We start from the raw sequence: 57,671 nt of genomic DNA on the forward strand, positions 1-57,671 counted from the left end.
AATGACAAAGTTAATTGTAAAGAAGCACATCAATACTAACTAATTGTTTATCAAATAATTTAATAAATTTTCACATATATTTTTGTGTATTTTTTTCTTGTAAAAATAATGAACTTAAGAACTTCAATTAAAGAATTGCAAAAATTTATACTTCTCATATCTAAACTCTTAACAAACACCGCACGGAAATAACCAAATGATAAACTGTTATTTTATCTGGCAAAGCAAAACTCGTTTATCAAAAACCCAAAGACGATTTTACATATGGCGAATTGGAATATAAAAGCTTTAAATACAACCTGAAAAAGTTCGATGATTAAATGATCAAATCCTAATCATTTAATCACTTAAGAAACTTAAGTTTTTTCTTTTCTCATAGGATTAGTGTTTGTAGTTGAAGATTCAAAAAATGAAACATGGAAGATAATAAATAACTATAAAAATTTATCTGAAGTTTCTTGGGCGAAATTCAATTAGGTGAATAAAACCAGTAAGGAAAATACTTTGAAAAAAACAGCAATTATTTTACCTTGTCAAATAAAATCTTTGCCTTATATTTTTGCTTTTCAGCTAGGGTTAGAGATTTATAAAACAAAGTTTTATTTTTTATTCAATCACAAAATTGATTTTTCCAAATAATCTAACCAAAACTCTTTGTAACTACTCCCAATAGGTATTTCAATTTGATTAATTTCAACTTCCTGTTTTGTGTATGCTGTTAGTTTTTTAAAATGAATAATAAAAGAACGATGAAGTCTGACAAAATCTTCTGTTAATAATTTTTCAAAAGCAGTAATGTTGAATTTCAAATGATGGGATATTCCGTTTTCAAGATGAATTGTAATGTAATCTTTTATACTTTCAATATACAGAACTTCATCAAAAACAATTTTTATTTTTTTATTTCCGCTAGGCACAAAAATATGGTCTTTAACCATAGGCTTTTCTACTGTTTTTATGCTTTGCAGACTTTTGAATTTCTCAATAGAAGTAAAAAAACGATCTAATGAAATTGGTTTCAACAAGTAATCTATAACATTAAGTTCATAACCTTCAATTGCATATTCTCGATAAGCAGTTGTAAAGATTACGCTAGGCTTACTTTTCAGTTTTTTCAAAAAATCAGTTCCTTTTAGCAAAGGCATTTCAATATCCAGAAAAATCAAATCAACTCTGCTTTCCTCTAAAAAAGCATACGCTTTGATTGCATTCTCAAACGATGCTATCAGCTCAAAATTTTCAAAATGGGATAAATGAGACGCTATTAATTCTCTTGCTAAAGGTTCGTCATCAATAATTATACAACTATATTTCATTTGAGAATTTTTAGACGGTTAAAGTCAGCTTCACATTAAATCTTTGTTCATCTTCTTCTATCAATAAAAGATGCTTTTCAGGATACAATAATTCTAATTGTTTCCGGATATTTTTAATCCCTATCCCATAGGAATTCATTGGCTTAGTCAATTCATTTTGAGGCTTCGTATTTTCAACGGTAAAAAGAATTTGATTATTTTGATTTTGCAGGTTAATCTTAATCTGAGCTTTTTTGGTTTCATTAACAACACTATGCTTAAAAGCATTTTCAATAAGAGTCAATAATATCAAAGGGGTAATCTTAGTCGTATTATCAACGTTGTGTAAAAATGAAATTTCCAATCTGTTCTCATCATATCGCAATTTTTCTAAAGAAATATAATTCTGCAATAAATTAATTTCTTTTTCTATACTCACAAAATGGTCATTGCAACGATATAACACAAAATCCAATATTTCAGATAATTTTGAAATCATTTCTGGCGCTTTATCATCCTTTTTGAGCGTTAATGCATATAAATTATTTAAAGTATTAAATAAAAAATGAGGGTTTAATTGGTTTTTTAAAACTTTCAATTCCATTGTTTTTTTTTCTTCTTCAATTTTTGAAAGTTTTTGCTGTTTTTTGGAAAAACTTATAAACCCCATAATAATAGCCGGGTATGTGATAAAAGAAAATTCACCAAATATCAAATTAAGCGATGTTAATCTTTCTTTAATTGACATTTTGTGGCCTGGCCATTGATCAAAAAAACCAGAAAATTTGGGCTCTAAATAATAAAACTTCAATACCATTAAAAAAGTAAAAACAAAATAAAGCCAGCACAATGAAGAGAAACCAAAAGAAACGTATCTTTTCTTATTAAGTGTTCTTGGTACAATAAAATAGAGCAAACCATATGCAAAAACGGCCTGAACTAAAATTTTCCAACAATACACAAATACAAACGAGTAATAGCTTATAAAATCAGGTTTATTCGAAGCATAAAAAAACAAAAAACCTATCCAGAATAAACAATGACTTATTATTCTTATTGTCGCATTATTCTTTGTTAAAATCATAAAAACACTTTAGAGGTTGCAAGTTAACAAATAATGGATACGTAGTTCCTGTGTGATTCTGAATAATGTTCTTCTGCATCTGAAAAGGCAATTTCAGCACATATAAAAGTCAATCTCATAAAATTCATTCTTTATATGCTTAAAAAGCCTCTTCGTACGCTTATAAAGAAACATTAAGACCCATTTCTTAATCTTGCATAACAATCCTAATCATCTTATAAATTATGAAGTCTATTATCAGAAACAATTTCATTAGCCTATTTACAATCATCTCACTAAATTCTCTCGCACAGGAAATAAAATTTAATGACACTTCCAAATTAATTAAACCTACTCTCTTTGCCGATTTAGGTGAAACATGTACTACGCCTGATGCCATGGCATTAGATAAAAAAGGAAATCTATATTTATCCGTTTTAAATCCAACTTCTTTTGATAAAAATGGAGCTAAAATTTTAACTTTTGATAAAAATGACAAACCTGCCATTTGGTTTGACAAATTACCTCTACATCCTATTTCTAAAAGAGTCCATCCAATGGGAATTGATTTTGGACCCGATGGCAACTTATACGTAATGGACAACCAATGCTTTACAAACCAACTAAATGCATCAAGAATAATAAGAGTAAACATAAGAAATGGTAAACCTATAGGTACAGATGTCTTAGTCGAAGGATTAAATTTTGCCGAAGCCATACGCTGGAAAAACAATAGAGCTTATATTACTGATGCTTTAACAGATGCAACTGGAAGAAAAAGTGCCATCTATTCCTTCGAATTATCTGAAATGAATAAGGCTAAAATCGTTCTAACATCTGAAAATAAAACCAATTACTTGATTAGTGAATTTACCCTAAAACCTGAAGTAACAAAAAAATCTATTGGCATTGATGGTATTGCATTTGATAAAAAAGGAGATTTATATGCTGGAAATTTTGGTGATGGTGTAATTACAAAATTTGAATTTAACAATAATGGGACTGTGAAGTCTAAAAAGGTAATCTTTGACTCCGATAAATTAAAATGTTGTGATGGTTTCTTTTATGACAAAAAACGGAATTCGATTTTTATAGCTAACTACGACGATAATAGTGTTTACCAATTCAACTTAACCACAAATACCATTACGTTGATCTGGAAAAATGATAATAACAATGGCAGTGACGGACAATTAGACAACCCTTGCGAAACCATTATATATAAAGGAAATTTGATCGTTGTTAATTATGACACTTTTCTGGGTGATAAAAACACCGAGATTGACAACTTTCATACCATCTCAAAATTCAAACTTTAAATCTATTAGACACTTTTAAAAAACTTAAAAAAAATGAAAAAAATATTGCTTTTAACTGCTCTCTTATGTACTATCAATTTAACATTTTCACAAGTTGACAAAGCCGATATGCTAATAAAAAACTTGATGCAGAAAAACAGAATTACCGGGTTACAACTAGCCGTTGTAAAAAACAATACGATTGTTAAAACGAGTAATTATGGATTAGCAAACTTACAGGATTCAATTGCAGTAGACAACAAGACCGTTTTTAGCATTAATTCAATTACCAAATCATTTACAGGTGTAGCTATTATGCAATTAGTAGAAAATGGTAAATTAAATCTAGAAGATCCTATATCGAAACATTTAGATAGCCTGCCAACTACATGGCAAAACATCACCATAAAGCAAATTGCAACTCATACATCTGGAATTCCCGATATTTGGGATTCCCAAGGAAATATTTTGTCTGAAAACAGTGAAGCCTTATTAAAAAAAATAAAAGAATTACCAGTGGCTTTCAAACCAGGAGAAGAATTAAGATACAATCAAACCAATTTCCTGTTACTTGGGATGATTATTGAAAAAGTAAGCAAAAAATCGTTTGAAAACTTCATTAAAGAAAACCAATTTGAAAAGGCTGGAATGAAAAACTCAATAAAAGCAGGATTTGGGGATTTCTACAATATAATTAACCATACTGCAAGACCTTATTCATATTTTAGAAATGGTGTTCTAAACAATGTATATCAACCCATGCCTTCAATTTTATATCCAGCTGGCGGAATTTATTCCACTGCGACTGAAATAGCTCAATGGGTAATTGCATTGCAAAGTCATAAGCTGATTAATGCGGAAAGTCTTAAAATGCTTTTGAAACCAATAGAATTAAATAATGGAAAAGTATATGAAACGAACGATTTTCTAAATATAAGTTCGATTGGTTTTTCTATAGCTTCAAGAGAAAAAAAAAACAGTAATTGCTTCGCTGGGTGGTGCCAGAAATGCTTTGTACATTTATCCTAAAGATACTATTTCAATAGTAGTTTTGACAAATTTAATGGGTTCTCATCCACAAGATTTTATAGAAGAAATTGCAAAGTTATATTTAGATAGATAACAATAGCTCTTTAAAGTATAAGATATATTAAATATGCACTTTTAAATTGCATGTATGAATTTGTGTATTTATTATATTTGTAAATATCAGTTATGCAATTCATAAACTGAAAGTATACTGATAGAATTTTAAAACTAAAATGTTTGTATGAATGGACAAACCTTCTAAAACCTGGCAGCAAAACGATTTATGGGAAAAAGAAATTGACCAATTAAAATCAATTATAAATAAAACACCATTGGTTGAAACAACTAAATGGGGAGGAATTGTTTATACTTACAACAATAAAAACGTTTTGGGAATTGGAGGTTTCAAATCCTATTTTGGAATTTGGTTTTTTAATGGCGTGTTTTTAAAAGATGATTTAAACGTATTAGTCAGCGGAAATGAAACTACAAAAGCTCAACGTCAATGGCGATTCAATTCGGCAGAAGAAATCAATGAGAAAAAAATACTGGAATATATAAACGAAGCCATTGAGCTTGAAAAACAAGGCAAAGTACATAAAGCTGAAAAATCACCTTTAGTGATGTCGGATTTCTTCAAAGATTTTTTGATAAACGAACACTTAGAGACTGTTTTCGAAAATTTTACTTTGACTAAGAAAAAAGAATTTGTAGAATATATTGATACTGCCAAGCAGGAAAAAACAAAACTCGCCAGGCTAGAAAAAATTAAACCAATGATAGTAGAAGGCATTGGTTTAAATGATAAATACAGATAACAAGCTTAATCAAACTAACCAAACTAAAAATGAAAAACTTATTTTTATCAGCATTATTCATGTTGAGTAATTTCTTATTTTCTCAAAAACAAAACGAAAACAAAATACCAAAAGGAAGCTATAGTCAAGGTTCTACATCTGGAATTTATATATTTGAAGACAATACCTTTGCATTGTATGGTTATGCCACATTAGTCTTTGGAGAGTATAAAATTCAAAACAATTCAATTGATTTTATTCCATTTAAACCAGAACAACCATTCACTATTTTGGGCAGAGAAAATAAATCAGTCAAAAAAGGTATCAAACTTACTTTTGAAAGTTCATTTATCGAATATGATTCGATTTTTGTAAAATTTGACAAAAAAAATCCAATAAATTTACTGGAATCCAACATTGAAAAAGGCAAACCATATTACATAACAAATCTTGATTACAAACCAAGCCTTATAACTCTTATTCAAAACAAGGAGAACAGTGAAAACAACAACGATAGTAACACATACTCTTTTAACATCAACCCTAATTACAATGACTTTTTATTATTTTACAATGTTTCAAAAAGAGAAAGCGAACCTTTTTCAGGAAAAATCATGTCTAAAAACAAACAAACAGTCTTAGTTTGTGATTGGGGAAATTTTAAAAAAGAAAATAAAGAAGAAGCTGAAATGCTGACATTTTTAAATCAATACAAGAAGGAATACCAAAAAAGTAAAACTCAAAATGAATTTCATTTTAATGACCGTTTGAAAAAAGCAACAGGATATAATCATTTATCAGAAAGAGAAAACATTTTTTCAATCGACAATTACATTTTGGATGCAAGTTCCAACAAATATATTCGTAAAGACATTTATAAAAAGCAAAAAAAATATCTAAACGAAAAAGTAACAGATTATCATGATGAAAGTATTATTTTAAAATACGATAAGATTAATCCGTCCCTTAAAAATTTTACTGATTTAAATAAAATTACAAAAGGAAAAAATGAGTTTCTATTTAAATCTTATAAAGATGAGAATAAAGATAAAAAGAAAGAGGAAATTAAATCTGAGAAAATTTATCTTTCAAAACCATTGGAACAGGATTAAATAAATTACAACTGAGGTTAATACAAATAAAATATGGGGCTTTAAGCCCCATATTTTATTCCCTGAATGAAAATTTATTTTTTATTCAAAGCATTGCTTAAATCCAAAGAAATAGCCGAGCGTTCCATTTTAATTTTACCTGCCATTGTTTCAACAATTACAGTAGTTTCAGCTATTTCTGCTACTTTACCGTGAATACCGCTTTTTGTTACGATTTTGTCACCAACTTTCAGCGATGCTTCAAATGCTTTTTCTTTTTTAATTTTACGTTGCTGCGGTAGTATTAAGAATACGAACATTACAACAAACATCAATAAATAAGGCAAAAATTGTGTCATTATGTTTTAAAATATTAGTGTTTATGATCTCCGTGATTTTCTCCTGCCGGCATAGGTACAGTTGCACCATCTGTTAAGATATTAGCTTTAAAGGCCAATACTTCATGACCGTTTTCAGTATTGGTAAGCAAAGCAATCGATTTTGATTGTGGTCCGGATTTTCCTTTAGAATCAAAAATGATTTTAATCTCACCTGATTCACCTTTTTTAACTGCTGTTTTTGTCCATTCCGGCGCTGTACAGCCACATGAAGGACGGACTTCCATTACAAACAAATCGTTTTTACCTGTATTAGTGAATTTGAAGATATGCTCTACTTTATCACCTTGCTTGATATTCCCAAAATCAAATTCGGTTTCAGTGAATTTGATTATAGGATATTCCTCAGGTTTTAATTTTTTCTTCATGCTTTCATCCTGCATGGACAATTGACCTTGTGCAACTACCATATTATTTGCATCAACCTGCTGCGGTGCAAATTCATCTTTGTTTTTACATGATGCTAAAGCTAAAACTGCAATAAAAGCAATACTGTACTTTTTCATTCGTATAAATTTTACATTAAGCCACGGCCTGTTTTTTTCAACTTGCCGTTTGTGTTAAACTCTTTTACCAGATTATCTAAAATTCCGTTGATAAATATAGAACTTTTTGGAGTAGAATACTCTTTTGCTAATTCTAAATATTCGTTAATTGTTACTTTAACCGGAATTGAAGGGAATTTTAAAAGCTCACAAATAGCCATTTTTAAAATAATGGAATCCAACTCGGCAATACGGTCTGCCTCCCAGTTTGGTGTCTTTTCAGCATATTCCTTAGCTAGAACCGCTTCATTCAAAACTGTTCTTCTAAACAATTGCGACACAAACTCCTTATCTTCAACATCGTTGTATAATTTTGGTACAAAAAACAGATCCTCATCAGATTTAAAGGCTTTAAGCTGCTTTAGAATTAAAGTATTCACAAGAGGAATATCATCAATCCACGTAAGTTTATGATCTTCAAGATATTCGTAAAGCTTGATGCTTGGTGCTATAATTTCGGTGAAAATATCAACAACCAAATCCTTGTCTTCTTCAAATTCATTAACACGGCCGCTCATGTATTTTTGATACAAAGCACTTTCCTTGATTTCTTTCAATAAAATACTGATATACTCATCATCAACGTTCCAGTTATTAATCTTTCTGTTGGCAAGTGCCACAGATAATGAGTTGCTTTCGTCAAGAATACGAAGCACTTTATTGTTTATAAACTTGAGATTAGGATTTTTTTCTTCTTTAGTAGCTAAATGTTTCTTACTTGATATATCCAAAAACTCTTCTTCTTTTTTTCTGATTTCCACTAAAGTAGAGATCATAATAAGATACAAATCTTGTACGTTATCGATACTTTGAAATAAGAACTTTTCTTCCTTTTCAATATTATCTGAATGATTTTGATGCATTGAGTACAATGTCTGCATCACTTTAAGCCGGATATGTCTTCTGTTTAACACCTTTGTAAGAACTTTTTAAAATTAATGAAGCGAAAGAAATTCTTTCGCTTCACAAAAATACAATTTTATTTTAAAGATTATCAGACATCTTGGAATTCTTAAAAATTTTAGAGTCCGATTTCCTTATAATCTATATTAGTCTGACTTGTCTGACAATCCAAGCCTGTCTAAAAATCAATTTTTATTACTTAGCCAATTCTTTCTTTCTCAAATCGATACGGTTCTGAGCAATTTTGAAAGCAGCTTCGTGAGTTGTAATATTATTAGCTTCTGCATAATCGAAAATTTCTAATGTAGTGTTATAGATATTTTCTGTTCTGCGCATTGCTTCATCTTTACCGTAATGAGCAATTTCACCATATACGTTAATAATACCACCAGCATTAATTAAGAAATCAGGAGCATATAAAATACCTCTGTCTTTCAACATCTGTCCGTGACGAACTTCGTTAGCCAATTGGTTATTAGCCGCACCGGCAATTACTTGTGCTTTTAATTTAGCAATAGTTTCGTCATTAACAGTAGCTCCTAAAGCACAAGGTGCATAGATATCAACATCAGCTGTGTATAAATCATCGCCCTGGAAGATTTTCGCACCGTATTTGTTTCCTATTTCCTGTAAACGAGCTTCGTTAATATCCGAAATAATAACTTTAGCACCTTCACCTGTTAAGTAATCTACTAAAGTTTCACCTACGTGACCAATTCCTTGTACTAAAACTCTTTTTCCAGCTAAATTATCTGTACCAAATTTATATTTAGCAGCAGCTTTCATACCCATGTAAACACCATAAGCTGTTACAGGCGATGGATTTCCTGAACCACCTATAGCTTCAGAAATACCTGTTACGTGTGCTGTATGCTTACGGATTAAGTCCATATCAGCTGTTGTAGTTCCTACATCTTCTGCAGTAATGTAACGGCCGCTTAACGAATCTACATATTCACCAAATTTAGCAATCATTTCAGGAGTCTTGTCAATTTTAGAATCTCCAATAATTACCGCTTTACCCCCACCTAAATTCAATCCTGAGATAGCCGACTTAAATGTCATTCCGCGCGAAAGGCGCAATACATCATTTAATGCTTCCCATTCGTTAGTGTATTTCCACATTCTAGTACCTCCTAATGCAGGTCCTAATACTGTGTTATGGATACCAATAATTGCTTTTAATCCAGTATCTTTGTCTTGACAAAAAACAATTTGTTCGTGATTATCAAAAGAAACTTGACCAAAAACAGGGTCAACTTTATGAAGTTCACTAGCTTTAACAGATTCAGTAATCATAATGAATGTTTTTTTAAATAGTTTGGTTTACTTTTTAAAACCGGTGCAAAATTACGGTTTTCTATCAAAAGTTTGCAATATTAAGACAAAAAATCGTACGGTGTTACAAAATATATAATTTTATTTTCAATAATTTTAATAAGATTTACCAATATATTTTTAATAAATATTCAACAAATTAGTTATTTTTATAAATAAATGAAAGAACTTAAGCATATCAATCATTATTTCCTCAAGTATAAATACCATTTTTTTGGAGGAATTTTAATAACCATAATCGCACAAATTTTTTCACTTTACACCCCGGAATTAATCGGAGATTCGATTACTGCTATTGAAAAGTATTTCAAATCGGGTAAAATAAACCCTGAATTAATAAAAAAAGAATTACTTGAAAATATTTTACTGATTTTAGGCACTACTATTATTGCCGGCATACTTACTTTTTTGATGCGTCAAACATTAATTGTAATGTCACGTCATGTAGAATTCGACATGAAAAATGATATTTTCAGAAAGTATGAAGAACTTACTCAGAATTTCTACAAGAAAAACCGCACCGGTGATTTAATGAACCGTATAAGTGAGGATGTCGGACGTGTGCGAATGTATGTTGGCCCGGCTGTCATGTACACTATAAATACCATAATCCGGTTTGCAGTCGTGATATTTTACATGATCAAGGTATCCCCTAAACTAACATTAATAGTATTGCTTCCTTTACCTCTGTTGGCATATTTTATTTTCAAACTAAGCACAGAAATCAATAAAAAAAGTACCATTTTTCAGCAAAACCTATCAAAACTGACATCTTTTGCACAGGAATTCTTTTCGGGAATAAGAGTTATAAAAGCATACACAATAGAAAACGTCAAAGAAGATGAGTTTAAAGAATTATCAGATCAAAGCTATTCGAAAAGTGTCGATTTAGCCAAAACACAGGCTCTTTTTGGACCGCTTATGTTGTTATTGATTGGTATCAGTAATTTATTGGTAATTTCAATTGGATGTTACATGTATATAAACGGCAGTTTAGCCGATATAGGTATCATAGCAAAATTCATACTTTATATCAACATGCTTGTTTGGCCTGTAGCTTCAATAGGCTGGGTTTCATCATTGGTTCAGGAGGCCGAAGCTTCTCAAAAACGTATTAATGAATTTTTGAAAATTGATCCTGAAATAAAGAACAATAACGCAAAACCAATAAAAATTGAAGGAGAAATAACTTTTCACAATGTCTCATTAGTTTATGACGATACAAACATCAAAGCCCTTGACAATGTAAGTTTTGAAGTCCCAAAAGGAGAAACATTGGCTATTATAGGAAGTACAGGCTCCGGCAAATCCACCATTTTATCATTAATCAGCAGATTATACGATCCAACCGAAGGATATATATTGCTGGACGGTCATAATTTAACCGATTTAAATCTTGAAAATATCCGCGACGCCATTGGTGTAGTACCACAGGATGCCTTTCTTTTTTCTGATACTATTAACAACAATATCAAATTTGGAAAAGAAGATGCTAATCAGGATGAAGTTATATTTTCAGCCAAAAATGCTGCGGTACATCAAAATATAATTGATTTTAAGGATCAATACGAAACTGTTTTAGGCGAAAGAGGAATCACACTGTCTGGAGGTCAGAAACAACGTGTATCTATTGCGCGTGCTTTTATAAAAAGACCACAGATTTTACTTTTGGATGATTGCCTGTCAGCTGTCGATACCGAAACAGAAGAAGAAATTTTAACCAATTTAGATAAAATCTCCCACGGAAAAACAACGATTATTGTAAGTCACAGAGCTTCTTCTGCAAAAAATGCAGACAAAATCATCATACTTGACAACGGAAAAATTATCCAGCAAGGCACTCATAATCAACTAGTAAACCAAGAAGGCTATTACAAAGAGTTATATTTAAAACAAATTGCTGAAAAAGAATTACTTTAATTGTTTGGCTGGATTAATTTTTTTTTCCAAATTTGAACATCGCAACACAAAATAAATTTGATAGAATGAGAATGAACGAAAACGAAATGTTAGAAAAAGAGGAAATATTCTCTAAAGTATTACGTGCAGGAAGAAGAACCTATTTCTTTGATGTACGTTCTACAAAAGCGGATGATTATTACATCACTATTACAGAAAGTAAAAAATTCACTGAAGAAGATGGTTCATTCCATTTCAAAAAGCATAAAATTTACCTATACAAGGAAGATTTTTCCGCTTTCAGAGAAATATTAGACGAAATGACCGATTTTGTTTTGCAGCAAAAAGGTGAGGAAGTGATATCAGAACGTCATCAGAAAGATTTCAAAAAAGAATATCAAAACGACAGAGATGCAGAAGAACCACGCAACAGCTTCACTGATATCGATTTTGATGACATTTAATAAGATAGCAAAAACATACAAAAAGCCTAAAATCAAATGATTTTAGGCTTTTTTAATAATAATTGACACATATTTATACAATTTTCATGAAAGCCATTAATATTGACGAATGGAACAGAAAGGAACATTATGAGTTTTTTTCACAGTTGAAATCTCCTTTTTTTGGCCTTACAGCCACTATTAACTGCACTAAAGCATTTAATTATGCAAAAGCAAATGATGTTTCTTTTTTTGCTTATTATTTTCACAAATCAATGACAGTAGTTAACTCAATAAAAGAATTCAAATACAGGATAATTGACAATGCTGTCTATGAATTGGACATTATAAATGCAGGAACAACTTTAGCACGTGAAGACAACACTTTTGCGTTCAGCTATATTGAATACGATGAGGACTTTGAAATTTTCAATAAAAACCTTCTCAGCGAAATTAACGAAGTAAAAAATTCAACCGGTATCAGATTTAATGATGATGCCAGAAAAATTGATTTAATCAGACACACGACTATACCCTGGCTAAGTTTTAATGCTATACTGCATCCGAATAATCATGATAATACAGACGCAATACCAAAGATTTCCTTTGGAAAAGTTTATGAGAATAATGGGGAAAAATTAATGCCGGTATCCGTTGAGGCACATCACGGCTTAATGGATGGTTATCACGTATGTGAATATTTCAGGTTGTTTGAAGAACTGTTAAATAAATAGGGCAACATTAATTACCCTATTCTCAAACCATTTTCAACGTTTATATCTGATGTTAACAGGACAATATCATTGTCCTCTCCTACCGAACCCAAAACCAGACATTCACTCATGAATTTCCCTATTTGCTTTTTAGGAAAATTAACCACAGCTATAATCTGCTTGTCTAATAAATCTTCCTTGTTGTAACGCTTGGTTATCTGCGCCGAGGATTTTCTGATACCAATTTCTGCACCAAAATCAACTGTCAGCTGATAAGCTGGTTTTCTGGCTTCGGGAAAATCATTTACTTCAATAATAGTTCCCACGCGCATTTCTACTTTTTCAAATTCTCCCCAGGTAATCAATTGGTTTTCCATAAATAAAAAAGACTTTTAATAAAACAAAAAAATCCTCCCATCAATTAACGGGAGGACTCTAATTTATAAAAACTTCTGAAATATTATGAATTTAATTCAGCGTGTCTCTTTTCAATTTCTTCTTTATCTTTTTTTGATAAAGTATCTACCAATACCGGAGTTGCGATAAATAATGATGAATAAGTACCTACAAAAATACCAATCAACATAGCAAATACAAATCCTCTGATTGACTCACCACCAAATACAAACATGATAGCCAATACTAAAATCATTGTCAATGAAGTATTGATTGTTCTTGACAAAGTAGTGTTGATAGATTCGTTAACGATATGGTTAAAGTTTCCTTTTAATTTACCATCTAAGAATTCACGAATTCTATCAAATACAATAACCGTGTCATTCATTGAATAACCAATTACAGTCAAGATAGCAGCAATAAAGTGCTGATCCATTTCCATGTGGAAAGGCATGAATTTGTAACATAAAGAGTAAATACCCAAAACGAAGATTACGTCGTGTGCTACTGCTGCTATAGCTCCTAATGAATATCCTAATTTACGGAATGAAACTACCAAGTATAAACCTACTACCAACATTGCACCAATTACAGCCCAGAAAGAGTTTGCTTTGATATCGTTAGAAATTGCAGCACCAACTTTAGATCCTGATAATAAACCTAGTTTTTTACCATCATATAAAGTGATGAATTTTTTGTAATCCATACCAGGGAAATGCTTAGACAGTCCTTCGTATAACAATTTATTTACTTCCTCATCAACTGCAACACCTTCTTCTTCGATTTTATATTTAGTAGTAATTCTTAACTGATCAGAACCACCAAATACTTTAGCTTCAGCCGGAACTTTGAATAATTTTCCTAATTCTTCTGAAACTACTGCTGCATCAACCGGTTTTTCAAATTTCACCTGGAAAGTTCTACCTCCTACGAAATCCACACCTTGATCCAATCCGTTAACAAAGAAAATAGAAATGATACTGATTACAGTTACCGCTAAAGAGAAACCATAAGAGAATTTCTTAACTTTTAAGAAATCAAAATGGAAGTTAGTAAACCAGTTTTTAGAAAGGTTTGTTGTAAAGCTTAAGTTATCTCCTTTAGCTACTGCTCTATCAAGGAAAATTCTTGTAATAAATATTGATGTGAATAATGATGTAACTATACCAATCAATAATGTCGTAGCAAATCCTTTAATAGGTCCTGTACCGAATATATATAAAATCGCACCTGTTAAAACGTGTGTAACGTTAGCATCAATAATTGAACGCATAGCACCTGTCCAAGAGAACGATTTTTTAACCGCTTCTCCTAAGTTTAATCCAGCACGCAACTCTTCTTTTGCTCTTTCATAGATAATAATATTGGCATCCACAGCAGTACCCATTGTCAATACGATACCCGCGATACCAGGCAATGTCAATACAGCACCTAAACTTGCTAAAATACCAAATAAGAACAACAAGTTAACAACCAATGCAATATTAGCATATGAACCTGATTTACCGTAGTAAACCCACATCCAAATCATTACCAGCAACAAACCAACTACAGCAGATGTAGTACCATTATCGATAGCTTTTTGACCTAATGACGGACCTACAACTTCAGACTGAACAATTTCAGCTGCAGCCGGTAATTTACCCGCACGTAAAACGTTCGCTAAGTCTTTAGTCTCTTCAATAGTGAAAGCACCAGAAATCTCTGAACGACCGCCAGCAATTGGACCTGAAGTAACACCAGGAGCCGAATACACTACATTATCCAAAACAATTGCAATTGCATTTTTTTGAGAGAATACTCTTCCTGTCAATTCTTCCCAGATTTTAGCACCTTTACCGTTCATTTGCATGTTAACAGCAGGTTTACCCATTTGGTCAAATGTATCAGCCGCATCAACCAATACACTTCCGCTCATAGGAGGAGTGTTGGTTCTGTTACCTTTAATAGCATAAATCTCTACAGCTTCAGCCTCATCATTTTTAGGCTTACCATATAAAAATTTGATATCACTCAAATTAGCTGGCAATAAAGATTTGATGTCAGGTCTTTTAAAATAAGCATTAACCGCTGCAGTATCCTTTACAGCAACCGCACCAAGGATTGAGCCTCCTTCTTGAAAAGGCATTAATTTATCGAATAAAGGATTATTTCCTTTTGCAGCACCTGCTGAATCTTTTGATTTATCAACTAATAATGAGTCAATTTTTGAAGTTGCTTTTTCAGCTTTAGCCACAGGAGCCTTTTCAGTTTTCTTTAAAGCTTCATTTACAGTCATTAAATAACTTGCAACCTCTTCTACTTTATAAGTTTCCCAAAATTCCAACTGAGCTGTTGATGATAATAATTTTTTAGCACGGTCAACATCTTTAGCTCCCGGCAATTCCACCAGGATACGTCCTGTACTACCTAATTTTACGATATTAGGCTGTGTTACACCAAATTTATCGATACGCTCACGTAATACACCGAAAGCACTCTCTACAGATTCGTCAACTTTTTTAGCAATGATTGATTTAACTTTTGTCTCAGACATGTTAAAGTTAATCTCTTCAGCTAAATTTCTGTTACCAAAAACATCCGGAGAAGCTAATTTTGTTCCTGTACCAGCAGATGCAGCTTCAAAAGCATCGAAAAAAGCATCTAAAAACGATTGGTTACCTTGTTGGTTTTTCTTTGCATCAGCTAATGCTTTGTTAAAAACAGCATTAGTAGTGTTGTTAGCCAAACCTTTTAAAACATCTCTAACTGAAATCTGAAGCGTAACATTGATACCTCCCTCTAAGTCAAGACCCTTGTTAATTTGTTTGTCAGCTACTTCATTGTAAGTAAAATCAGTGAAACCTAAGCTAAACACTTTTTGTTTACCAATTGAATCAAGGTACTTGATTTCTTTTTCCTGATTACCATTTGCAAATGCTTTTGCATCACTCTTTACTTTACCAGCAACAAAAGTGAAAGTAAGTTGGTAAATACTTACTAACGCAAAAATGATTGCAAAAAACTTAATTAGTCCTCTATTCTGCATTCTTTGTAAAAATTAATTAATTCGTTCTATGTTAGTTTTTGGTTAGCGTTACAAAATACACGCAAAAATACTATGTGCATTTTATAAAACGTGCAAATATATAATTCTGAATACGATAAACCAATTTATTTGTAAAAATTATATTAAAAAAAAAGACTGCAAAAATGCAGTCCTTTATGAACTTTCAAATTGTTTATGACAATACCGAAGAAAGCGCGTCATTCATGCTTCTCACCGCATCTGATGATTTAGCAAAAAGTGCTTTTTCAGCATCATTTAATTTGATATCTATAATTTCCTCAACACCATTTTTCCCAATGATACATGGCACACCTACACAAATGTCAGATTGTCCGTATTCTCCTTCTAAAAATACCGAACAAGCAATCATTTTCTTTTGGTCATTTAGAATAGAATCCACTAAATAAGCCACAGATGCACCCGGCGCATACCATGCCGATGTTCCTAATAACCCTGTTAAAGTTGCACCTCCAACCATAGTATCAGCAGCTACTTTATCCAATTGTTCCTGAGACAAAAATTGTGAAACCGGAATACCGTTGTAAGATGCCAAGCGTGTTAACGGAATCATAGTAGTGTCACCATGACCTCCGATAACCATTGCTGAAATATCATTAGCAGGTTTATCCAAAGCCAAAGACAGATAGGTTCTGAATCGTGAACTGTCTAACGCACCACCCATACCAATAATTCTGTTTTTAGGTAATCCTAATGATTTATACGCTAAATAGGTCATTGTATCCATAGGATTGGAAACAATCACAAAAATTGCATTAGGTGAATGCGCCAATAAATTTTCAGCTACTGATTTTACGATACCTGCATTGATTCCAATTAATTCCTCACGTGTCATCCCAGGCTTTCTAGGGATTCCGGAAGTAATTACAACCACATTACTATCAGCTGTTTTTGAATAGTCATTGGTTACTCCGCTCAATTTTGTATTAAAACCTGTATTTGTAGCACATTGTGTAATATCCAAAGCTTTTCCTTCAGCAAAACCTTCACGGATATCCAATAAAACTATTTCACTTGCAATTCCTCTGTATGCCATCACATCAGCACATGTTGCGCCAACGTTTCCTGCACCTACTATTGTTACTTTCATATTAATTTAAATTGTGTAATTTGATTTTTCCGAATATACAAAAAAATTAGATACTACGATTTGCAATAAAGATTTTATAATAAAATTTTAACCCATAAAAAAAGGCCGGTTTTATCTTCATAAAACCGGCCTTAAAATATATTATCAACAGCTCTTAAGCGTCAATATTTGCATAAATTGCGTTTTTCTCGATAAACTCTCTACGAGGCGGTACTTCATCACCCATCAACATTGAGAATACTCTGTCAGCTTCTGCCAAGCTATCAATAGTTACCTGACGTAATGTTCTATGCTCAGGATTTAAAGTAGTTTCCCATAACTGTTCAGCGTTCATCTCTCCAAGACCTTTATAACGCTGGATATTTGCGCCGCCACCCATTTTTTCATTTATAGCATCACGCATCTTTTCGTCCCATGCATACTCCTTTTTATTTCCTTTTTTAACCAAATATAAAGGCGGTGTTGCAATGTAAACGTGACCTTCTTCAATTAATTCTTTCATAAAACGGAAGAAGAACGTTAAAATAAGCGTAGAAATATGGCTACCGTCAATGTCGGCATCACACATGATTACTACTTTATGGTAACGTAATTTTTCTAAATTTAAAGCTTTACTGTCTTCAGCCGTACCAATCGTTACACCCAAAGCAGTGAAAATATTACGAATCTCCTCGTTTTCAAACACTTTGTGGTGCATTGCTTTTTCCACATTCAAAATCTTACCTCTCAATGGCAAAATAGCCTGAAATGCACGGTCACGTCCTTGTTTAGCCGTTCCACCCGCCGAGTCTCCCTCGACAAGGAAAATCTCACATTTTTCAGGATTCTGTTCAGAACAGTCAGATAATTTACCTGGTAATCCGCCGCCACCCATTACGGTTTTACGCTGCACCATTTCACGCGCTTTTTTAGCTGCATGACGTGCCTGTGCCGCAAGGATTACTTTTTGAACGATGATTTTGGCATCATTAGGATTTTCCTCCAAATAGTTTTCCAACATCTCAGCCACCGCTTGAGAAACCGGCGAAACTACTTCTCTGTTACCTAATTTCGTTTTTGTCTGACCTTCGAATTGCGGTTCAGCCACTTTTACCGAAATAATAGCCGTTAAACCTTCACGGAAGTCATCCCCTGAAATTTCAAATTTCAATTTGTCCAATAAACCTGAAGCATCAGCATATTTTTTCAACGTACGGGTTAACCCCATACGGAAACCTTGTAAATGCGTTCCTCCTTCGTGTGTATTGATATTATTTACATAAGAGAATATATTTTCTGAATAACTGTCATTGTAAATTAAAGCAACTTCAACCGGAATTTCACCTTTGTCATTTTCCATTGAAATTACGTGACCAATAATTGGCACACGGTTACCATCAAGGAATTTAACAAACTCTTTCAAACCTTCTTTAGAATGGAAAGTTTCTCCAACATCATTTCCGTCTTTATCCTGCTCTCTCTTATCAGTAAGCGTAATTGTAATTCCTTTATTCAGGAAAGCCAGCTCACGCATACGGGCCGCAAGTGTATCGTATGAATACTCTAAAGTTTGTGTAAAGATTGTTCCATCCGGTTTAAACCAAACCGTAGTACCTCTTTTTTCGGTAGTCCCAATTTGTTTTACCGGATACTGCGCCTTACCTCTTTCGTATTCCTGCTCATAAACTTTACCATCACGGTAAACAGTAGCTTTTAAGTGGTCAGAAAGTGCATTAACACACGATACCCCAACCCCGTGAAGACCTCCGGATACTTTATAGGAATCTTTGTCGAATTTACCTCCGGCACCAATTTTAGTCATTACAACCTCAAGTGCAGAAACGCCTTCTTTTTTATGGATATCCACAGGAATACCACGGCCGTTATCTTCAACTGTAATCGAGTTGTCTTCGTTGATAATAACAGTAATAGTATCACAATGACCTGCTAACGCCTCATCAATCGAGTTATCTACTACTTCATATACCAAGTGATGCAGACCTCTTACCCCGGTATCACCAATATACATGGATGGACGCATACGTACGTGCTCCATTCCTTCCAGCGCCTGAATACTGTCTGCAGAATAATTATTCTTTTTAACTTCTTCGCTCATAATATCTTTTTCGAAATTGTATTATTTGTCAAACACGCAAATATAATGAAATACTGCTTTTTTTTACGATTAAAAACCTCAAAACAGCTCCAAGTTATTAACAAATGTTAACAATAAGATAATGTCTTAAAACGAATAAAAAAGGCCTTAAAACAAATTTCAGTCCTTTTTACTTATTCAAAAAAACAACAAAAAACCAAAAATTGATTTAAGGCTCTTAAAATGACTTAAAATCCCAACCTTTTATTGTTTAAAAAAATAATTTTTATCAAAAAAAACCTCAACAGTAAAATACTATTGAGGTTTCGACTTCCTATTCAGCGTAGTGTGAATTTATCCGGAAGTCTTATAAAGTTAACCAAAACTATTTAATTATGCAACCGTTTCTTTTTCGTAGGCTTCTTCGTGTACACTTGCCACTGCTCTGCCTGATGGGTCATTCAGCTTTTTAAATGCTTCATCCCATTCCAAAGCAATTTTTGTACTGCAGGCCACACTTGGCTCCTGCGGCACACATAAAGCCGCTGTATCACTTGGATAATGTTCGCTGAAAATAGTGCGGTAATAATACTCCTCTTTACTCATTGGTGTTTGGATAGGGAATCTGAATTTGGCATTTGCCAATTGCTCATCAGAAACCTCTTTGCCCACCATTTCTTTCAGCGTGTCAATCCAACTGTAACCTACCCCGTCACTGAATTGTTCTTTTTGACGCCAGGCCACACTTTCCGGAAGCATATCCTCAAAAGCTTTACGAAGCACCCATTTTTCCATGCGTTCTCCATTGATCATTTTATCTTGTGGATTAATTCGCATCGCTACATCCATAAACTCTTTATCCAAGAATGGCACACGTCCTTCAATTCCCCAAGCAGCCAAGCTTTTGTTGGCACGCAAACAATCGTACATGTGTAGCTTGCTTAATTTACGAACCGTTTCCTCATGGAATTCTTTTGCATTTGGTGCTTTGTGGAAATACAGATAACCGCCAAACAACTCATCTGAGCCTTCTCCTGAAAGTACCATTTTTATTCCCATCGACTTAATAACACGCGCCATTAAGTACATAGGTGTGCTGGCACGAACGGTGGTCACATCATACGTTTCCAGATTGTAAATTACATCACGGATAGCGTCTAAACCTTCCTGAATGGTGAATTTAATTTCGTGGTGAATGGTTCCCAAATGATCTGCTACTTTTTGGGCTGCTGCCAAATCGGGCGAACCTTCTAAACCAACAGCAAATGAATGCAACTGCGGATACCATGCTTCCGATTTATCATCTGTTTCTACACGACGGCTGGCATATTTTTTAGCAATGGCCGATGTAATCGAAGAATCCAATCCACCTGAAAGCAATACACCATAAGGAACATCACTCATTAACTGACGATGTACTGCTGCTTCCAAAGCCTCACGGATAGCTTTGATGCTTGTTTCATTTTCTTTAACGGCATCGTATTCGGTCCATTCTCGTTTATACCATTGCACTAATTCGCTAGTTTTACTGTACAAATAATGTCCCGGCGGGAATAATTCAATTTTCGAACAGTATCCCTCTAAAGCTTTTAATTCAGAAGCTACGTAAAATGTTCCGTTTTTATCCCAGCCTATATACAACGGAATAATCCCCATGTGGTCACGGGCAATGAAATATTCATCTTTTTCCACATCATATAAAGCAAAACCAAAAATCCCGTTCATTTCATCCACAAATGCTGGTCCTTTTTCCTGATACAATGCCAGAATCACTTCACAGTCACTTTGTGTTTGAAAATCGTACTTCGGTAAACTCAGTAACCCACCATCAAATTGTTTTCTTAATTCACGGTGGTTGTATATTTCGCCATTAGCAGCCAAAACCAAATTACTATTTGGACTAAACAAAGGTTGTTTTCCAGAAGCCGGATCAACAATTGCCAAACGCTCGTGAGCTAAAATAGCTTTATCGTTTGAGAAAATCCCACTCCAATCCGGTCCACGGTGACGGATAATTTTTGCCATCTCTAATACTTGAGGGCGTAAAGTCTCTGCTTTTTGCTTTAAATCGAAGGCACATACAATTCCACACATAATTATTTCAGATTTTTAATTTCTGAATTCAGATTCTAAAATTCAGAAGTATTATTATTTTTAAATTTATTTCTGAAACAAAATTGAAGTATTAAGTTTAATTTTTAAACCTTAAAATAATTTTTAATTATAATTTAAAACTTAAAAAGAATTAAAAATATAAAATCGAAACAAAAAGGTTTTTGTTTTTGCTAAAAAAGTTAGAGATTGTAATTTTTGAACATAAAAAAACCAGTCAATTAAATGACTGGTTCATTTTAAATAAAGTAAAAAGTTTATTATTTCACTTGAATTCCTTTTACAAAAGTATTCACTGGTTTTACATAAGGAATCGCATCTATATCTTCATTGATTAAATCGTTGTCAAAAATTGTAAAATCAGCCCATTTACCCACTTCAAGACTACCTTTTTCGTTTTCTTCAAAATTAGAATACGCTGCCCAAATGGTCATTCCTTTCAAAGTTTCTTCCCTTGATAAAGCATTTTCGGGTTGGAAACCACCTTCCGGGAAGTTTTTCAAATCTTTACGGGCTACCGCAGCATAAAAAGTCAGCATAGGATTTACCTCTTCAATAGGGAAATCGGTTCCTAACGCAATAACTCCAGCTTTATCCAGCATTTTTTTATACGCATACGAATGTTTGATACGCTCTTTCCCTACTCTTTCTTCAGCCCAGTACATATCTGAAGTCGCATGTGTTGGCTGTACCGAAGGGATAATATTCAAACTGAACGAATCAAAATCTTTTTCCTGCATGATTTGTGCATGTTCTATTTTCCAACGACGATCAGATTTGTCTTTTAAAACATCTTTATAGATATTTAATAATACCGTATTAGTCGAATCACCTATGGCGTGTGAGTTCATTTGATACTCAGAATCGGCTATTTGTTTCGCTATTCTTTTAATATCAGCAACCGAAGAAAGCAACGCTCCGTGATGGTTAGGTCGGTCACTATACGGTTTATGCAAACAGGCACCACGTGAACCTAAAGCTCCATCACCCATAAATTTAAACGAACGTACATTTAACTTATCCGTTTGATAAGGTCCTAACTGTGTGTATAAATCGATGTTATCCTGAGTAGCCGCTACCATTGCATATATGTTGATTTTCAGTTCGTTTTTTTGCTGCAGCGTATCGATTAAATCAATCATATCTTTTTCAAGTCCGGCTTCGTTTATAGTGGTCAAACCATAATCAAACATTACTTTTTCAGCATCTTTTAAAGCCTTAATTTGAGTTTCTTTTTTAGGTTTTGGGATGATATTATAAACCAAATCCATAGGATTATCCACAAGAATACCTGTTGTTTCCCCATTTTTCACCTGAATCTCACCACCTTCCGCTTTAGTAGTGGGAGTGATTTTTGCCAATTCCAATGCTTTACTATTTGCTAAAAGTGCATGACCATCAATTCTTGTTAAAACTACCGGTGTATCAGGAAACAACTTGTCAAGTTCTGCTTTTGTTGGAAATTCTTTAACTGCCCAGTCATTCTGATCCCAGCCACGACCTGTAATAAACTCCGGATTCTTCTCTTTTTGGAACTTTACCACCCTGTCTAAAACTTCCTGATAACTTTTAGTTCCTCTCAAATCTACTTTTTGAAGATTTAAACCGTAGCTGTAAAAATGTGCATGCGCATCGTAAAATCCGGGATAAACAAACTTATCCATTGCATTGATGTTTTTAGGAGCCTGATATTTTTTCTGAATATCCGAAGTGGTTCCTACAGCAATAATTTTTCCGTTTTTAACCGCCATGGCTTCGGCTTTGGTAAAATCTTTATTTACTGTGTAAATAGTAGCATTTGTAATCAGTAAATCGGCTTTTTGCTTTTGTGCCAAAAAGGTTTGAGTGCCAAAAAACAAACCTATAAGTAGTATTCTTTTCATATTATTCGATTGAAAGGATTTTATATTGAACATTGTTTAATTGAAAAGTATGTCCTGTTTCATTACCAAGTAAAAGTAATCCTAATGGTGATTGTGGAGAAATACCGAAGACATTTTGATCTTCAATAGTTATTTTAGGCAATGCTGCTGAAATAAAAACAATCAAATTATTAGTTTTAACCAGACTTCCCAGCACTGCTTTTTTATGGATAGATGAAGTATCAATTTTCTCAAGAATTGACTTATATTCCATAGCTTCTTTAAGCTTATTGGTAAGTTTTTCCTGCTCAATATGCATCATAGACAATGCCGTCTCATGTTTATCACCGGCAGATCCTTTGGCATCATTAAGAGAATCTTCTGTTAAACCTGAAATCATATCCTGAAAGACATCTATTTTGTCCTGAAGAATTTGGATGTATTGGCTGTGTGTTTTTTGTTTTAGTGTCATATTATTTAACCGCAAGGATCGCAAAGATTTAGGCAAAGCTCGTATTTTTTTAAACATATAAGACATATAAGTCATTTAAGCGTATGTGACGGACTTATATGCCTTATATGACTTATATGGTAGAATAATTAAAAATCAAACTTATAACTGGCTCCACCCATCACTTGTACTCCTTGTACCGGATAGTTTAACCAGCGCTGATAGTTTTTATTGGCAAGATTGTTCCCTTTCAGGAAGAAATTCAATCTTTCGTTGTGCTTGTAACCAATGTGTGCATTGATATCAAAATATCCTTCCAACGTTTGCACTGAATCCGGATTAACAAAACCTGTGTAATTTGTAAACTGATCTTTTCGCTCCCCTACATAAAACAACTGCGTTCCGGCATAGAATTTTTTACCTACATTAAAATCAGAAGTAAATGTAAACTTAACCGTAGGCAGATTCCATGCTTCTTCCTGGATATCCGTATTGTATGCATTTAACTGTCCGTTAATTCCCAAAGCAATGTTTTTATTGATATCCGCTTTTAATTCCCCATAGAAAGAAATGGTTTTTATATTATCATACACTACATTGAATGAGTTGCCGTAACTATAATTTTCAGAAGGTGATGATAAATACGGATTAGTCACAAACAAAGCCTTATTCTTTGAAGAATCATAACTCGCTTTTACGTTATACGCCACAGAATTAGTCAGTTTACCATTCAATCCCGCATAGATATTGTATTGATTATCTGTTGGCATAATATCCAATGTAGGCGAAATGAATTTATTTTGTGAAGCAAAGTTTTCATACGTATTCTGTTGTAAACCACCCTCAGCACCAGCAACGAAAACCATCAAATCACCCACTAACTTATAAGACGCTTTAATTTTTGGATAAATAAAAACACCACTCTCATTTCCCTGATCAGATCCTGCATACGTATTTTTTAATCGGGCCAGATAAGCAAATTCAGCACCTAATTCTATAGACAAATCATCCTTTAGAATTGTAAAGCTTGGATTACCGCTAAAAATCAAATGCGACTTATCAATTTTATAATCAGAACCTGATGGCGGCGGTGTTAACTGGTATGACTCATCAAAAGTAGTATTGGCATAATCCAGATTGAATTTCAACTTTACCGAAGTATCTCTAAAATCAAACTTAAAATCAGGTTTTACTATGAATCTGTTTTCGCGCGAGCCGTAATCATCAGAAAAACCTATAAAATTCACATTTAATTTTTCAAAAAAACTTTTTGATACGGCTAATTCAGAACCTACTTTAAATGTGTTAAACACATGAAGCGGGTCAACAGAATTAAAGGCAATAGATGTATAATTAGGGTTTTCCAAAGGTAAACCATACCAGTTATAACTATCTCTTTTATATCCTAAATCCAGTTTAAAACTTGTATCATACTTATTATAACCATACAAACCGCCAATTGAAATTTCCGAAAAATCATCATCCAGTTCCACTTCTTTTATTCCTCCTCCTGAACTCAAATAACGGAACATACCGCCAGCATATTGATTTTCATCAATATCATGTGTTACAAACAATTCGGCATTTAAGGTACTATAATTCCCGTAACCTACCGTAGCATAATTAGGCCAAAGTTTTTCTTCTTTAGGTTTTTCAACACCTTGTGCTTTTCCTTTTGCAGGTACAAAAGTAGATGCTACCGGAAAGGAAAAAATCTGGTATTTCACTTCTTCTTTCTTAGTAGTTTCTGCATCTTCTGCAGGAGGCACTTCTTTTACTTTATAAGCATCAGAAATTGTTGGTGTGTAAGGTTTTACCACGTTTACAACTTCTGTACCTATATCGTCTTTCTTTTGAGCTATCACAAACTGTGTAAATAAAAGACAGATAGATAATAGACGAAGAGATGATAGACTCTTTAACGATAGATTAAAAGATGCCGGACTGAAAGATAATAGACCAAAAGATGGTTGATTATTTAACATCAGGCGAAATGATTGATTATATTTTTGCTTTGTTGAAACCATATTAATTCAATGTATTTTGAAAAGTCATTGTTGCTTTTTGTAATTCTTCAATTTTTGATTCTAAATCTTTTGTTTGCTGTTCTGAGATATAACCTTCCATGTTTGCTAACAAAACTTGGGTCTGCAATTCAAAAGATGAACCTAGACTTATGTCTAAAAAATGACTAAAAGATTTATTAGTCCTGCTTGAGCCTTCAGATATATTTGACGGTATTGATATTACACATCTGTTCATTTGAGATATCAAACCATATTTTTCATTTTCAGGAAAAACTTCTGTCTTTTCAAAAATCATTTTAGCCAAGTCCATTGCCATCTGCCAAATTTTAAGTTTTTTGAAATTATGCCTTCTAAATGCTGTTTCCATATTTCTATCGTCTGCCATCTATCTGTCTATTATCTCTTCGTCTATCATCCATTATCTATTTCACTGATGAATTCGTTTTTGCTTCTTCGGCTTTGATTGTATTTAATTCCGTTTGGGCTTCTGCAACTACATCATCAAATTCTTTGAAATTTTTAATTACACTTTCCAAAATGTATGTCGCCTGGAAGCTGTCTTTTAATCCGTAAAAGTTTTTAGCCATTACGATTAAACTTTTGGCACCGTAATATTTGTAGCCTGAATACTCTTTAGCGATTTTTTGCACCACTGTATTCGAAGCTTCGTATTTACCATCTTTGTGTTTGAAATACGCATCATAATACAAGGCTTCAGCCATTAGCTCTCCTTTAGCAATTTTTTGAAGCTTCGCATAACTTTCTCTTGCTTTTGCTTCATCTCCTGCCTGCATTGCTGAACGAGCCACAATGATTTGTGCATCACTCTTTATTTTTGCATCCGTTTTAGGATTCTCAAGCACTTTATCAGCATACACAACCGCCTTAGCATAATCTTTTTTATCGTAGTAGCCTTTCATTAAATTAGCTTGGGCAAAGGTTTTATTTTGAGGAAAATCTGACTCCGACTCTAATCTGGTTAAAACAGGAATTGCTTTATCCATATCTCCTTTTTTGACATATATTTCGGCTAATCTTGATAATGCCTGTTCAGTATATTCGTTTCTGCTTTTAGAAATTATATACTCATAATGAGGAACCGAATTATTGGTTTCCCCTTGTTTGAAATACAAGTCGGCCAAATAATAATTCGCTTTTAAAGCATGAAGTCCGTTAGGGAAATTAGACACATAGCTTTTTAAATTCGAAACAGCTTGTGATGTATTACCCTGAGCATATTGCTTTTCAGCCGCTTCCCAGGTATCATTATCCAATTCGGCATCAGTCACTTCAACAAAATCGAGCGTTTTTACCCATGCCGCATATTCATCAACGCGGCCTTTATCCACATAAATCAATCGGGCTGTCTTAACGGCTTCATTTGCTTCATCTGTTCTAGGGAATTCAGAAACCACTTTCTTGAATTTTGTCAGCGCCAACTCGTCTTTATCTTCATTATAATAAATCAATCCTTGTCTAAGAATCGCTTTTGAAGTATAACTTCCTTTTTTATATTCACTAATCAGCTGATCATAAGTTTTAACAGCAGACGATGTCTGGTTTACTGCTGTATAGGTGTTTCCCAACTCAAACAAGGCATCATCACGATATTGTGAATCAGGGAAGTTTTTGATAAACGAGGTAAATTCGCTTATTTTTTTGTCGTTTTTACCGGCAAAGCCATACGAAATCGCTTTTTGGAAAGCTGCATAATCAGCATCCACTCCTTTTAAAGCAATTGCTTTATCATAAGCCTCGATAGCCGATGTATATTTTGAAGTCACAAAACGGCTGTCGGCCAAACGGAGATAAGCATCAACCAATCTGGTTTTATCTCCTTTAGAAACATCTATATATTTTTGAAAAAAACCAGCGGCCTGATCATATTCTTTCAGTTTAAAATGTGAATAGGCAATATTGTAATTTATTGTTGCAAACTCGGGTGTTTTTGAAGCTCCGGGAAAACCTGTAAACTGCTTGTAACTTAACAAGGCATTTGAATAATCGTCAAGAACAAATTCAGTTTCACCTTTCCAAAATGTACCTCTGGCGGTAAACGCTGCGTCTTTTTGCTCAGCGATAGATTTTTTAAACATAGCCAGCGCCTCTTTGTAAGCACCATCATTGTATAGTTCCAATCCTCTGTAAAAAGTAACTTTTTGGTACGCTGTCTTATTCCCAAAGGATTTGTTTTTTTCCAATAACGCTAAAGCTTCTTTGTAATTTTTAGAAGTGATATATGAATTAATCAACAAAGTCTCAATTTCTGTTTTACTAGGATTGTCAGGGTATTTTGTGATAAATCCGTTCAGGACATCCGGTACACTTTGATACGAATTCCCTATATCATAACTTAAACGGGCATAGTTTAAATGGGCATCTTCCTGAATTTTTGCGTCAAAACTCATCTCCGAAGCATTTTTAAACGCATTTAAAGCCTGCTGTTTTTTATCGGTTTTTAAATAACTCTCCCCTAAATGATAATAGGCGTTTTGAGCCACGCTGTCGTTACCGCTTATAATTTTATTGAATTGGGTAATCGCATTCTCAAAATCATTTTGCTTGTAATAAGCATACCCCAACTGATAATAATCGTTATTGTTCCATTTTCCGCTTTTGCCTTTGTATGCCGCCAAATACGGAATAGATTTATCGTATTGTTTCAAATTGAAATAACTCTGTCCAATGATTCTGTTCAGTTCCGATTTTTCAGCCGGGGACGATTTTGCCATTGCCTTTTGGCCTAGATCAACAGCTTTTTGAAAATTACCCGATTTAAAAGCCATATCAGCCTGAAAATAGGATAACTTTTCTTTGTATTTCTCATCACCTTCCACTTGTTCAAAATACTGACTGGCTTCCTGGTAATTATCGCCTTCATAGGCTAAAAAACCTAAATAATATTTGGCCTGAGAGCCATATTCTTTAGAATTTTCAACTTTACTGAAATATTGTCTGGCCGATTTTTTATCATTTGTGGTAAAAAAAGTATAACCTCTGTAAAAATTGTATTTATCCAACTCTTCATTGGTTAAGGCTCCTTCCTCAACCTTGTCAAAATTTTCCAGGGAACGGGCGTATTTGCCATTTTCAAAGTAATATGTGGCAAGTTCAACATATGCAATATTCAACTTAGTACTCGTTGGATAGTTTTTTAGGAACTGTTCCATCTTATCATCTGCTCCTTCCTGCTTGATCCGCAAAGCCGCTACAGCACTGTAAAAAGTACAGTCCGACTCCGTTTCTGGATTTGCATTTTGACGGGTCTTGTCAAAAATTATTTGAGCCGACTGATATTGTTTGTTTTTAAACAATGTCAACCCCTTATGATATTCTGCTAAAGAATTGGTGTATATCTCTGATTGCTGACTAAAAACGGAAGTGCTTCCAAAAGATAATGCGATTATAAATGCTATGGGTAATTTGCGCATAGAAAACTTTTTTGTGATTCAAATTTAGTATTTTCTTATTTTAAAAACGCCCTTAGTTGGTGTTTAGTATATATTTCTGCAAAATTCAAAAATCATATTCCAATACCTGACAGGTTTTAAAAATCTGCCAGGTGCAATTTCCTATCATCATTTAGCAAACCTCTTTTCTAATCCTGTCAGCCATAAAAACCTTACATTTATTCCAAAATTTATTTTGAATAAGCACGTTTACTTATTACTTTTACCAAAATTAATACCAAAATTATGTCACAAACCATTTTATCGTTACATAACGTTACTATATATCAGGAAGGAAATAAAATTTTATCAGACATCAATCTTAAAGTAAATCCGGGAGAGTTTATTTATGTTATTGGTAAAACAGGTTCCGGAAAAAGTAGTTTTATGAAAACGCTGTATGCCGATTTACCATTGGTGCACGGCGAAGGAACTATCGTAGATTATGATTTACACGGATTAATTGATGATGATATTCCTTTTTTGAGAAGAAAAATTGGTATTGTATTCCAGGATTTTAAACTTTTACCGGACAGAAGCGTGTTTGCCAACTTACATTTTGTGCTTAAAGCTACAGGCTGGGAAGACGAATCAGACATGCAGGTTAAAATTGAAGAAGTACTGGATAAAGTAGGCATGAAAAATTTAGCACACAAAATGCCTCACCAATTATCAGGCGGTGAACAGCAGCGTGTGGCTATTGCACGTGCCTTGTTAAATGATCCGGAATTGATTCTTGCCGATGAACCTACAGGAAACCTTGACCCTCAAACCAGTGTGGAAGTCATGGAAGTACTTAGAAAAATAAACCAAAACGGAAAAACCATCGTCATGGCAACACACGATTATACCTTGATTATGAAGTATCCTTCAAAAACATTAAAATGTGAGGACGGCGCTATATTTGAAGTCGTTCAAAAAACAGTATAAATTTACAAGGAGCATTGAATGCTCCTTTTTTTATGGCTATGATTATATATACTAACGCAAACACAGATAAGGAATTACTGGGTATAATTGACTTGCAAAAAGCCAATTTACCTATATCTATTTCAAAAGAAGAAGCGCTAGAGCAAGGTTTTGTTACGGTACAACATACCCTTGACATTCTTCAAAAGATGAATGCTATTGAAAAACATACTATTGCTCTGGACGATGAAAAAGTAATAGGATATGTTTTAGCGATGACCAATGTCTCTAAAAACGATATTCCAATTTTAGAACCTATGTTTGAGTTGTTTCAAGAGATTTCTTATTTGGACAAAAAAGTGTCTGAGTACAACTACATGGTCGTAGGTCAGGTTTGTGTCAGTAAAGACTACAGAGGCATGGGTGTTTTTGACAACTTATACCATGAATATCAAAAAGAATTTGCATCAAAATATGATTTTGCCATTACCGAAATAGCTCTAAAAAACGAACGCTCGATGAAAGCGCATAACCGCATAGGTTTTAAAGAAATCCATCGCTACACCGCTCCTGATTTGGTAGAATGGAGTGTAGTAATTTGGGATTGGAAAAAGTAACAAAAATTTTAACCATTAAGAAATTAAGTTTTTTAAGTCCTTTCGCAAAAACTAAGCGCATTACAATTAAACGACCTTAATTCCTTAATGGTAAAAAACAACTAAGCGCATTACGACTAAACAATCTTAATACCTTAATGGTAAAAAAAACTCAGCGTATTTCAACTAAACAGCCTTAATACCTTAATGGTAAAAACCACACTCATACCGAAATTTTGAACATGATAATTATCATTTCCCACTACAAATAAGCGACTTACTTTTGAAATTGTAAATTATTATAATCATGGCGATTTCATTAGTACAAAAATACAACGTTCCCGGACCAAGATATACAAGCTACCCAACCGTTCCGTATTGGGAAGAAGAAAAATTTTCAGCAGAAAAATGGAAAAATACTCTTTTAAAATCATTTCAGGAAAGTAATGCAACCGAAGGAATCAGCCTCTACATCCACCTGCCGTTTTGTGAAAGCTTATGTACGTTCTGCGGTTGCCATAAACGCATTACCAAACGTCATGAAGTGGAAGAACCTTATATTACTGCCGTACTCAAAGAATGGGATTTGTATTGTGAGTTGTTTACTGAAACACCAATCATTAAAGAAATTCATTTAGGCGGCGGGACACCGACTTTCTTCTCTACCGAAAATCTGTCACGGTTAATCAATGGTATTTTAGCTAAAGCCAAAGTTGCACCAGACCGCGAATTTAGCTTTGAAGGGCATCCTAACAATACCACTCGCGAGCATTTACAAACGTTATACGATTTGGGTTTTCGTCGTGTGAGTTATGGTGTACAGGATTACAGCGATACCGTTCAAAAAGCCATTCACCGTATCCAGCCGTTTCAAAATGTGGCCAAAGTCACTTTGTGGGCAAAAGAAATTGGCTATACCTCTATTTCCCATGACTTGGTTTTTGGTCTGCCGTTTCAAGGCATTGAAAACATTGTAGATACTATAGAAAAAACCAAATCGCTTTCTCCGGATCGTTTGGCATTTTACAGCTATGCGCATGTGCCGTGGATCAAAGGCAACGGACAACGCGGATTTAAAGATGAAGACGTGCCCCGTGACGAAGAAAAACGCAAACTTTACGAAATAGGCAAACAGCTTTTGGCCAAAAAAGGCTACCATGAAATAGGCATGGATCACTTTGCTAAGAAAACCGACGGTATGTTTCAAGCCTTTCAGGCGGGAAAACTGCACCGTAACTTTATGGGGTACACAGCATCCAAAACACAGGTTATGATTGGTTTGGGCGCCTCCTCTATAAGCGACAGTTGGTACAGTTTTGCCCAAAACGAAAAGACCATAGAAGATTATTACGATCGCTTGGACAACAATGAAATACCGGTTTGCAAAGGGCATATTTTGACTAAAGAAGACCTCATCATACGCCAACATATTTTAAACCTAATGTGCCAGTTCACCACCTCATGGGATGCGGATCATTTGTACTTTAAAGAACTACCCGAAGTACTTGCCCAACTGGAAGAAATGGAACAGGACGGCTTGCTCATACGCCAGCACAACGCCATTACCGTGACCGAAAAAGGCAAACCCTTTGTACGCAATATTTGCATGGCGTTTGACTTACGCTTAAAACGCAAAGCACCACAGACACAGCTGTTTTCGATGACTGTTTAATAAATTCTTGTTGATAAGTTTTTTAATACAATTCTGAGGCTTTTTGTAGATTTGAATGACCAGTATAGGTAATTGATTATTTTAATCAATTGCGTATATTTTTAAATTGGCAGTAATATAACCACAGACTGAATGAATACAACACTTAAAGGAGATATTTTTGAAAAAAGAGTTTTTGATTTAATCAATGACTTACTAAAAAATGAAGAATATTTTTTAAGTGGAAAAAACAGTAAAATTTTTAGTAAACAGAAGTATTATTCAGAACAGCGAAAAGATTATATAATTTGTGATATTTCAATCGAAAGTTATATGCCAAATTCCGAAAATTATTCTTTTGTAAATATAATAGAGTGTAAATATCTGAATAAAAATGTCGGTGTAGAAGACATCGAAGAATTTGATTCGAAATTAACTCAAATTGGAAGACATAATTCCAAAGGAATTATTGCTACAAACAAAGGTTTTGCAAAAAACACTATTAACATAGCAAAATCATTAAAAATTGGTTTACTAAAAATAAAAAGTGACAATCAATTAGATTGGATAAATTATCGAAAAGAAAACACAAACTCAATTGATTTTGAAAATGATGAAACCGAACCTTTTTTAGCTTTAATTGGTAATAAAACCTATAATAATATTGCAGATTTAATTCTCGATCTTGGTATAATTGACATTTATAAACACAAGGAAAAATATTTAAAAATTCCTTATGTTACTGAAGAACGAATTGAAGAAATTGTTGATAGAATGTTAGCTTATGACATTCACGATAACTCAACATTAAATACTGAAAAAGTCTGCAAATTTATTGAGGAAAAATATTTTGCAATTTTTAATTTTTCAGAATTAGAGAATAATGTTTTAGGCAAAATTGAATTTAACCCTCTGAAAATACATGTAAATTCTGAACTAGAAGAAAATAGATTTAGGTTTACACTTTGTCACGAAATTGGTCATTTAATTTTGCACAGTAAAATCTTAAAAGACAAAATTGAAAAAAAAGAAGACGATGATTTTACGTTATCAATAAATTATAATGTTTCAGAAATAAACAATAAAAGGTTAGAAATTCAAGCTAATATATTTGCTAGTAATTTATTAATTCCAACTAAACCTTTTATGTTTGAAGTGTCAAAGTTTTTTATCAAAGAAAACATTCATAAAAACTATCTTTATTTAGACAAACAACCTGTAAATCAAATTTTAGTTCACAACTTATTAAATCAATTAAGTTTAAAATTTAAAGCATCAAAAGAATCTATAAAAATGAAATTAATTTCAAAAGGTCTATTGAAAGACACAACATATTTTTCATTTAAGAAACTATTAAACGATTTAAGATAAATAAATGTACTACTGCCAACTCTCGCTCATGCTTAAATAATAATAGTACTTTACTCTTTTTATAAAATCTTTCCAATTAAAACAAATTGATTAAACACACGAGCTGGAAGTTCGCACGCCAGCCTTTGGAATTTTTAGTGTAATTTTGACCAACAAACATTAAAAATGTCAATAGGAGGAAAACATATCGATTTTATAATTGAAATCTTAATTTTGATATTCAAATTTGGGCTGTTAAGCTTATGCTTTACTATTATTTATTCGCTTATATTCAGAAAAATTAAAAATAACTTTGTAACTACACTAAAAGCACATTTACTCCTCTTTGGTTTTTTATTTTTATTAGTATTCTTCATACAATTATTCGGATTAATCATACATGGCTTTACCCCACCTGAACTTATCAAACAAATCATTTGGTCTTTAATTGTTATGTTAATTTTAATAATCCAATTATGGCTATGTTCCCTTCTTTTTTTGACAAGTTATTCAAGTTTACCAAATGGTAAATTACTATTACTATTCACTCAACTTTTTTATTCTATTATTTTTATTGTTGTGTTTGTAAAATTGTTTCCTTCAAAAATGCTTTAAAAACCATAATCAACTAACACGAGTATCTCCCTCATACTTAAACAACAACAAAAAAGTATCACTATCTTTATAATAGTATTTAAATTCAAAATGTTTTGGTTTGGACACGGGCATAAAACTCGCGTCAGGCTATAGACTTATTATTCACTTTAAAATAATAGAATATGACACCACAAAAAATCACCCCTTGTTTATGGGTAGAAAAAGATGCCAAAGCTGTAGTGGATTATTATCTCTCTATTTTTAAAGATGGTAAATTAAAGGACTATCGCTTCTTTACAAAGATACCTAAAGATGGTAACCCAGATGATTTATCAGGGGAATTTGAAACGGCAGTAATGGAAATAGCCGGAGTGGAATTCAGTATCTTGGCTGCCGGACCTTGGTTCAAATTTAATGAAGCCATATCCTTGGTAATTAATTGTAAAGACCAAGCCGAGGTGGATTACTATTGGGAAGCACTGACTTCCAATGGCGGTGAAGAAGGTCCATGCGGTTGGTGTAAGGACAAGTATGGTTTGTCCTGGCAGGTTGTACCAACTGAATATTTTGACCTTATTCATCATAGCGACCCTGCCATTAGCGGAAAAGCCATAATGAACACTTTTAAACAAAAGAAACTGATAATTTCAGAGTTAAAGTAAAACAACTATCCCTAACAAGATGTTGCCAGCCAGCACAGCGGGACATTTTCGATAGCAACCGGAAGCTTCTTATCTTTCAACAAATCCTGCGTCTAAAAAATTCATAATAATAATTAAGCACACTTTTTGTGTCTAAAAAATATTTTTGAAAAATTAGACACATAATTCGCGTTTAAAAAATGAAAATAAAAAAATAAACAAGGATGGAATGTTTTCTTTTAAAGCACTTCAGAGTAATGATAAAAATTTAAAAGTGCCTGTCCGCAATAATCGCTACATTTACAAGACAAAGATTAAAACCATTATGTCGCTGAAGCCTTTATTAGATTGCATTTCAAAATTGGTAGCTAAACCCGAAAATGAAAATGATATACGTTTATTGGAACAAGCCTTTAAAACTGCTTATTTTACTAAAGGAACTTTTCTAGAGAAAGAAAATTCGATTGCTCAGAATTTATATTTTATTTCAAAAGGCTATATTCGGACGTATTATTATGAGGAGGGCAATGAAATAACAACGCAAATTCTGGGAAAAAACAATTTCATCACCAGTTTTGAAAGTTTTGTTACCCATAGTATTTCTATAGAAAACATTCAATGTGTGACCGATTGTGAAGTGCTTTATATCACAAAATCTGACTATACGATGCTGAATAATGAAAGTACTTTTTGGAGTGCCTTTTGCAAACAGCTTTACGAAAAAACCATCACCTTTCATCGTCAGCGCATAAATGATTTACTTACACTAACGGCTGAAAAACGTTATTTGAAATTACTGGACAAGCAACCCGAAGTTATTCAAAACGTTCCTATACAATATGTTGCTTCTTACATTGGTGTCAAGCCTGAATCGTTAAGCCGTATCCGAAAAAAAATAATTTCCTAACATTTATCAAGTGGATTTGATTGCCTGATTCTGAATTTTGCTGCTCATTAAAAACGTAACAAAATGCAAGAAATCATTCAATTAGCTATTTATCCTTTGGGTATGATTAATTCTTATCTTATTAAAGGACAGCACAAACATATTCTTATCGATACAGGTGTTCCCAACAGTGAAAATAAAATTCTAAAACAATTGAAAAAACATCAGATCGCTTTGGAAGACATCGGTCTGTTAATCATTACCCACGGACATATCGATCATTTTGGCAGTGTGAAAAAGCTAAAAGATATTTTAAATGTACCAGTACTTATTCATGATGCCGATAAAAGAGCTGTTCAAACCGGAAAAAGTTTATCAGATACACTGAAACCGAATCATACCTTTTGGAAGAAATTTCTAAAACCCAGATTATTGAAAGGAAAAGCACTTCCCTGCGAACCCGATATTGTTTTATATGATAACGAGGAATATGATCTGTCAAGTTATGGTATTCAAGGAAAAATAATCCACACGCCCGGACATACACCCGGAACTTTATCAGTTGTTTTAGAGGACGGACAAGCCATTATTATGGATTTGGCATCATCAGGTATATTTCTTGGTGGTATCATGTTGCATACAAGAATGAAACATCCGCCATTTCACGATAATCTGGAGCAGGTTAAAAGCAGTATTGACCATATTCTCTCGTTGCCAACGCAGGTGTTTTATCTTGGCCATGGAAACCCGGTTTCGAGAAAATCTTTACTGAATTATCGAAATCGTTTCTTTAATCAATCATAAATAAACAATATTTTTGTAAGAAATAACCTAATTATTATCTTTAGCATAACAAATTGAAGATATATGAGGCTTAAACATTACCTATTTTTAGTTGGAATTATTCTCACCATGGGAATCTGCCTATCGGCTATGCCTGAAAGACAAAATACGGACACATCTATATCCGGAATAGATATTTCCCATTTTCAGGGCGACGAAATCGATTATTTGAATAAGAAAGGAAGCCAATTGGATTTTGTGATCTGCAAAGCAACCGAAGGTTTAACTTATACAGACCCTGATTTTAAAACCAACTGGAAATCAATACAGCAACAAGGATTTGTAAGAGGGGCCTATCATTTTTATCATTGTGCCGATGATCCTGTACAACAAGCGAATTATTTTCTTACTACAGTAGGCACATTTTTAGATACCGACCTTCCTCCCATTGTAGATTTTGAAGAAAACAGCATTGATAAAAATTGCAATAAATCAACCATTCAAAAGAATTTATTGCAGTTTTTGACCATTTTGGAACAAAAAACAGGTAAAAAACCCATATTATATACAGATACCAACATAGGCAACTCGGAAATCAATAATCCGGATTTTTCCAGTTACAGTTTATGGATAGCCGACTATAATGCTGGTACAGCGCCTAAAGTACCATCTGTCTGGAAAACGAAATCATGGACAATCTGGCAAAAGACTCAAAATTATTCTTTAGATTCCTATACCAACGATTTTGATGTATTTAACGGCAGTAATGAAGATTTTGCCAAACTGGTTTCAGGCAATTAATACTATTCTAACGCTAACGCTGTCCCTGTCTTTTCTTTCGTATCAGACAAAAAGAGTACTGCTTACTTCAATTGCATTATCAGCATTGAACAGTCACTCTCAAAAAGTTAGCCGTTATGGCTGTATTATCTGCTTTTGCGCTATTCTGAGCGGCAAATAAATCTTCCAATTCACGTTGCAGATCAGCCGCTTTACTATTTAGTCCGGCCGCTTCAAAAGCGTTCATAGTTGGACCGTAATAATTTTTAAATACGGCAACAAAATCCGAAGGCGGATAAGACGCTCTAAAAGTAAATTCATCTTTAGTGAAGGATATATTTTCCTTTGCGATTCCTGCATTGCCAAAACGTTCAATAACATTATCCTCAATCCCCCACAGCATAGGACTTACAAAACCTTCCGGAGGCGGAGGCGTATAAGCGGAACAAATTTTCAGGATTTGGGCAACAAGGGTAGGATCTCCGGGAATCCAATTACCCATTACTATTTTTCCGCCCGGTTTGGTAACTCTAACCATTTCCTTGGCTACATCAAAAGGCTTTGGCGCAAACATAGCCCCAAAAATACTGATTACCATATCAAAAGTCTGGTCTTTCAAATCATTTAAATCGGTCGCGTCACCTTCCTGAAAACTGCAATTGCTTAAGTTCTCCTGTTTAACACGGTTATTTCCTGCTTCAACTAAGTTTCGTGCAATATCGACCCCTAGAACTCTGGCGCCGGTTTTTGCGGCAGGAATTGCTGTTGTTCCATCACCACAACCTAAATCAAGAAGGTTGGTTTCTTTTGTAATTCCAATTTTATCAATTAATGCCTCACCACTTTCGCGCATAGTCTGTGCGATTTTTGTGAAATCACCTTTTTCCCATAATGCCTTATTCGGATTCATACTTTTAAAATTTAAGACATTAAAAATAAGCATTTTACGTCTTATTTTTATCAAAATACATCAAAAAGTATAAGGCAGTTAATTATTTGCAGTGCGGTGTATTCTGCACAAACAGACTCACATTACTTGGTGATACAAATGGTATGTCAAGCCCAAGTCCGCGTAAAATAAATAAAGTACCAATAGCAATGGCAATCAAAGGAATGATTTTTTGAATTTTATTCCGTACAGACAATGTCACCAAATCAGAAATATACACTACCGCACTCATTAATGGAATAGTTCCTAATCCGTATAATGCCATATAAGCCATACTCAAAGGAACTTCCTGCATGGCTATGGCTCCAAAAAGGGCGACATAAACCAATCCGCACGGCAAAAAACCGTTCAGCAAGCCTATGGTGAAGATAGAACTATAGGTTTTCTTTTTAAACTGCTGTCCTAATGCTGTTTTTACTCTACTTATAAGTTTTAAAACAGGTTTTGAAAAATTATATCGGGCAAAGACTTTTTCCGGTACAAGTACGAATACAATCATTACTATGCCAATGACAACAGACAATTGTTGCTGTATTCCCGCCAGAAAAAGCCCTCTGCCCAATAAACCAAAAATCAACCCTAAAATTGTATAAGCGGTTATCCTACCTAAGTGATAGGTAATAATTTGTGTTACTTTTTTAGCTTCATTACTTCTGTCAACAGGCAGCATCATGGCTATAGGACCACACATGCCCACGCAATGTAAACTGCTGACTAAACCTAATATGAAAGCTGAGTATAACATCTTTATTTTTTGAGAGAAAAGAATATAGATGGATAGATAAAAGATAATCAAAATGTCTATTATCTCTTGGTCTCTCATCTATTTTCTATTTTTACAAATTCACCTTTTCCTTATTCAAATATCCCTTATCTTTATAATTCCATTCTATAGAAATGTCCCAGCGACCGCCCACCAACTTTGTTTTAGGTATGAGCAAATTGGAAGAAGATAACGATATGGGCATATCGAAATCTAATTTCTGGTTGGACGGTCTGTATAGGGACACTTTGCCTTTAATATTTTTATAGTCAAACGAAGCTGGAAATTGTATTACTAATCCGTCATCAGTTGATTTTACAGTTATTTTTTCTTTTAAATCATATGCATTTTGCTGTTTATCAAGTTGCTCCTGATAACCTATCTCTTTTTTATAATAATCTTCTGTAACCATTTCATGGTCATAGTTGGCATCACCTTGTACTTTAAATACAAAATATAATATGAATGTGATGAACAATCCAAAAGCTACCACGATTCCTGTTCCCCAATTTGCTCTCATAATTTTATATTTTTTATTAGATAATAGATTTTATTTCTTTAGAAAATAGATAATAGACAGATAGATAATAGATTCTTGTTTTTTTAGAAAACAGATAATAGATTTTTATTCTTCCTACTCTTAACTATTTACCTTGTATCTATTTGTCTTTCATCTATTTGTCTTTCATCTTTTCGTCTTTCATCTTTTCGTCTTTTATCTCTTTGTCTATCTTAATCAATTAAAACTTCGAGGTCCCAAAAAGTTGGTCGTAGTAGTTTCAATCAATTTACTGTCATTATACACTTCAATCTTAATTTTAGTTTTATCACCGCTTAAAAAAGCAGGATGAATTTCAACAAACAACGTTCCTTGCGCCAGACTGTCTTTTTTAACTTGAATGCTTTGTTTTCCTACTATTTTTAAATTACCCTCAGGGCTTACCAATTTGAAAGTCACATTGCTAAAATCATCCATGGTTTTATTGACCACTTTATAGGTAAACACATTACTTATATTCTCGCCTTTATGCTGGAACAGCTGTCCGGGCAATCGTAATACGGTGGCTTCAACATCATTTCGTAAAAACAGCATCCCCACAAAAACACCAGTTAATATTAACAATATAGCTGCGTAGCCTTTCATTCTGGTTGTGAAAACAAATTTTTCCTTTTTCATAATTTCGTCCTCACTCGCATAACGTATCAAGTTGACAGGCAAATTCACACTCCGCATAATACTATTACACTCGTCTATACAAGCTGTACAGTTTACACATTCCAACTGGATACCGTTACGGATATCGATCCCTGTAGGGCATACATTCACACACTGATGACAATCTATACAATCTCCTTTACCGGCTAGAGTTCTGTCTTCTCCTTTTTTGAACTTAGCCCTTCCCTTTTCACCTTCTCCCCTCACATGGTCATACGCCACATTAATTGATTTATTGTCCAGCAGCACTCCCTGCATACGTCCGTAAGGACAGGCGATAATACAAACCTGTTCGCGGAACCAAGCAAACACAAAATAAAATACTGCTGTAAAAATCAATAAAGCTATTAATGTACTGGTATTATGAAAAGGCCCTTGTCTAACCATATCCAAAACATGGTCACTACCCGCTAAATACGCTAAAAAAACATTAGCAATAAGAAAAGAAACAATAAAAAAGATGAACCATTTACTTCCTTTTTTTCTTATTTTATCAGCATTCCATTCCTGTTTGGCAAGTTTAATCTGAGCGCCGCGGTCGCCTTCAATCCAATATTCTATCCGACGGAAAACCATTTCCATGAAAATAGTCTGCGGACAAATCCATCCGCAAAAAATGCGTCCGAAAGCCACGGTAAACAAAGCCAACCCTACCACCCCAATAATCATTGATATTACTACCAGATGAAAATCCTGTGGCCAAAAAGGAAACCCGAAAATTGAAAATTTACGTTCGATTATATTAAACAGCAATAACTGATTCCCGTTGACTTTGATAAACGGTGCCGAGAATAAAAATGCAAGCAGAAAATAACTGACAATTTTTCTTTTATCGTATAATTTTCCACTGGGCTTCTTAGGAAAAACCCAAGCCCGTTTTCCTTCTTTGTCTATGGTTGCAATAGAATCTCTGAAACTATCGTCGGGTGAATTAGTTGCCATATTTTTTTACTTTTTTTGTCATTTTAAACGGAACAAATTAAAATGAGAAATCTCACAATATATCTCAAGATCATGAGATTTCTCTTTGGTCAAAATGACAACTTAATCTGCTTAAAAAATTATTCAGCTTTTGTAGAGTTGGCAACCGGAGCAGTTTCTTTCGCAGGTGCCGCCGCTCCGTCTTCTTCCCACACATCGCCTTCCGGTGCTTTAGCTCCAGGAGGATTTGTGCCTTGCAAGCTCAATACATAACTGGCTATTTTTTGAATCTCGGAAGGCTTGATCTGATCTTTCCATGCAATCATACCTTTACCGGCACGTCCACCTTCCATGATAGTGTTGAATACATTCTTGATACCACCGCCTAATACCCAGTTTTTATCTGTTAGATTGGGTCCTATAGTACCTCCTCCATCGGCTTTGTGACAAGCAATACAGTTGGTTTGGAAAATAGCTTTACCAGCGTTAATACTTTCGGCATCAGTTAAAAGTGTTACTTTATCTTTATCCATTACATCCGGTGCTGTTTTTTTATATTCCTCAACCTGGATTTTTGCCGCAGTCATTTCCTTTTCATATTCCATGGTTTGGTCATCATGACCCAAAAAATGGAAACGAACCATATAAACTATTGAAAAAACAATACAAGCATAGAACAAATACACCCACCATGGCGGTAATACATTATCCAATTCCTGAATTCCGTCGTAATTGTGGTGCAAAATAAGTTCATGTTCGTCCTCAACCTTACGGGTTTTGGTTAGTTTTTGCATAATTCCTTTATAAAACTGCGTTTGCATAAAAGGAAGGTTATCCTCAATTTCTTTTTGTTTACGCTGTTCGTCAGTCAATAATGTGTCCAACACTTTGTCTGTAGCATTTAATACAACTTCGACAGCAATAAGTACTAATAAAAATAGCAGCAGAATAAGATTCAATATAGGATATTTGATAAACGCAGGACGGTCACCTGAGTCGATAAAGAATTCCATTGCCATAAAAAATACCGCAAAAAAGACAGGAATTCTAACATATACCGGAAATAACTTTTTCATCTTTTATAATTTTAAAAATTCATCAGAAGTTTCTTCAGCAAAAGGCAAATTGCTTAACTCTTTGATTTTTTCTTTGTTATAAGTAAAAACCCAGAAATACAATCCCACAAAAAAGAAGAAGAATATTAATAATGATATGATAGGGTATATCTCAATTCCTGAGATATTTTCCATTGTGTGTTTTACAAACTTTAACATGGCTTATTCGTTTTTAGCTTGAGAATCTTTAACTTTTATATCAGTACCCAATCTTTGCAGGTAAGCAATCAACGCTACAATTTCGCGGTCTTTCATAGGAACAAATTTTTCACCTTTTGCTTTAGCGTTTTTCTCACTTTGAGTATAGCTTTTTACAAAATCAGGGTCGTTTTTCAAATTCTCTTCAATTTTAGCTGACTGCTGAGCCATTGAAGTCCTTGCGTTTTTAACTTCATCATCAGTATAAGGCACACCCAATGTCTGCATAACTTCCATTTTCTTTTCAATGTCAGAATAATCAGCCGCTTTGTTATCAAATAACCATTTGTATCCCGGCATTATAGAACCAGCCGATGTACTTTGCGGATCCCACATGTGATTGAAGTGCCAGTTATCGTTATACTTTCCACCCACACGCATCAAATCGGGACCTGTGCGTTTTGAACCCCATAAGAATGGATGATCATATACATATTCACCTGATTTAGAATATTCGCCATAACGCGCTACTTCTGAACGGAAAGGACGAACCATTTGAGAGTGACAACCCACACAACCTTCACGGATGTATAAATCACGGCCTTCCAATTCCAGCGGCGTATATGGTTTCACACTTGAAATTGTAGGAATGTTTGATTTTACTACAATTGTAGGTACAATTTGAATTACACCGCCTATCAAAATTGCAATGGTTGCCAAAACTGTTAATTGGATAGGCTTTCTTTCTAGCCACGCATGGAATCGTTCATTTTTCATGCGGTATGGAGCAATTCTTGTCAATTCAGGAGCTTCTGCCAATTCATCTTCTACTTTTTGTCCTGCAGCAACTGTTTTATATGTATTGTAAACCATTACCAGCATACCTGTTAAATACATTGTACCTCCTATTGCTCTCATAGCATACATAGGTATCATTTGGGTAACGGTTTCTAAAAAGTTTCCATAAACCAAAGATCCGTCAGGATTGAATTGTTTCCACATAGAAGCTTGTGCAAAACCTGCAACGTACATTGGTAAAGCATACAAAATGATCCCTAAAGTCCCTATCCAGAAATGGAAATTGGCTAATTTTTGAGAATACAATCCGGTTTTAGTCAATCGAGGCAGCAACCAATAGATGATACCAAATGTCATAAATCCGTTCCAAGCTAAAGCACCCACGTGAACGTGTGCAACAATCCAGTCAGTAAAATGGGCAATAGCATTCACATTTTTCAATGATAACATAGGTCCTTCAAAAGTAGCCATACCATAACCTGTAATTGCCACTACAAAGAATTTCAATACGACATCAGTACGCACTTTATCCCAAACACCTCTCAAAGTCAATAAACCATTAATCATACCTCCCCAAGATGGTGCAATCAGCATTACTGAAAACACAACACCTAAGTTTTGTGCCCAATCCGGCAAAGCAGTATATAATAAATGGTGAGGACCCGCCCAGATGTATAAGAAAATTAATGACCAGAAGTGAATAATTGACAATCTATATGAATATACCGGTCTGTTGGCGGCTTTAGGCATAAAATAATACATCAAACCCAGAAACGGAGTTGTCAGGAAGAAAGCTACCGCATTATGACCGTACCACCATTGCACCAATGCATCCTGAACACCGGCATACACAGAATAAGACTTCATACCGTTTACCGGTAATGCCAGACTGTTAAAAATATGTAATACAGCAACCGTTACAAAAGTGGCAATGTAAAACCAAATAGCTACATACAAATGGCGTTCTCTCCTACGTAAAATTGTCATAATCATATTCAGACCAAAAACAACCCAGATTACCGCAATAGCCAAGTCAATAGGCCATTCCAACTCGGCATATTCTTTTGATGAGGTGTATCCTAACGGAAGTGATATAGCTGCTGCTACAATGATTAACTGCCATCCCCAGAAATTCAGGTTACTCATAAAGTCACTGTACATTCTGGTTTTTAATAAACGCTGGATAGAATAATAATAACCAGCAAACATGGCATTACCTACAAAGGCAAAAATTACCGCATTTGTATGTAATGGGCGTAAACGTCCGTAGCTCAACCACGAAATCCCATCGGTAAGATTTGGAAATAAATACATGGTTGCCAGTAATAATCCTACCAACATTCCCACGACTCCAAACACAATGGTAGCGTATATGAACTTGTTTACAATTTTGTTATCGTAATAAAATTGCTGCATTTCCATAATTAATCTTGATTTTCTGAATTTATATTTGTTTTGGGTTTATCTTTTTTTAACTCGTCTTCGAATAACATCCTGACCGAAGGAGTATAGTCATCGTCAAACTGACCGTTTCTCACAGCTCTTATGAACACGTAGAGAAAAATTACAGCCAGCACAATGCTGATGCAGATTAATAAATAAATAACACTCATACCTTAAATTTTATGAATCAAAATTACCGTTCCCATTTTGGATAAAACATGATATTTGTCATAACATATTTATTTGTCTTAAGTTTCAGGAAAATATTTTTGATAACTAATTGAAACTATTTTTTAGAAGCATAATAATTACTCATCAAGGTCACAAAACTCACTATAGTAACCGTACTCAAAGGCATAATAATTGCTGCTACAATAGGCAATAAATTTCCTGTAACCGCATAACTTAAGCCCACAACATTATAGAGTAAAGACAAGCCGAAACTCATCATGATGGTTTTCATTGCATTTTTTGAAAAACGCATAAAGAAATCTATTTTTGAGAATTGAGCCGCGTCAAGAATTCCGTCACAAGCCGGCGAAAACACATTTACATTTTCAGAAATGGAAATACCGATATTGCTTTGCGCCAAAGCTCCTGCATCATTTAAACCATCACCAATCATCATGACGTTTTTGCCTTCTTTTTGCAGGTTCTCTATATATTGAAGTTTCTGTTCCGGTTTTTGATTGAAAACTAAAGTTGTATTTCCGGGAAGCATTTTTTCCAAAATCTTTCTTTCTCCGTCATTATCGCCTGATAAAACAACCAAATTGTTTTTTTTTGCGAGGTTTTCAAACAATTGCTCCAATCCTTCTCGATACTGGTTATTAAAAACATAACTTCCTTTGTAAACACCGTCAATTTCAACATGCACTTTGGTTTTTTTATGTGTGTTTTCACTCATGTGCTGTAAAAACTGAGAAGAACCTAATTTTACCGAATGCCCGTCCAATTGGGCAAAAATTCCTTTACCGGTAATCTCTTCAAAATTGGTCGCATCTATTTTCTCCTGATTGGGGATAAAATCATACAGTCTTCTGCTCAAAGGATGATTGGAACCTTTTAATGTATTTTTTAATAGTTTAAGTTCTTCCGGATTTAATTCAGTTCCTTCATATGTGATTGATGTCTTTTTATTAGTGGTAATCGTTCCTGTTTTATCAAAAACAATCGTATCCACTTTTGCCATTTGTTCTATTACAGTCGCATTTTTAAGATATAACTTTCTATATCCCATAATACGAAGTACATTTCCTAACGTAAAAGGAGCGGTTAATGCCAAGGCACATGGACAGGCCACAATCAATATCGCAGTAAAGACATTAAATGCTGTCGTAACATCTCTAAAAATCCAAAATCCGAAGGATACAAATGCCAAGAGCAGTAATGCCGGGGTAAAATATCTACTAATTGTATCGGTGATCGTTTTGTATTTCTGTTCTACCCTTTTTTGAAATACATCATTACTCCATAATTGAGTTAAGTAACTCTGTGAAACAGAATTTAAAACTTCCATTTCAATCACTTTCCCTATTTGCTTTCCACCTGCAAATACTTTATCTCCCGATTTCTTTGTAATGGCTACCGCTTCACCTGTCACAAAGCTGTAATCGATGGAAGCTTCTGGTGAAATTAAAATTCCATCAACCGGAATAAGCTCCTGATTTCTGATTAACAATCTATTTCCTTTTGCTATGTCATACACCTGTATAGGCTCTTCGGTTCCATCAGCATTTATTTTAGTAATTGCTATTGGAAAATAGGATTTATAATCGCGTTCAAATGACAAGAAATTATAGGTTTTCTGCTGGAATAATTTCCCTAACAGCATAAAGAAAATAAGTCCGCACATACTGTCAAAAAAACCCTGACCGTAATCAAATACAATATCAACCGTACTTCGCACAAACATCACCACAATCCCTAAAGCGATAGGAATGTCTATATTGAGCATTTTGGATTTGATACTTTTCCATGCCGATATATAATACCCCCAGGCCGAGTAGAAAAAAGGTGGCAAAGCCAATGCAAAAATCAACCAACGGAAAAATCCTTTGTATTGTTCAATCCAGAATTCACCAACTTCAAAATATTCAGGAAACGACAGGAGCATAATATTACCAAAGGAAAAAAATGCCACTCCTATTTTATAAATAAGTGTTCTGTCTGTTTTTTGCTTTTTGTTTTCGTAGTTTTCTAAGCTGATGTAAGGCTCATAACCAATACTGCATAATGTTTCAACTATCGTCTTTAAATTAGTTGTATCAGGATTATAAACTATTCTGACTTTCTTTTCGTGAAAATTAACCTGTGAACTGCTGATTCCGGAAACTAATTTTTGCAGATTTTCCAAAATCCAAATACATGAACTGCAATGGATGTTGGGAATATACAATGAAACAATATGCGTTTCATTTTCTTCGAAATCCAGAAGTCTGGAAACTATTTTTACGTCATTTAAAAACTCATACTTTCCTTTAATATCCTGCGGAGTTGTACCCGGTGATTTTTCAAAATCGTAATAACAGATTAAATCATTTTGACTAAAAATCTCATATACTGTTTTACAACCCACACAGCAGAAAGATTTTGCATCAAAAATAATCTGGTCACTTTTGATCACATCGTTACCACAATGGAAACAATTTTGTGCCTTCATAAAATTTGCTCATTTACCTTCAACAAATGTCTTAAGTTAGTGTGTTTTTAAATATGATATTTATCATACTTTAAATATATTTGTGTATTAATTTTACACGGTATGAGTAAATGTGAACAATGTATCGTCAGACAGTTTAGTGCTTTGAAAGCCTTGTCTAAAGATGAGCTTTTAAAGATGGCTAACTGCAAGACATCTTACACCATAAAAAAAGGAGAACCTATTTTTGAAGAGGGAGAAATAACCAATGGTGTTTTTTGTGTCAAGGACGGGGTGTGTAAAATGACCAAACTAAGTGCCAATGGTAAGGATCAGATTGTCAAATTGGCCAAACCGGGTGAATTATTGGGACAACGTTCCATGATTAGTGAAGAACCTGCCAATTTAAGTGCTATTGCTTTAGAAGACATGGAAGTTTGTTTTGTACCTAAAAACGAAATCATGCACTTTTTTAATCAGAACAATCAATTTTCCATGAACATGATGAAAACCATTTGCGGTGATTTAAAAGACGCAGATGATCATATGGTTTCTATGGCTCAAAAAAGCGTAAAAGAGCGTTTGGCTGAGACATTACTTTATTTGGAAGACAGTTTTGGCACTAACGAAGATGGCTCCCTTAGGATCCAGTTATCCAGAGAAGAATTGGCTGGAATGATAGGTACCGCAACAGAAAGCTGTATACGTTTGCTTTCTGAGTTCAATAAAAATGGACTAGTTGATTTATCAGGCAAAAAAATCACCATTAAAAATAAAAACCAATTAAAGAAAATATCGGAATAAAAAAAGAGAAGCGTTTGCTTCTCTTTTTTTTTATCTTTTAGATTATGCCCGCATTAATATATCCAATGCATCGGCTGCTTTAGACATTTCAGCATATTTTAATGCATCATATCCTTTTTCATCTCTAATTTTTCTATCTGCGCCTTTCTGTAATAAAAGCTTAACAATTTCAACATTGTTAAATCGGGCAGCAAGCATAAGCGGTGTTAAACCATTGGATGTTTCATTTACATTAACACCGTACTCAATAAATTTTTTAACTGCTTCCACATCTCCTTTTATAATAGCTTTACAGATAGGAGAATGATCCACTTTCACCAATTCATTTTCTGAGAATTGAAGATTTAATTTTGATTGATTTGCCAATGTATTTGTAGAATAGACCCCCAAAGCCAATCCTAACATTATCATTGCTTTTTTTCCTGTGTAAACTAAATTGTTACTTTCCGCTTTTTGATTTGTTGATTTCATGATGATTGTTTTTTAAATTGTTTAATTATAAGACAAACCGTTCAGGGATATGTTACAGTCATTTTTCAAACTATAACATTATTTTAACATTCTGTAATCCAGTCATAAAAACAATTAAAATTTTTCACTCAAACTGTAATAAATAAATTTTTAATTTGTCTTTAGTATAAAACCAACCTCAAAAGCTTTTGAAAAATCAAGATATAGATATCAGTATCTTACTAATGCAGTGTAAACAAAATAATCAGAAAGCCATGCTTGCTGTTTATAACCGTTATTACAAGGCAATGTTTAACGTTTCTTTCAGAATCGTGAATAATCATGAACTGGCGGAAGACATAATGCAGGAAAGTTTTTTAAACGCTTTTGATAAGTTGGAAAGTTTTAGCGGTAATGTTGCTTTTGGTGCATGGCTGAAAAGAATAGTTATAAATAAAAGTATAACAGAACTGCATAAAACAAACAAATATAAAATAGATTCTATTTCTGAAAATTTTGATACCGGTGAAGAAATTGAAGATACAGCAATCGATTTTACCAATAAGAAAGTGGAAATGGTTTTAGCCAAAATGAATGAATTAAAACCGAATTATAAAATCATACTGACACTTTTTTTTATTGAAGGATTTGATACCGAAGAAATTAGTGAAATCCTCAAGATTAATGAAAACAATTGCAGAACAATGTTATTCAGGGCTAAAGAAAGTTTAAAAAGCAAACTGATTCAAGATGAAGTATACAGATAACAACGAATTTTTTAAAACCGAAAATTGGGATATTGAAGAACCGATTTTAGGTCATGAAAAACGATTTTTACAAAAACTCGGACAACAAAAACCTAAACAAAAGAGGTTTCCGTTGCGGATAGTTGCTTCTATTGCATTTATTTTAGGAAGCGCAGCCATGTTTTTAATCATCAATCAAAAAACAACGGTTCAGCTTTCTCCAGAAACGCAAAAAACACAGGATTACTTTACATCAGTAATTGAAAAAGAATTAACAGAGTTAAAAAGCAGAGAAACACCTGAAAACAAAAAAATTATTAATGATGCTCTAATCCAATTGGAAATTCTTGAAAAAGATTACAAGAAATTGAAAATTGAAATAGCCAATAAAGGTGAAAACAAACAAATAATTTACGCTTTGCTGACCAATATGCAAACCCGTATTTCATTTATCCAGTCGGTTATGGAGCAATTAGAACACATCAATCAATTAAAAAACAATCAAAATGAAAACACTTTATAAATTTATTTTTGTCTTAATTTTATTGCCATTTTATTCCAAAGCCGGAGTAAATAATGAAAAATTCCCGCACTCAAAAGAAAAGACAATATCAAAAACCTATATCGTTAACCCTGATGCCACAACACAAATTTCAAATTCATATGGAGCCATTTCTGTACAGCTTTGGGATGAAAATAAAATTTCTATTACAGCTAAAATTACCGTAAGCGGTAAAAAAGAAAGTACTGTAAACGAAAAAATTGATGACATATCAGTTGATTTCACAGACACTACTGTTTCATTAATTTCAGCTAAAACCATATTTCCTTCAAATAAAAGCTGGGGATTGGACTGGAATAAATCAGATGTCAGTTATGAAGTAAACTATGTGGTATTGATTCCTAAAAGAGGAAATGTGGTATTGTATAACAATTACGGCAACATTTTAATTTCCAAACTAAATGGTTCCTCAATTATAAAATGCAATTATGGCAACGTTATTGCAGGTGATTTAACGGGCAATAATAATTTCACGCTCAATTATTCGGATAATTCAAAAATAAATTATGTAAATAAATTATCATGTAACGCCAATTATTCCGAATTAGCTACAGCAAAAGGAGAAAGCATCAGTACTTCCGGAAATTACAACAAATTTCATTTATCAAACATAGACAAAGTACATTCTACAGGCAGTTATAACGATTACAATTTTAAGAATATCGGTAATTTTAACTGCAGCGGCAATTATGTAAATATGAATTTCAGCAATGTAGAAACCTCTGCATTAAGCATAAATTATGCCCAGTTGAATTTTACTGCTGATACTAATTTCAAGAATACCTCCATCACTGCAAATTATTCTTCTATAAAAATAAATGTCCCTGCTGCATTGTCATTCGATTTTGATATACGCTGTATGTATGGAAGTTTAAAAACCGATTTGGATTTGGATTACAGCTCAAAATCAGCAAAAAACAACATCAATCAATATAAAGGTGCAAGAAATTCAAGTGGGAAATCAAAATTCGGAATCATAACCAATTATGGTTCAGTACAAATTCAAGGAAAATAACAATCAATCAAAAAATGAAAATCATCATGAAAAAATTATTCACAATCACAGCTTTGTTTATTTTATTACCTTTTTATTCACAAAATGGGTCAAATAAAAATTCTGTTAAAGGAAATGGGGTCATCAAAACTGAAACCAGAACAACCTCAGACTATGAGGGCATTTCTGTTTCCGGTTCATTTACCGTCAAACTGACAAGTGGAAATGAAGGTAAAATCAGTATTACCGGAGAGGATAATATTCTGGATTATGTAATCACTGAAGTGGAAGGCAGAAACTTGAAAATCAAATTTAAAAAGAATTCGAATATCAGATACACTAAAAGAATTGAAGTAACAGTTCCCGTTGAACAAATTAAAAATGTAACACTTTCAGGATCAGGCAGCATTACTTCCGCAACAGAAATAAAAGCAACAAATTTTTCTGCAACTCAAAGAGGTTCAGGTAAAATCAATTTAAACATCGATACCCAAAAACTTGATGCTGTCCTATCCGGCTCAGGACAATTAGTTTTAAATGGCTCAACAAAGAATTTTGAAATAACATTATCCGGTTCCGGCCGAATTGACTCAGGAAAAATGAATTCAGAAAATGTTACCGTGCAGGTATCGGGTTCAGGAAAAGCCGCTGTTACTGCTTCTCATTCTATCAGCGCTGTTGTTTCCGGCTCCGGACAAATAAACTATTCCGGCAATCCTAAAATAGTTGAAGAAAAAGTAAGTGGTTCAGGAGGAATCAATAAAGTATAAAAAAAGGAGCTAAGCTCCTTTTTTTATTTATTTAAAAATGCAACCACATTCTTTTCAATTCTTTCCTGAATATTGGAAACATCTGCTTTTACAAATTTTTCTCCGATGATATTTTCATAAAGCTCAATATATCTTTCCGAAACTGTTTCAATATACTCGTCAGTCATTTCAGGAATCTGCTGTCCTTCTTTTCCTTGAAAACCATTTGCAATCAACCACTGACGCACAAATTCTTTAGATAACTGCTTTTGTGCTTCCCCTCTATCTTGACGTTCTTGGTATCCATCAGCATAAAAATAACGTGAAGAATCCGGTGTATGAATTTCGTCAATAAGAACGATTTTTCCGTCTTTAGTTTTTCCAAATTCATATTTGGTATCTACTAAAATTAATCCACGTGATGCCGCAATTTCTGTTCCTCTTTGGAATAAATCTCTAGTGTATTTTTCCAATACTAAATAATCTTCTTCAGAAACAATTCCTTGTGCTAAAATAGCTTCTCTAGAAATATCCTCATCGTGAGTTCCTACAGCTGCTTTAGTTGTTGGCGTAATAATAGGCTGAGGGAATTTATCGTTTTCTTTCATTCCTTCTGGCATAGCAACACCACAAAGTATTCTTTTTCCTTCTGCATATTCACGGGCTGCATGTCCCGATAAATAACCACGAATTACCATTTCTACCTTAAAAGGCTCACATAAATGTCCTACAGCTACACTTGGATCAGGAGTTGCAACCAACCAGTTAGGCACAATATCTTCTGTTAACTGCATGAATTTAGTCGCAATTTGGTTCAAGATTTGTCCTTTGTAAGGAATTCCTTTAGGCATAATCACATCAAAAGCCGAAAGCCTGTCGGTAGCAATCATTACTAAAAGTTCATCATTGATATTGTAAACTTCACGTACTTTTCCGTGATAAACCGATTTTTGCCCAGGAAAGTTAAACTGGGTAGAAGTAATAGTATTCATTAAGTGTGTTGTTGTTAGTGATGCAAAAGTAATTTAAATTGGAAGAATACAAAAGAAAAAAGTCGGCACAAAACCGACTTTAAACATTTTGAAAAAACTAACTACATATTTATAGACCAAACTGAATAACTGTTAGGCGGACATTGAATTTTCACCCACTTATCCCCTTGAGTAGTAGGATACCAAGATGAATGTCCTGTAAAATCTTTGATTTGTGCATTTGCCCAATTGGTTTGAATCCATCTTTCCTGCCATGAAGATGAATTATTTAAATAAACCACTAAACCAACATTACCATTGTAACCATTTCTTCTTGCAATATATTCGTCATTGTCGCTATATAAAATTGAAGTGGTACCTGTTGCTTTGTTGTTATGTATCCAAATTAAATTATTCAAACGCTCTTTATTTAACCATTCTTCATAATCTCTATAAAAAATAGTTGGGTAACCCTCATGTGTCAAAATATAAGCATAAGCCAACATCTTGTTCCAAATTTCATCAGTATCATGGTTGGTTACAAAAGTTACTGCTTTATACGGATTACGTTTCCACATCATGTCATCATTTAATAACGCCAAATTATTCCCATCAAAAGCATCATTCATTTTATAATAACACGCAAAATCAAATACCGAAGAATTTGCATTGTTTGCCCACCATTCTAATGTATTTACATTGGAGTCCCAATATTCACCTACAGAAAATCCACCAACATTTGCATTCCAATTATTCACTACCCATGGACCAAACCCTTTAACATAATCAAAACGCCATCCGTCAAATTTCATCGTGTTTTTATAATATTTACCTACAGCATCTGTTCTTCCCCATAACCAATCTTGGACATGTGGATTGGCATGACACAAATCTGGATAACCACCAAAGGAACCTTCGTCATTATTGCCGTAAGAATTTTTATAAAAATCATTATAATTTCTGATAAATTTACCTGAAGCTACTCCTGAAAAGTTGGTCCAAGTATTGGTTCCTGTATATGGATTTGCTTCAGATTGTCCCCCACTATTATGATTGATTACAATATCAGCATACACCTGCATATTTTCGGTATGTGCTTGTGTAATTAAACTTACCAATTCATTTTTTGAACCAAAACGAGTCTCTACAGTACCATTTTGATTATAATCACCAAAATCATAATAATCCGTTGGATCATATCCCATCGAATACGGACCGTTTTGTGCTTTTGATGCAGGTGGCAACCAGATAGATCCAATTCCGGCATTGCCCCAAGCGGTAACTTTAGATTTTACAGTATCCCACCACGTACCACCTGAAGGAACATCCCAATAAAAAGCCTGCATCATGACTCCACCTCCGGGATTTGCTACATACTTTCCATTTATATTTGTACTGATCCCAGTACTAAATGGTTTGCCATCATGATTCGTAATATTTATTACCTTATTTTGTTTTGCCTGTTCAAGTGAAGCATCCTGAATGCTCTTTTCCTCGGAACAGGAAAAAGCAATTAAGCCTAAAGTTAAAAGGCTTAAACCTTTGATTGTTTTTTGTTTCATTTTATAATCCTAATTGGTTGGTTAATAAAATTTTAACTAAAAATAAACAAATAGTACTACCAAAAAACACAGCCACAATCAAATACCTTTCCGAAAACGTTTTCGTGTTGAAAAGTTTTTATTTTAACAAAAAAATAAAGGGTAATTTTCCAAATTCTGAAAAATTAACCTTTAAAAATATGATTTTAAAAATCAATCCTGATTTTCTATACTCTTATATGCATCAATAATCTTTTTCACCAATCGGTGGCGTACAATATCTTTATCATCCAAATAAATAATACCAATACCATCAACGTTTTTAAGTACTAAAATTGCTTCCTTCAAACCTGAAATCGTTCTACGTGGCAAATCCACCTGCCCGGGATCACCCGTTATGATAAACTTGGCATTTTTACCCATACGGGTTAAAAACATTTTCATTTGGCTGTGCGTGGTATTTTGTGCTTCATCAAGAATAACAAAAGCATTATCTAAAGTACGTCCGCGCATAAAAGCCAAAGGTGCAATTTGTATAATCCCTTTTAAGATATAATCCTCTAACGTTTGTGGCGGAATCATATCTCGCAAAGCGTCATATAAAGGTTGCATATAAGGATCCAGCTTTTCTTTCATATCACCTGGAAGGAAACCAAGGTTTTCTCCTGCCTCAACAGCAGGGCGTGTTAAAATTATTCTTTTAACCTGTTTTTCCTTAAGAGCTTTTACCGCTAAAGCAACCCCTGTATACGTTTTACCAGTTCCTGCAGGTCCTACAGCAAAAACCATATCATTCTTTTGTAACGTATCAACTAATAATTGCTGATTAGGAGTCATTGCTTTGATAAGCTTTCCGCCTAAACCATGCACAAGAATTTTATCATGGTCAGCCATTTGACCCGTTTGTTGTGAATCCCCTTCAACAATACGCATAATTACGTTATCATCTATACTGTTAAAACGGGTAAAGTGAGTCATTAACCGCCTAAAACGAACTTCAAACTCATCTAAAACTTCTTCCTCCCCAAAAGCTTTCAAAGTGGTTCCTCTGGCAACAATTTTTAGCTTTGGATAATATTTTTTGATAGTTTCTAAATGACCATCATGTGCTCCCCAAAATTCTTTTGGTGCAATATTTTCTAATTCGATTACTCTTTCGTTCAAAGGCAATAAAATTTAGTTAAAAATAAATTCGTTTAGTTTCTCTCAAATCTACTAAATTTACCGAAATATTTCAGGAATAGTTATAAACAAAATAATGTCAATAATTACACTTACTACCGATTTTGGACTTAAAGACCACTTTGTAGGTGCGCTAAAAGGTAAAATTCTTTCACAACTTCCTGAAGCACAAATTATTGATATTTCACATAACATAGATCTATTCAATATCTCTGAAGCCAGTTACGTAATTAACGTTGCTTACAACAGCTTTCCTAAAGACTCAGTTCACTTTATAGGAGTAGATAGCGAAAGTACAATTCATACCAAACATATAGTTGTTTACTGGAATAATCACTATTTTGTATGTGCTGACAATGGCATCATGAGTTTAATATGCCAAAATCAGAAACCTGAAACCATTATTGAAATTGACATTAAAGATAGAATGCCACAAACGGCAAGTGATTTAGACATGCTTATTGCTGTTTCTTGTCATATAGCAAAAGGAGGACAATTAAGTGCTCTTGGTAAAAAAATTGATCAGCTCAAACCACAAAACCAGTTACAGGCCGTTGCCGAAAACGATACCATAAGAGGTAATGTGATTTATATAGACCATTTTGGTAACTGTATTACAAATATTTCAAAAGAAATGTTTGCCAACATAGGTAATGACCGTAGTTTTGAAATTCGATTTGGTACCAAAAACATAAAAAAAATTCATCGTTCCTATTCCGACTTTAACGTACGTGAAGGTTATACATTAAAAGAATACGAAGGAGAAAAATTGGCTCTTTTTAACGAAGCCGGATTTCTGGAAATTGCCATTTACAAAAGCAACCCTAACACTACAGGAACTGCTAAATCACTATTGGGTCTAAAATATAGAGATGTGGTAAGTGTAGTTTTTAAATAAAATAATATGTTCGTCAGAATAGTAAAACTAAGTTTTCATGAAGAAAACATTCCAGCATTTCTAGAAAATTTTGAACAAATCAAAGAAAAAATCAGAAATTCACCAGGCAACCAATTATTAGAATTGTATCAAGACAAAAATAATCCTTGTATATTTTTCACGTACAGTTATTGGGAAACCGAAGAAGATTTAGAAAACTACCGAAACTCAGCATTATTTGATGAAGTTTGGACATTTACAAAGAAACTCTTCAACGATAAACCGGAAGCATGGAGTGTAGATAAATTAGTTTCTTTACAATAAGTTTAGCGTATAAAAGTTTAACTGTTTAGAATTTATTTTATACTATTTTTGCGGACAGGTTTTAAACTTTTAAACTCATAAACCTTTAAACTCAAAATATGAAAGCCATATTATTAAAAGAATTTCGTTCCTTTTTTGGTTCACCTATAGGTTATCTTGTAATTGCTATTTTTTTACTCTTAACAGGATTGTTTTTATGGGTTTTTGAAGGTGATTACAACATACTTAATTCAGGTTTTGCTGATTTAACACCTTTTTTTACCATTGCACCATGGATATTATTGTTTTTAATTCCAGCAGTAACCATGCGCAGTTTTGCTGATGAAAAAAAACAAGGCACAATGGAATTGCTTTTAACAAAGCCTATGAGCCTTTTAGAAATTACAGGAGGTAAATTTTTAGGTTCATTTTTTCTATTAATCATTGCAATTATACCAACACTGGTTTATGTAAAAATCATTTATGATTTAGGATTACCCGAAGGAAACCTTGATTTTGGAAGTACTATTGGTTCTTATTTTGGGTTATTGTTTTTAATGGGAGCCTATACAGCTGTCGGGATATACACTTCTTCACTATCAGACAATCAAATTGTTGCCTTTTTACTTTCAGTATTGCTGTGTTTTTTACTGTATTTTGGATTTCAAGGAATTTCTACCTTAGATTTTTGGGGTGACTTCAACAATGTTATTTCTTCATTAGGAATTGATTATCACTACAAAAGCATGAGTCGTGGTGTAATTGACACGAGAGATATCATATACTTTTTAAGCATCATCACTCTTTTTGTTTCAATGACTGTTTTAAACTTAAAAAAATACAAAAAATAAGATGAAAAGTACTTTTAAAAAATTCATTGGTCTTATCATCGGTTTGATTGTACTGAATGTTATAAGCAATTATATTTTTAAACGTTTTGACTTAACGCAGGACAAACGTTATACATTGTCTGAA

Annotated in this window: 54 protein-coding genes (2 of these 54 cut by a window edge); 25 read left to right on the forward strand and 29 right to left on the reverse strand. The window is 33.7% G+C overall.

From position 1 onward, the window contains the following. On the forward strand, positions 1–43 hold the final stretch of the coding sequence (locus EZM65_RS01430) for a pyridoxal-dependent decarboxylase (protein ID WP_136666738.1). It extends 1,376 nt beyond the left edge of the window; the window shows 43 of its 1,419 coding nt (coding positions 1,377–1,419); its start codon lies off the left edge, out of view; the stop codon is at positions 41–43. A gap of 571 nt (positions 44–614) precedes the next feature. Here EZM65_RS01430 and EZM65_RS01435 read toward each other — a convergent pair. Then, the gene (locus EZM65_RS01435; protein WP_136666739.1) at positions 615–1,316 is read right to left on the reverse strand and encodes a LytTR family DNA-binding domain-containing protein; all 702 of its coding nucleotides are present in this window, start codon (positions 1,314–1,316) and stop codon (positions 615–617) included. Between the two features lie 10 nt (positions 1,317–1,326). Further along, a complete protein-coding gene (locus EZM65_RS01440) occupies positions 1,327–2,043 on the reverse strand; it encodes a sensor histidine kinase (protein WP_169051609.1) in 717 nt (238 codons plus the stop codon). A 560-nt stretch (positions 2,044–2,603) separates the two neighbouring features. On the opposite strand from EZM65_RS01440, the gene EZM65_RS01445 reads away from it, so the two are divergent. The 4 genes from EZM65_RS01445 (at position 2,604) to EZM65_RS01460 (ending at position 6,594) form a co-directional block, all read left to right on the forward strand. Beyond that, on the forward strand, positions 2,604–3,677 hold the full coding sequence (locus EZM65_RS01445; RefSeq protein ID WP_136666741.1) for a hypothetical protein: 1,074 nt from the start codon (positions 2,604–2,606) through the stop codon (positions 3,675–3,677). 33 nt (positions 3,678–3,710) lie between these two features. Beyond that, on the forward strand, positions 3,711–4,685 hold the full coding sequence (locus EZM65_RS01450; RefSeq protein WP_136666742.1) for a serine hydrolase: 975 nt from the start codon (positions 3,711–3,713) through the stop codon (positions 4,683–4,685). A gap of 245 nt (positions 4,686–4,930) precedes the next feature. After that, positions 4,931–5,503 (forward strand): YdeI family protein, encoded by a 573-nt coding sequence (locus EZM65_RS01455; RefSeq protein WP_136666743.1) that lies wholly within the window; start codon positions 4,931–4,933, stop codon positions 5,501–5,503. A 29-nt stretch (positions 5,504–5,532) separates the two neighbouring features. Next, positions 5,533–6,594 (forward strand): hypothetical protein, encoded by a 1,062-nt coding sequence (locus EZM65_RS01460; RefSeq protein ID WP_136666744.1) that lies wholly within the window; start codon positions 5,533–5,535, stop codon positions 6,592–6,594. A 74-nt stretch (positions 6,595–6,668) separates the two neighbouring features. On the opposite strand, the gene yajC is transcribed toward EZM65_RS01460, so the two are convergent. From yajC to EZM65_RS01480, 4 genes are all read right to left on the reverse strand, one after another. Continuing rightward, positions 6,669–6,932 (reverse strand): preprotein translocase subunit YajC, encoded by a 264-nt coding sequence (gene yajC / locus EZM65_RS01465; protein WP_136666745.1) that lies wholly within the window; start codon positions 6,930–6,932, stop codon positions 6,669–6,671. A gap of 14 nt (positions 6,933–6,946) precedes the next feature. After that, on the reverse strand, positions 6,947–7,477 hold the full coding sequence (locus tag EZM65_RS01470) for a DUF1573 domain-containing protein (RefSeq protein ID WP_136666746.1): 531 nt from the start codon (positions 7,475–7,477) through the stop codon (positions 6,947–6,949). An 11-nt stretch (positions 7,478–7,488) separates the two neighbouring features. After that, the gene (gene nusB, locus EZM65_RS01475) at positions 7,489–8,397 is read right to left on the reverse strand and encodes a transcription antitermination factor NusB (protein ID WP_136667148.1); all 909 of its coding nucleotides are present in this window, start codon (positions 8,395–8,397) and stop codon (positions 7,489–7,491) included. A 217-nt stretch (positions 8,398–8,614) separates the two neighbouring features. Then, positions 8,615–9,718: a Glu/Leu/Phe/Val dehydrogenase gene (locus EZM65_RS01480; protein ID WP_136666747.1), complete on the reverse strand. Its 1,104-nt coding sequence runs from the start codon at positions 9,716–9,718 to the stop codon at positions 8,615–8,617. Between the two features lie 198 nt (positions 9,719–9,916). On the opposite strand from EZM65_RS01480, the gene EZM65_RS01485 reads away from it, so the two are divergent. The 3 genes from EZM65_RS01485 to EZM65_RS01495 all read left to right on the forward strand — a co-directional run bounded on the left by EZM65_RS01485 (position 9,917) and on the right by EZM65_RS01495 (position 12,833). Beyond that, complete coding sequence (locus EZM65_RS01485) at positions 9,917–11,677, forward strand: ABC transporter ATP-binding protein (protein WP_136666748.1); 1,761 nt, start codon at positions 9,917–9,919, stop codon at positions 11,675–11,677. Between the two features lie 71 nt (positions 11,678–11,748). Beyond that, complete coding sequence (locus EZM65_RS01490) at positions 11,749–12,120, forward strand: PUR family DNA/RNA-binding protein (protein ID WP_169051625.1); 372 nt, start codon at positions 11,749–11,751, stop codon at positions 12,118–12,120. A gap of 86 nt (positions 12,121–12,206) precedes the next feature. After that, on the forward strand, positions 12,207–12,833 hold the full coding sequence (locus EZM65_RS01495; protein ID WP_136666750.1) for a chloramphenicol acetyltransferase: 627 nt from the start codon (positions 12,207–12,209) through the stop codon (positions 12,831–12,833). Positions 12,834–12,844: 11 nt separating this feature from the next. Here the strand turns inward: EZM65_RS01495 and EZM65_RS01500 are convergent, their stop codons facing one another. From EZM65_RS01500 to EZM65_RS01545, 10 genes are all read right to left on the reverse strand, one after another. Next, positions 12,845–13,189, reverse strand: coding sequence for a tRNA-binding protein (locus tag EZM65_RS01500; RefSeq protein WP_136666751.1), 345 nt, complete (start codon positions 13,187–13,189; stop codon positions 12,845–12,847). Positions 13,190–13,272: 83 nt separating this feature from the next. Continuing rightward, the gene (secDF, locus tag EZM65_RS01505) at positions 13,273–16,236 is read right to left on the reverse strand and encodes a protein translocase subunit SecDF (protein WP_136666752.1); all 2,964 of its coding nucleotides are present in this window, start codon (positions 16,234–16,236) and stop codon (positions 13,273–13,275) included. Between the two features lie 193 nt (positions 16,237–16,429). Then, complete coding sequence (gene mdh, locus EZM65_RS01510) at positions 16,430–17,365, reverse strand: malate dehydrogenase (RefSeq protein ID WP_136666753.1); 936 nt, start codon at positions 17,363–17,365, stop codon at positions 16,430–16,432. Positions 17,366–17,519: 154 nt separating this feature from the next. Then, positions 17,520–19,460 carry a DNA topoisomerase (ATP-hydrolyzing) subunit B gene (gene gyrB, locus EZM65_RS01515; protein WP_136666754.1) on the reverse strand — a complete coding sequence of 647 codons (1,941 nt, stop codon included), beginning with the start codon at positions 19,458–19,460 and terminating at the stop codon, positions 17,520–17,522. Positions 19,461–19,832: 372 nt separating this feature from the next. After that, entirely contained in the window at positions 19,833–21,533 is a 1,701-nt protein-coding gene (gene asnB / locus EZM65_RS01520; RefSeq protein WP_136666755.1) for an asparagine synthase B, read from the reverse strand. Positions 21,534–21,811: 278 nt separating this feature from the next. Next, positions 21,812–23,434 carry an amidohydrolase gene (locus EZM65_RS01525; RefSeq protein ID WP_169051610.1) on the reverse strand — a complete coding sequence of 541 codons (1,623 nt, stop codon included), beginning with the start codon at positions 23,432–23,434 and terminating at the stop codon, positions 21,812–21,814. Between the two features lies 1 nt (position 23,435). Beyond that, positions 23,436–23,885 (reverse strand): hypothetical protein, encoded by a 450-nt coding sequence (locus tag EZM65_RS01530; protein WP_136666757.1) that lies wholly within the window; start codon positions 23,883–23,885, stop codon positions 23,436–23,438. A 128-nt stretch (positions 23,886–24,013) separates the two neighbouring features. Then, positions 24,014–25,849 (reverse strand): TonB-dependent receptor, encoded by a 1,836-nt coding sequence (locus EZM65_RS01535; protein ID WP_248574801.1) that lies wholly within the window; start codon positions 25,847–25,849, stop codon positions 24,014–24,016. A 43-nt stretch (positions 25,850–25,892) separates the two neighbouring features. Beyond that, a complete protein-coding gene (locus EZM65_RS01540; RefSeq protein ID WP_248574802.1) occupies positions 25,893–26,276 on the reverse strand; it encodes a four helix bundle protein in 384 nt (127 codons plus the stop codon). A gap of 37 nt (positions 26,277–26,313) precedes the next feature. Then, positions 26,314–29,322: a tetratricopeptide repeat protein gene (locus EZM65_RS01545; protein WP_136666758.1), complete on the reverse strand. Its 3,009-nt coding sequence runs from the start codon at positions 29,320–29,322 to the stop codon at positions 26,314–26,316. Between the two features lie 264 nt (positions 29,323–29,586). On the opposite strand from EZM65_RS01545, the gene EZM65_RS01550 reads away from it, so the two are divergent. From EZM65_RS01550 to EZM65_RS01585, 8 genes are all read left to right on the forward strand, one after another. Further along, positions 29,587–30,270: a cell division ATP-binding protein FtsE gene (locus EZM65_RS01550; RefSeq protein WP_136666759.1), complete on the forward strand. Its 684-nt coding sequence runs from the start codon at positions 29,587–29,589 to the stop codon at positions 30,268–30,270. A 32-nt stretch (positions 30,271–30,302) separates the two neighbouring features. Continuing rightward, positions 30,303–30,866, forward strand: coding sequence for a GNAT family N-acetyltransferase (locus tag EZM65_RS01555; protein WP_169051611.1), 564 nt, complete (start codon positions 30,303–30,305; stop codon positions 30,864–30,866). A 286-nt stretch (positions 30,867–31,152) separates the two neighbouring features. Further along, a complete protein-coding gene (hemN, locus tag EZM65_RS01560) occupies positions 31,153–32,517 on the forward strand; it encodes an oxygen-independent coproporphyrinogen III oxidase (RefSeq protein WP_136666760.1) in 1,365 nt (454 codons plus the stop codon). A gap of 132 nt (positions 32,518–32,649) precedes the next feature. Next, positions 32,650–33,867: an ImmA/IrrE family metallo-endopeptidase gene (locus EZM65_RS01565; protein ID WP_136666761.1), complete on the forward strand. Its 1,218-nt coding sequence runs from the start codon at positions 32,650–32,652 to the stop codon at positions 33,865–33,867. A 758-nt stretch (positions 33,868–34,625) separates the two neighbouring features. Next, entirely contained in the window at positions 34,626–35,105 is a 480-nt protein-coding gene (locus tag EZM65_RS01570) for a VOC family protein (protein ID WP_136666762.1), read from the forward strand. Positions 35,106–35,313: 208 nt separating this feature from the next. Then, positions 35,314–35,991 carry a Crp/Fnr family transcriptional regulator gene (locus EZM65_RS01575; protein WP_136666763.1) on the forward strand — a complete coding sequence of 226 codons (678 nt, stop codon included), beginning with the start codon at positions 35,314–35,316 and terminating at the stop codon, positions 35,989–35,991. Between the two features lie 63 nt (positions 35,992–36,054). Further along, positions 36,055–36,774, forward strand: a complete 720-nt coding sequence (locus EZM65_RS01580; RefSeq protein ID WP_136666764.1) for an MBL fold metallo-hydrolase — start codon at positions 36,055–36,057, stop codon at positions 36,772–36,774. Positions 36,775–36,882: 108 nt separating this feature from the next. Further along, positions 36,883–37,554, forward strand: a complete 672-nt coding sequence (locus tag EZM65_RS01585; protein WP_169051612.1) for a glycoside hydrolase family 25 protein — start codon at positions 36,883–36,885, stop codon at positions 37,552–37,554. Positions 37,555–37,633: 79 nt separating this feature from the next. On the opposite strand, the gene EZM65_RS01590 is transcribed toward EZM65_RS01585, so the two are convergent. The 9 genes from EZM65_RS01590 to EZM65_RS01630 all read right to left on the reverse strand — a co-directional run bounded on the left by EZM65_RS01590 (position 37,634) and on the right by EZM65_RS01630 (position 47,538). Continuing rightward, on the reverse strand, positions 37,634–38,443 hold the full coding sequence (locus tag EZM65_RS01590; RefSeq protein ID WP_136666766.1) for a class I SAM-dependent methyltransferase: 810 nt from the start codon (positions 38,441–38,443) through the stop codon (positions 37,634–37,636). A gap of 82 nt (positions 38,444–38,525) precedes the next feature. Next, positions 38,526–39,227, reverse strand: a complete 702-nt coding sequence (locus EZM65_RS01595; RefSeq protein ID WP_136666767.1) for a sulfite exporter TauE/SafE family protein — start codon at positions 39,225–39,227, stop codon at positions 38,526–38,528. Between the two features lie 91 nt (positions 39,228–39,318). Then, positions 39,319–39,765, reverse strand: coding sequence for a FixH family protein (locus tag EZM65_RS01600; protein ID WP_136666768.1), 447 nt, complete (start codon positions 39,763–39,765; stop codon positions 39,319–39,321). Between the two features lie 216 nt (positions 39,766–39,981). Further along, positions 39,982–41,403: a cytochrome c oxidase accessory protein CcoG gene (ccoG, locus tag EZM65_RS01605; RefSeq protein WP_136666769.1), complete on the reverse strand. Its 1,422-nt coding sequence runs from the start codon at positions 41,401–41,403 to the stop codon at positions 39,982–39,984. A gap of 119 nt (positions 41,404–41,522) precedes the next feature. Beyond that, positions 41,523–42,458 carry a cbb3-type cytochrome c oxidase N-terminal domain-containing protein gene (locus EZM65_RS01610; RefSeq protein WP_136666770.1) on the reverse strand — a complete coding sequence of 312 codons (936 nt, stop codon included), beginning with the start codon at positions 42,456–42,458 and terminating at the stop codon, positions 41,523–41,525. Between the two features lie 3 nt (positions 42,459–42,461). Further along, complete coding sequence (locus EZM65_RS01615; RefSeq protein ID WP_136666771.1) at positions 42,462–42,656, reverse strand: CcoQ/FixQ family Cbb3-type cytochrome c oxidase assembly chaperone; 195 nt, start codon at positions 42,654–42,656, stop codon at positions 42,462–42,464. Between the two features lie 3 nt (positions 42,657–42,659). Next, positions 42,660–44,855, reverse strand: coding sequence for a cytochrome-c oxidase, cbb3-type subunit I (gene ccoN, locus EZM65_RS01620; protein WP_136666772.1), 2,196 nt, complete (start codon positions 44,853–44,855; stop codon positions 42,660–42,662). A 2-nt stretch (positions 44,856–44,857) separates the two neighbouring features. After that, the gene (gene ccoS / locus EZM65_RS01625; RefSeq protein WP_136666773.1) at positions 44,858–45,046 is read right to left on the reverse strand and encodes a cbb3-type cytochrome oxidase assembly protein CcoS; all 189 of its coding nucleotides are present in this window, start codon (positions 45,044–45,046) and stop codon (positions 44,858–44,860) included. A gap of 116 nt (positions 45,047–45,162) precedes the next feature. Beyond that, entirely contained in the window at positions 45,163–47,538 is a 2,376-nt protein-coding gene (locus EZM65_RS01630; RefSeq protein WP_136666774.1) for a heavy metal translocating P-type ATPase metal-binding domain-containing protein, read from the reverse strand. A 102-nt stretch (positions 47,539–47,640) separates the two neighbouring features. Here EZM65_RS01630 and EZM65_RS01635 point away from each other — a divergent pair, with 102 nt between their 5' ends. After that, entirely contained in the window at positions 47,641–48,321 is a 681-nt protein-coding gene (locus EZM65_RS01635; protein WP_136666775.1) for a Crp/Fnr family transcriptional regulator, read from the forward strand. A gap of 42 nt (positions 48,322–48,363) precedes the next feature. Here the strand turns inward: EZM65_RS01635 and EZM65_RS01640 are convergent, their stop codons facing one another. Next, positions 48,364–48,792, reverse strand: a complete 429-nt coding sequence (locus tag EZM65_RS01640) for an ankyrin repeat domain-containing protein (protein WP_136666776.1) — start codon at positions 48,790–48,792, stop codon at positions 48,364–48,366. 188 nt (positions 48,793–48,980) lie between these two features. On the opposite strand from EZM65_RS01640, the gene EZM65_RS01645 reads away from it, so the two are divergent. The 4 genes from EZM65_RS01645 to EZM65_RS01660 are packed head-to-tail and all read left to right on the forward strand — an operon-like array spanning position 48,981 to position 51,843. Further along, positions 48,981–49,538: an RNA polymerase sigma factor gene (locus EZM65_RS01645; protein ID WP_248574803.1), complete on the forward strand. Its 558-nt coding sequence runs from the start codon at positions 48,981–48,983 to the stop codon at positions 49,536–49,538. After that, positions 49,522–50,040: an anti-sigma factor gene (locus EZM65_RS15680; RefSeq protein WP_248574804.1), complete on the forward strand. Its 519-nt coding sequence runs from the start codon at positions 49,522–49,524 to the stop codon at positions 50,038–50,040. The genes EZM65_RS01645 and EZM65_RS15680 overlap by 17 nt, the downstream gene beginning before the upstream one ends. Beyond that, positions 50,024–51,094 carry a hypothetical protein gene (locus EZM65_RS01655; protein WP_136666777.1) on the forward strand — a complete coding sequence of 357 codons (1,071 nt, stop codon included), beginning with the start codon at positions 50,024–50,026 and terminating at the stop codon, positions 51,092–51,094. Before EZM65_RS15680 ends, EZM65_RS01655 begins: the two co-directional genes overlap by 17 nt. A 26-nt stretch (positions 51,095–51,120) precedes the next feature. Then, positions 51,121–51,843, forward strand: coding sequence for a head GIN domain-containing protein (locus tag EZM65_RS01660; protein WP_169051613.1), 723 nt, complete (start codon positions 51,121–51,123; stop codon positions 51,841–51,843). Positions 51,844–51,866: 23 nt separating this feature from the next. On the opposite strand, the gene EZM65_RS01665 is transcribed toward EZM65_RS01660, so the two are convergent. The 3 genes from EZM65_RS01665 to EZM65_RS01675 form a co-directional block, all read right to left on the reverse strand. Beyond that, complete coding sequence (locus EZM65_RS01665) at positions 51,867–52,814, reverse strand: phosphoribosylaminoimidazolesuccinocarboxamide synthase (RefSeq protein WP_136666779.1); 948 nt, start codon at positions 52,812–52,814, stop codon at positions 51,867–51,869. Positions 52,815–52,915: 101 nt separating this feature from the next. Continuing rightward, on the reverse strand, positions 52,916–54,355 hold the full coding sequence (locus EZM65_RS01670) for an alpha-amylase (protein WP_136666780.1): 1,440 nt from the start codon (positions 54,353–54,355) through the stop codon (positions 52,916–52,918). Positions 54,356–54,547: 192 nt separating this feature from the next. Continuing rightward, on the reverse strand, positions 54,548–55,498 hold the full coding sequence (locus tag EZM65_RS01675; RefSeq protein WP_136666781.1) for a PhoH family protein: 951 nt from the start codon (positions 55,496–55,498) through the stop codon (positions 54,548–54,550). A 94-nt stretch (positions 55,499–55,592) separates the two neighbouring features. On the opposite strand from EZM65_RS01675, the gene EZM65_RS01680 reads away from it, so the two are divergent. The 4 genes from EZM65_RS01680 to gldG all read left to right on the forward strand — a co-directional run. Then, positions 55,593–56,414, forward strand: a complete 822-nt coding sequence (locus EZM65_RS01680; RefSeq protein WP_136666782.1) for an S-adenosyl-l-methionine hydroxide adenosyltransferase family protein — start codon at positions 55,593–55,595, stop codon at positions 56,412–56,414. 6 nt (positions 56,415–56,420) lie between these two features. After that, entirely contained in the window at positions 56,421–56,717 is a 297-nt protein-coding gene (locus tag EZM65_RS01685) for a putative quinol monooxygenase (RefSeq protein ID WP_136666783.1), read from the forward strand. A 98-nt stretch (positions 56,718–56,815) separates the two neighbouring features. Next, positions 56,816–57,547 (forward strand): gliding motility-associated ABC transporter permease subunit GldF, encoded by a 732-nt coding sequence (gldF, locus tag EZM65_RS01690; protein ID WP_136666784.1) that lies wholly within the window; start codon positions 56,816–56,818, stop codon positions 57,545–57,547. 1 nt (position 57,548) lies between these two features. Beyond that, positions 57,549–57,671: the 5' portion of a gliding motility-associated ABC transporter substrate-binding protein GldG gene (gene gldG / locus EZM65_RS01695; RefSeq protein ID WP_136666785.1), read on the forward strand. 1,545 nt of this gene lie beyond the right edge of the window; the window shows 123 of its 1,668 coding nt (coding positions 1–123); it begins with the start codon at positions 57,549–57,551; its stop codon lies off the right edge, out of view.

This window comes from Flavobacterium sp. H122, from assembly GCF_004959765.1.
Classification (GTDB): Bacteria; Bacteroidota; Bacteroidia; order Flavobacteriales; family Flavobacteriaceae; genus Flavobacterium.

Coding starts and splice junctions, on each gene's coding strand:
- EZM65_RS01435 (WP_136666739.1), bottom strand. CDS start 1,316: ATGAAATATAGTTGTATAATTATTGATGACGAACCTTTAGCAAGAGAA.
- EZM65_RS01440 (WP_169051609.1), bottom strand. CDS start 2,043: ATGTCAATTAAAGAAAGATTAACATCGCTTAATTTGATATTTGGTGAA.
- EZM65_RS01445 (WP_136666741.1), top strand. CDS start 2,604: ATGAAGTCTATTATCAGAAACAATTTCATTAGCCTATTTACAATCATC.
- EZM65_RS01450 (WP_136666742.1), top strand. CDS start 3,711: ATGAAAAAAATATTGCTTTTAACTGCTCTCTTATGTACTATCAATTTA.
- EZM65_RS01455 (WP_136666743.1), top strand. CDS start 4,931: ATGGACAAACCTTCTAAAACCTGGCAGCAAAACGATTTATGGGAAAAA.
- EZM65_RS01460 (WP_136666744.1), top strand. CDS start 5,533: ATGAAAAACTTATTTTTATCAGCATTATTCATGTTGAGTAATTTCTTA.
- yajC (WP_136666745.1), bottom strand. CDS start 6,932: ATGACACAATTTTTGCCTTATTTATTGATGTTTGTTGTAATGTTCGTA.
- EZM65_RS01470 (WP_136666746.1), bottom strand. CDS start 7,477: ATGAAAAAGTACAGTATTGCTTTTATTGCAGTTTTAGCTTTAGCATCA.
- nusB (WP_136667148.1), bottom strand. CDS start 8,397: ATGCAGACATTGTACTCAATGCATCAAAATCATTCAGATAATATTGAA.
- EZM65_RS01480 (WP_136666747.1), bottom strand. CDS start 9,718: ATGATTACTGAATCTGTTAAAGCTAGTGAACTTCATAAAGTTGACCCT.
- EZM65_RS01485 (WP_136666748.1), top strand. CDS start 9,917: ATGAAAGAACTTAAGCATATCAATCATTATTTCCTCAAGTATAAATAC.
- EZM65_RS01490 (WP_169051625.1), top strand. CDS start 11,749: ATGAACGAAAACGAAATGTTAGAAAAAGAGGAAATATTCTCTAAAGTA.
- EZM65_RS01495 (WP_136666750.1), top strand. CDS start 12,207: ATGAAAGCCATTAATATTGACGAATGGAACAGAAAGGAACATTATGAG.
- EZM65_RS01500 (WP_136666751.1), bottom strand. CDS start 13,189: ATGGAAAACCAATTGATTACCTGGGGAGAATTTGAAAAAGTAGAAATG.
- secDF (WP_136666752.1), bottom strand. CDS start 16,236: ATGCAGAATAGAGGACTAATTAAGTTTTTTGCAATCATTTTTGCGTTA.
- mdh (WP_136666753.1), bottom strand. CDS start 17,365: ATGAAAGTAACAATAGTAGGTGCAGGAAACGTTGGCGCAACATGTGCT.
- gyrB (WP_136666754.1), bottom strand. CDS start 19,460: ATGAGCGAAGAAGTTAAAAAGAATAATTATTCTGCAGACAGTATTCAG.
- asnB (WP_136666755.1), bottom strand. CDS start 21,533: ATGTGTGGAATTGTATGTGCCTTCGATTTAAAGCAAAAAGCAGAGACT.
- EZM65_RS01525 (WP_169051610.1), bottom strand. CDS start 23,434: ATGAAAAGAATACTACTTATAGGTTTGTTTTTTGGCACTCAAACCTTT.
- EZM65_RS01530 (WP_136666757.1), bottom strand. CDS start 23,885: ATGACACTAAAACAAAAAACACACAGCCAATACATCCAAATTCTTCAG.
- EZM65_RS01535 (WP_248574801.1), bottom strand. CDS start 25,849: ATGTTAAATAATCAACCATCTTTTGGTCTATTATCTTTCAGTCCGGCA.
- EZM65_RS01540 (WP_248574802.1), bottom strand. CDS start 26,276: ATGGCAGACGATAGAAATATGGAAACAGCATTTAGAAGGCATAATTTC.
- EZM65_RS01545 (WP_136666758.1), bottom strand. CDS start 29,322: ATGCGCAAATTACCCATAGCATTTATAATCGCATTATCTTTTGGAAGC.
- EZM65_RS01550 (WP_136666759.1), top strand. CDS start 29,587: ATGTCACAAACCATTTTATCGTTACATAACGTTACTATATATCAGGAA.
- EZM65_RS01555 (WP_169051611.1), top strand. CDS start 30,303: ATGGCTATGATTATATATACTAACGCAAACACAGATAAGGAATTACTG.
- hemN (WP_136666760.1), top strand. CDS start 31,153: ATGGCGATTTCATTAGTACAAAAATACAACGTTCCCGGACCAAGATAT.
- EZM65_RS01565 (WP_136666761.1), top strand. CDS start 32,650: ATGAATACAACACTTAAAGGAGATATTTTTGAAAAAAGAGTTTTTGAT.
- EZM65_RS01570 (WP_136666762.1), top strand. CDS start 34,626: ATGACACCACAAAAAATCACCCCTTGTTTATGGGTAGAAAAAGATGCC.
- EZM65_RS01575 (WP_136666763.1), top strand. CDS start 35,314: ATGTTTTCTTTTAAAGCACTTCAGAGTAATGATAAAAATTTAAAAGTG.
- EZM65_RS01580 (WP_136666764.1), top strand. CDS start 36,055: ATGCAAGAAATCATTCAATTAGCTATTTATCCTTTGGGTATGATTAAT.
- EZM65_RS01585 (WP_169051612.1), top strand. CDS start 36,883: ATGGGAATCTGCCTATCGGCTATGCCTGAAAGACAAAATACGGACACA.
- EZM65_RS01590 (WP_136666766.1), bottom strand. CDS start 38,443: ATGAATCCGAATAAGGCATTATGGGAAAAAGGTGATTTCACAAAAATC.
- EZM65_RS01595 (WP_136666767.1), bottom strand. CDS start 39,227: ATGTTATACTCAGCTTTCATATTAGGTTTAGTCAGCAGTTTACATTGC.
- EZM65_RS01600 (WP_136666768.1), bottom strand. CDS start 39,765: ATGAGAGCAAATTGGGGAACAGGAATCGTGGTAGCTTTTGGATTGTTC.
- ccoG (WP_136666769.1), bottom strand. CDS start 41,403: ATGGCAACTAATTCACCCGACGATAGTTTCAGAGATTCTATTGCAACC.
- EZM65_RS01610 (WP_136666770.1), bottom strand. CDS start 42,458: ATGAAAAAGTTATTTCCGGTATATGTTAGAATTCCTGTCTTTTTTGCG.
- EZM65_RS01615 (WP_136666771.1), bottom strand. CDS start 42,656: ATGTTAAAGTTTGTAAAACACACAATGGAAAATATCTCAGGAATTGAG.
- ccoN (WP_136666772.1), bottom strand. CDS start 44,855: ATGGAAATGCAGCAATTTTATTACGATAACAAAATTGTAAACAAGTTC.
- ccoS (WP_136666773.1), bottom strand. CDS start 45,046: ATGAGTGTTATTTATTTATTAATCTGCATCAGCATTGTGCTGGCTGTA.
- EZM65_RS01630 (WP_136666774.1), bottom strand. CDS start 47,538: ATGAAGGCACAAAATTGTTTCCATTGTGGTAACGATGTGATCAAAAGT.
- EZM65_RS01635 (WP_136666775.1), top strand. CDS start 47,641: ATGAGTAAATGTGAACAATGTATCGTCAGACAGTTTAGTGCTTTGAAA.
- EZM65_RS01640 (WP_136666776.1), bottom strand. CDS start 48,792: ATGAAATCAACAAATCAAAAAGCGGAAAGTAACAATTTAGTTTACACA.
- EZM65_RS15680 (WP_248574804.1), top strand. CDS start 49,522: ATGAAGTATACAGATAACAACGAATTTTTTAAAACCGAAAATTGGGAT.
- EZM65_RS01655 (WP_136666777.1), top strand. CDS start 50,024: ATGAAAACACTTTATAAATTTATTTTTGTCTTAATTTTATTGCCATTT.
- EZM65_RS01660 (WP_169051613.1), top strand. CDS start 51,121: ATGAAAAAATTATTCACAATCACAGCTTTGTTTATTTTATTACCTTTT.
- EZM65_RS01665 (WP_136666779.1), bottom strand. CDS start 52,814: ATGAATACTATTACTTCTACCCAGTTTAACTTTCCTGGGCAAAAATCG.
- EZM65_RS01670 (WP_136666780.1), bottom strand. CDS start 54,355: ATGAAACAAAAAACAATCAAAGGTTTAAGCCTTTTAACTTTAGGCTTA.
- EZM65_RS01680 (WP_136666782.1), top strand. CDS start 55,593: ATGTCAATAATTACACTTACTACCGATTTTGGACTTAAAGACCACTTT.
- EZM65_RS01685 (WP_136666783.1), top strand. CDS start 56,421: ATGTTCGTCAGAATAGTAAAACTAAGTTTTCATGAAGAAAACATTCCA.
- gldF (WP_136666784.1), top strand. CDS start 56,816: ATGAAAGCCATATTATTAAAAGAATTTCGTTCCTTTTTTGGTTCACCT.